Annotated in this window: 47 protein-coding genes, 1 tRNA gene and 1 pseudogene; 28 read left to right on the forward strand and 21 right to left on the reverse strand. The window is 73.6% G+C overall.

The features are described 5' to 3' along the window. The coding region (locus tag IE321_RS21955; RefSeq protein WP_229916498.1) for a serine/threonine-protein kinase at positions 1 to 892 on the reverse strand (892 nt) is incomplete at its 3' end. A gap of 499 nt (positions 893 to 1,391) precedes the next feature. Here IE321_RS21955 and IE321_RS21960 point away from each other — a divergent pair. Beyond that, positions 1,392 to 2,270, forward strand: coding sequence for a glycosyltransferase family 2 protein (locus IE321_RS21960; protein ID WP_107063163.1), 879 nt, complete (start codon positions 1,392 to 1,394; stop codon positions 2,268 to 2,270). Here the strand turns inward: IE321_RS21960 and IE321_RS21965 are convergent. The 7 genes from IE321_RS21965 to IE321_RS21995 all read right to left on the reverse strand — a co-directional run bounded on the left by IE321_RS21965 (position 2,263) and on the right by IE321_RS21995 (position 8,218). Continuing rightward, positions 2,263 to 2,982, reverse strand: coding sequence for an alpha/beta fold hydrolase (locus IE321_RS21965; RefSeq protein WP_190224231.1), 720 nt, complete (start codon positions 2,980 to 2,982; stop codon positions 2,263 to 2,265). The two genes, IE321_RS21960 and IE321_RS21965, sit on opposite strands and share 8 nt — an antisense overlap. A gap of 78 nt (positions 2,983 to 3,060) precedes the next feature. Continuing rightward, the gene (locus IE321_RS21970) at positions 3,061 to 4,596 is read right to left on the reverse strand and encodes an SPFH domain-containing protein (RefSeq protein WP_190224232.1); all 1,536 of its coding nucleotides are present in this window, start codon (positions 4,594 to 4,596) and stop codon (positions 3,061 to 3,063) included. Between the two features lie 61 nt (positions 4,597 to 4,657). Then, a complete protein-coding gene (locus IE321_RS21975; RefSeq protein ID WP_190224233.1) occupies positions 4,658 to 5,161 on the reverse strand; it encodes an NfeD C-terminal domain-containing protein in 504 nt (167 codons plus the stop codon). A gap of 140 nt (positions 5,162 to 5,301) precedes the next feature. Continuing rightward, positions 5,302 to 6,360: a PucR family transcriptional regulator gene (locus IE321_RS21980; RefSeq protein WP_190224234.1), complete on the reverse strand. Its 1,059-nt coding sequence runs from the start codon at positions 6,358 to 6,360 to the stop codon at positions 5,302 to 5,304. 83 nt (positions 6,361 to 6,443) lie between these two features. Continuing rightward, a tRNA-Pro gene (locus IE321_RS21985) sits at positions 6,444 to 6,517 on the reverse strand. Between the two features lie 38 nt (positions 6,518 to 6,555). Then, the gene (locus IE321_RS21990) at positions 6,556 to 7,239 is read right to left on the reverse strand and encodes a Pr6Pr family membrane protein (RefSeq protein WP_190224235.1); all 684 of its coding nucleotides are present in this window, start codon (positions 7,237 to 7,239) and stop codon (positions 6,556 to 6,558) included. A 40-nt stretch (positions 7,240 to 7,279) separates the two neighbouring features. After that, positions 7,280 to 8,218, reverse strand: coding sequence for a metallophosphoesterase (locus tag IE321_RS21995; protein WP_043221170.1), 939 nt, complete (start codon positions 8,216 to 8,218; stop codon positions 7,280 to 7,282). Positions 8,219 to 8,292: 74 nt separating this feature from the next. On the opposite strand from IE321_RS21995, the gene IE321_RS22000 reads away from it, so the two are divergent. Continuing rightward, positions 8,293 to 8,757 (forward strand): GatB/YqeY domain-containing protein, encoded by a 465-nt coding sequence (locus IE321_RS22000; RefSeq protein ID WP_043221167.1) that lies wholly within the window; start codon positions 8,293 to 8,295, stop codon positions 8,755 to 8,757. Between the two features lie 133 nt (positions 8,758 to 8,890). Here IE321_RS22000 and IE321_RS22005 read toward each other — a convergent pair whose 3' ends face one another. Continuing rightward, positions 8,891 to 11,116 (reverse strand): transglycosylase domain-containing protein, encoded by a 2,226-nt coding sequence (locus tag IE321_RS22005; protein ID WP_190224236.1) that lies wholly within the window; start codon positions 11,114 to 11,116, stop codon positions 8,891 to 8,893. 385 nt (positions 11,117 to 11,501) lie between these two features. On the opposite strand from IE321_RS22005, the gene IE321_RS22010 reads away from it, so the two are divergent. After that, positions 11,502 to 11,846 carry a WhiB family transcriptional regulator gene (locus IE321_RS22010; RefSeq protein WP_043221163.1) on the forward strand — a complete coding sequence of 115 codons (345 nt, stop codon included), beginning with the start codon at positions 11,502 to 11,504 and terminating at the stop codon, positions 11,844 to 11,846. Positions 11,847 to 11,895: 49 nt separating this feature from the next. Here the strand turns inward: IE321_RS22010 and bagB are convergent, their stop codons facing one another. Together bagB and bagA are read right to left on the reverse strand one after the other, a co-directional pair. Further along, positions 11,896 to 13,263: an ATPase BagB gene (gene bagB / locus IE321_RS22015; RefSeq protein WP_226652201.1), complete on the reverse strand. Its 1,368-nt coding sequence runs from the start codon at positions 13,261 to 13,263 to the stop codon at positions 11,896 to 11,898. A gap of 56 nt (positions 13,264 to 13,319) precedes the next feature. Further along, positions 13,320 to 14,285, reverse strand: coding sequence for an ATPase BagA (gene bagA / locus IE321_RS22020; protein ID WP_190224238.1), 966 nt, complete (start codon positions 14,283 to 14,285; stop codon positions 13,320 to 13,322). A 123-nt stretch (positions 14,286 to 14,408) separates the two neighbouring features. Here bagA and sp36 point away from each other — a divergent pair, with 123 nt between their 5' ends. From sp36 to IE321_RS22045, 5 genes are all read left to right on the forward strand, one after another. Further along, positions 14,409 to 14,564, forward strand: coding sequence for a Sp36 family protein (sp36, locus tag IE321_RS22025; RefSeq protein WP_158821993.1), 156 nt, complete (start codon positions 14,409 to 14,411; stop codon positions 14,562 to 14,564). Beyond that, the gene (locus IE321_RS22030; protein ID WP_043221159.1) at positions 14,561 to 15,031 is read left to right on the forward strand and encodes a RidA family protein; all 471 of its coding nucleotides are present in this window, start codon (positions 14,561 to 14,563) and stop codon (positions 15,029 to 15,031) included. The genes sp36 and IE321_RS22030 overlap by 4 nt, the downstream gene beginning before the upstream one ends. A 129-nt stretch (positions 15,032 to 15,160) precedes the next feature. Continuing rightward, complete coding sequence (locus IE321_RS22035; RefSeq protein ID WP_043221157.1) at positions 15,161 to 16,024, forward strand: NUDIX hydrolase; 864 nt, start codon at positions 15,161 to 15,163, stop codon at positions 16,022 to 16,024. Then, the gene (locus IE321_RS22040; protein ID WP_190224239.1) at positions 16,021 to 16,851 is read left to right on the forward strand and encodes an MBL fold metallo-hydrolase; all 831 of its coding nucleotides are present in this window, start codon (positions 16,021 to 16,023) and stop codon (positions 16,849 to 16,851) included. Before IE321_RS22035 ends, IE321_RS22040 begins: the two co-directional genes overlap by 4 nt. A gap of 126 nt (positions 16,852 to 16,977) precedes the next feature. Next, entirely contained in the window at positions 16,978 to 17,865 is an 888-nt protein-coding gene (locus IE321_RS22045) for a prohibitin family protein (RefSeq protein WP_043221153.1), read from the forward strand. A gap of 76 nt (positions 17,866 to 17,941) precedes the next feature. On the opposite strand, the gene IE321_RS22050 is transcribed toward IE321_RS22045, so the two are convergent. Beyond that, positions 17,942 to 18,616, reverse strand: coding sequence for a Crp/Fnr family transcriptional regulator (locus IE321_RS22050; RefSeq protein ID WP_030495802.1), 675 nt, complete (start codon positions 18,614 to 18,616; stop codon positions 17,942 to 17,944). 342 nt (positions 18,617 to 18,958) lie between these two features. On the opposite strand from IE321_RS22050, the gene nth reads away from it, so the two are divergent. From nth to IE321_RS22065, 3 genes are all read left to right on the forward strand, one after another. Next, on the forward strand, positions 18,959 to 19,972 hold the full coding sequence (nth, locus tag IE321_RS22055) for an endonuclease III (RefSeq protein WP_372470254.1): 1,014 nt from the start codon (positions 18,959 to 18,961) through the stop codon (positions 19,970 to 19,972). A gap of 64 nt (positions 19,973 to 20,036) precedes the next feature. Continuing rightward, positions 20,037 to 20,741, forward strand: a complete 705-nt coding sequence (locus tag IE321_RS22060) for an NUDIX hydrolase (RefSeq protein ID WP_043221144.1) — start codon at positions 20,037 to 20,039, stop codon at positions 20,739 to 20,741. A 69-nt stretch (positions 20,742 to 20,810) separates the two neighbouring features. Next, positions 20,811 to 22,010 carry a MarP family serine protease gene (locus tag IE321_RS22065; RefSeq protein ID WP_190224241.1) on the forward strand — a complete coding sequence of 400 codons (1,200 nt, stop codon included), beginning with the start codon at positions 20,811 to 20,813 and terminating at the stop codon, positions 22,008 to 22,010. A gap of 6 nt (positions 22,011 to 22,016) precedes the next feature. Here IE321_RS22065 and IE321_RS42160 read toward each other — a convergent pair whose 3' ends face one another. From IE321_RS42160 to IE321_RS22090, 6 genes are all read right to left on the reverse strand, one after another. Beyond that, positions 22,017 to 22,208 (reverse strand): hypothetical protein, encoded by a 192-nt coding sequence (locus IE321_RS42160; RefSeq protein ID WP_043221138.1) that lies wholly within the window; start codon positions 22,206 to 22,208, stop codon positions 22,017 to 22,019. Between the two features lie 119 nt (positions 22,209 to 22,327). Then, positions 22,328 to 23,263, reverse strand: a complete 936-nt coding sequence (locus IE321_RS22070; protein WP_190224242.1) for an alpha/beta fold hydrolase — start codon at positions 23,261 to 23,263, stop codon at positions 22,328 to 22,330. Then, a complete protein-coding gene (locus IE321_RS22075) occupies positions 23,260 to 23,757 on the reverse strand; it encodes a phage holin family protein (RefSeq protein WP_190224243.1) in 498 nt (165 codons plus the stop codon). Before IE321_RS22075 ends, IE321_RS22070 begins: the two co-directional genes overlap by 4 nt. A gap of 35 nt (positions 23,758 to 23,792) precedes the next feature. Next, positions 23,793 to 25,175 carry a Na+/H+ antiporter NhaA gene (gene nhaA / locus IE321_RS22080; protein WP_226652130.1) on the reverse strand — a complete coding sequence of 461 codons (1,383 nt, stop codon included), beginning with the start codon at positions 25,173 to 25,175 and terminating at the stop codon, positions 23,793 to 23,795. Between the two features lie 235 nt (positions 25,176 to 25,410). After that, positions 25,411 to 27,423 (reverse strand): acetate--CoA ligase, encoded by a 2,013-nt coding sequence (acs, locus tag IE321_RS22085; protein ID WP_190224245.1) that lies wholly within the window; start codon positions 27,421 to 27,423, stop codon positions 25,411 to 25,413. 307 nt (positions 27,424 to 27,730) lie between these two features. Further along, on the reverse strand, positions 27,731 to 30,118 hold the full coding sequence (locus IE321_RS22090) for a SulP family inorganic anion transporter (protein WP_190224246.1): 2,388 nt from the start codon (positions 30,116 to 30,118) through the stop codon (positions 27,731 to 27,733). Between the two features lie 219 nt (positions 30,119 to 30,337). On the opposite strand from IE321_RS22090, the gene IE321_RS22095 reads away from it, so the two are divergent. After that, positions 30,338 to 31,654 (forward strand): polysaccharide deacetylase family protein, encoded by a 1,317-nt coding sequence (locus tag IE321_RS22095; protein WP_190224247.1) that lies wholly within the window; start codon positions 30,338 to 30,340, stop codon positions 31,652 to 31,654. A 52-nt stretch (positions 31,655 to 31,706) separates the two neighbouring features. Here IE321_RS22095 and IE321_RS22100 read toward each other — a convergent pair whose 3' ends face one another. After that, complete coding sequence (locus IE321_RS22100; protein ID WP_043221124.1) at positions 31,707 to 32,690, reverse strand: ATP-binding protein; 984 nt, start codon at positions 32,688 to 32,690, stop codon at positions 31,707 to 31,709. A 102-nt stretch (positions 32,691 to 32,792) separates the two neighbouring features. Here IE321_RS22100 and IE321_RS22105 point away from each other — a divergent pair, with 102 nt between their 5' ends. Beyond that, entirely contained in the window at positions 32,793 to 33,611 is an 819-nt protein-coding gene (locus tag IE321_RS22105) for a Fic family protein (protein ID WP_190224248.1), read from the forward strand. A gap of 333 nt (positions 33,612 to 33,944) precedes the next feature. On the opposite strand, the gene IE321_RS22110 is transcribed toward IE321_RS22105, so the two are convergent. Continuing rightward, on the reverse strand, positions 33,945 to 34,799 hold the full coding sequence (locus IE321_RS22110) for an HAD family hydrolase (RefSeq protein WP_190224249.1): 855 nt from the start codon (positions 34,797 to 34,799) through the stop codon (positions 33,945 to 33,947). Between the two features lie 450 nt (positions 34,800 to 35,249). On the opposite strand from IE321_RS22110, the gene ssd reads away from it, so the two are divergent. The 7 genes and pseudogenes from ssd to IE321_RS22145 form a co-directional block, all read left to right on the forward strand. Beyond that, positions 35,250 to 36,380: a septum site-determining protein Ssd gene (gene ssd, locus IE321_RS22115; protein WP_190224250.1), complete on the forward strand. Its 1,131-nt coding sequence runs from the start codon at positions 35,250 to 35,252 to the stop codon at positions 36,378 to 36,380. Beyond that, positions 36,377 to 37,594 carry a TadA family conjugal transfer-associated ATPase gene (locus IE321_RS22120; RefSeq protein ID WP_229916500.1) on the forward strand — a complete coding sequence of 406 codons (1,218 nt, stop codon included), beginning with the start codon at positions 36,377 to 36,379 and terminating at the stop codon, positions 37,592 to 37,594. Before ssd ends, IE321_RS22120 begins: the two co-directional genes overlap by 4 nt. Continuing rightward, the gene (locus tag IE321_RS22125; protein WP_229916502.1) at positions 37,591 to 38,457 is read left to right on the forward strand and encodes a type II secretion system F family protein; all 867 of its coding nucleotides are present in this window, start codon (positions 37,591 to 37,593) and stop codon (positions 38,455 to 38,457) included. Before IE321_RS22120 ends, IE321_RS22125 begins: the two co-directional genes overlap by 4 nt. Then, the gene (locus tag IE321_RS22130; RefSeq protein ID WP_190224251.1) at positions 38,447 to 39,259 is read left to right on the forward strand and encodes a type II secretion system F family protein; all 813 of its coding nucleotides are present in this window, start codon (positions 38,447 to 38,449) and stop codon (positions 39,257 to 39,259) included. Before IE321_RS22125 ends, IE321_RS22130 begins: the two co-directional genes overlap by 11 nt. A 91-nt stretch (positions 39,260 to 39,350) precedes the next feature. After that, the gene (locus IE321_RS22135; protein WP_043221338.1) at positions 39,351 to 39,566 is read left to right on the forward strand and encodes a DUF4244 domain-containing protein; all 216 of its coding nucleotides are present in this window, start codon (positions 39,351 to 39,353) and stop codon (positions 39,564 to 39,566) included. Then, positions 39,553 to 39,918 carry a TadE family type IV pilus minor pilin gene (locus IE321_RS22140; RefSeq protein ID WP_190224252.1) on the forward strand — a complete coding sequence of 122 codons (366 nt, stop codon included), beginning with the start codon at positions 39,553 to 39,555 and terminating at the stop codon, positions 39,916 to 39,918. Before IE321_RS22135 ends, IE321_RS22140 begins: the two co-directional genes overlap by 14 nt. Positions 39,919 to 39,950: 32 nt before the next feature. Continuing rightward, positions 39,951 to 40,184: pseudogene (locus IE321_RS22145) on the forward strand (Rv3654c family TadE-like protein); the annotation flags it as partial. Between the two features lie 262 nt (positions 40,185 to 40,446). Here the strand turns inward: IE321_RS22145 and sftH are convergent. Continuing rightward, a complete protein-coding gene (gene sftH / locus IE321_RS22150) occupies positions 40,447 to 42,999 on the reverse strand; it encodes a DEAD/DEAH box helicase (RefSeq protein WP_226652125.1) in 2,553 nt (850 codons plus the stop codon). A gap of 80 nt (positions 43,000 to 43,079) precedes the next feature. Between sftH and IE321_RS22155 the strand changes: the two genes are divergently transcribed. The 8 genes from IE321_RS22155 to tmk all read left to right on the forward strand — a co-directional run. After that, positions 43,080 to 43,433: an STAS domain-containing protein gene (locus IE321_RS22155; protein ID WP_030749286.1), complete on the forward strand. Its 354-nt coding sequence runs from the start codon at positions 43,080 to 43,082 to the stop codon at positions 43,431 to 43,433. A 13-nt stretch (positions 43,434 to 43,446) separates the two neighbouring features. After that, positions 43,447 to 43,902, forward strand: a complete 456-nt coding sequence (locus tag IE321_RS22160; RefSeq protein ID WP_043221109.1) for an ATP-binding protein — start codon at positions 43,447 to 43,449, stop codon at positions 43,900 to 43,902. 163 nt (positions 43,903 to 44,065) lie between these two features. Next, the gene (locus IE321_RS22165) at positions 44,066 to 46,399 is read left to right on the forward strand and encodes a sodium-translocating pyrophosphatase (protein WP_190224253.1); all 2,334 of its coding nucleotides are present in this window, start codon (positions 44,066 to 44,068) and stop codon (positions 46,397 to 46,399) included. A gap of 162 nt (positions 46,400 to 46,561) precedes the next feature. Next, positions 46,562 to 47,215, forward strand: coding sequence for a hypothetical protein (locus IE321_RS22170; protein WP_043221106.1), 654 nt, complete (start codon positions 46,562 to 46,564; stop codon positions 47,213 to 47,215). A gap of 141 nt (positions 47,216 to 47,356) precedes the next feature. Continuing rightward, a complete protein-coding gene (locus tag IE321_RS22175; protein WP_190224254.1) occupies positions 47,357 to 48,928 on the forward strand; it encodes a DUF7059 domain-containing protein in 1,572 nt (523 codons plus the stop codon). A gap of 163 nt (positions 48,929 to 49,091) precedes the next feature. Beyond that, a complete protein-coding gene (locus IE321_RS22180; protein ID WP_190224255.1) occupies positions 49,092 to 49,289 on the forward strand; it encodes a hypothetical protein in 198 nt (65 codons plus the stop codon). A gap of 311 nt (positions 49,290 to 49,600) precedes the next feature. Continuing rightward, positions 49,601 to 52,417 carry a type I DNA topoisomerase gene (gene topA / locus IE321_RS22185; RefSeq protein WP_190224256.1) on the forward strand — a complete coding sequence of 939 codons (2,817 nt, stop codon included), beginning with the start codon at positions 49,601 to 49,603 and terminating at the stop codon, positions 52,415 to 52,417. 130 nt (positions 52,418 to 52,547) lie between these two features. After that, a partial coding sequence (tmk, locus tag IE321_RS22190) for a dTMP kinase (protein WP_190224257.1) occupies positions 52,548 to 55,227 on the forward strand: 2,680 nt, incomplete at its 3' end.

Below are 55,227 nucleotides of genomic sequence, written 5' to 3' on the forward strand. Positions count from 1 at the left end.
GGGCCGTGCGGGGGGCGGCCTGGGCCGGCGGGGCGTGGACCGGCGCGGGCATGGCGCCGGCCGTCGCGGGCCGGGGGGCGTACTCCCGCCACGCGCCGGAGCCGAACCAGTCGGCGATCGCCTGCGCCGGCGGGCGCTGCTCGGGCTGCTTGGCCAGCAGGCTCAGCAGATACGCCTCGAAGGCGGGCGTGAGGACGACCCCGAGCCGGCTCGGCGGGGTCGGGGCGCTGTCGATGTGCTGGTACAGCAGGGCGGTCGCGGTGTCCGCGCGGAACGGCGGGTGTCCGGTGAGCAGCTGGTAGAGGACGCAGCCCAGCGAGTAGACGTCCGAGGCGGGGGAGGCGGGCTTGCCGAGGGCCCGCTCCGGGGCCAGGTAGAGGCCGGTGCCGACGATCTGGCCGGTCGTGGTCAGCCCGGCCGAGGGGTCGTCGACGAAGCGGGCGATGCCGAAGTCGGCCAGCTTGACCGTGCCCTCGGCGTCCATCAGCAGGTTGCCGGGCTTGATGTCGCGGTGGACCACGCCCTGCCGGTGGGCCGCGGCCAGACCGGCGGCGGCGTGCGCGGCGACCACGGCGACCCGCTCGGCGGGCAGCACCAGCGGATGGGCGGGGGTGGAGCCGAGGCTGTCGCCCTCGACCAGCTCCATCACCAGGAAGAGCTTGCCGTCCCAGGTGCCGAAGTCGAAGACGCCGACGACGTGCGGGTGGCTGAGCCGGGCGGCGGTCTGCGCCTCCAGGCGGAAGCGGTCGGCGCCCGACGGATCGGTGGACTGCGCCAGCATCAGCTTCACGGCGACGGACCGGCCGAGCACCTCGTCGGTGGCCTGCCACACCTCGCCCATGCCGCCACGGCCGATACACCCGTGAAGCCGATATCGGTCCGCGACCAGCACCAGGAGACGCCCTTTCGACAATCGATCACTTGACGGCAGAGGACCAGGGTAGAGCCGCCACTTGTGCGCGCTCGCCGCGCTCCCCCCGAAGCGGAGCCGAAACGGAACCGGAAGGGAACCGCCGCCGTACGCACGGACGTACGGGAGGGCCCCGGGGGTTCCGCCCGACGGCGGGTTCGGTGGTGGGACCGGTCACAGTGCGGCCACAAGCCCGGTGACAGGTCCGGTCACAGGGCCGGTGACAGGTCCGGTGGCGAGTCCGTCGACGGATCCGGCGGAGGGTCCGGTGACGGGTCCGGCGGAGGGTCCGGTGACGGGTCCGGCGGAGGCCCGGTCGCGGCTGCGCCCGCCCTGGCGGCCCCGGTTCACCCCGCCCGCGGCCCCCCGGGTTCCCTCCGGGTACCGCCAGGGTTCCCGGAGGGTGAACAATGGGTGCCGTGGGGCCGGCGGCTGCCGGCCCGTACGCGAGACCCGACCCCGATCTGGAACGGAGTGGACCGTGGCGCGACCGCGAGTGGGCGTGGCGGTACTGACGATGGGCACCCGCCCCGCCGAGCTGGGCGCGCTGCTCGACTCGGTGGCGATGCAGGACGAGCCCGCCGCCCGGGTCGTCGTGGTCGGCAACGGCACGGGTTCGCTGCCCGCGCTCCCCGACGGCGTCACCGGCGTGGAGCTGGCCGAGAACCGCGGGGTCACCGGCGGGCGGAACGTGGCGATCGACACCCTCCGCTCCTTCGGCGACGTGGACGTCCTGGTCGACCTCGACGACGACGGCCTGCTGGTCGACACGGACGTCTTCCGCCGTCTGGTCGACCTGTACGAGACCGAGCCGAAGCTCGGCGTCGTCTCCTTCCGGATCGCCGACGAGACGGGCGAGACCCAGCGCCGGCACATCCCCCGGCTGGGCGCGAAGGACCCGATGCGCGGCGGTGAGGTCACCACCTTCCTCGGCGGCGGCCACGGCCTGTCGATGCCGATGCTGGACCGCATCGGCGGCTGGCCGGAGGACTTCTTCTTCGCGCACGAGGAGACCGACCTGGCCTGGCGCGCGCTCGACGCCGGCTGGCGGATCCGGTACGCGCCCGAGCTGCTGCTCCAGCACCCGAAGACCAGCCCGGCCCGGCACGACGTCTACTACCGGATGACCGCCCGCAACCGCGTGTGGCTGGCGAAGCGGAACCTCCCGGCCGCGCTGGTCCCGCTCTACCTGGTGGTCTGGGTCCTGCTGACGGTCGCCCGCACCCGCTCGGTCCGCGGCCTGCGCTCCTGGTTCGCCGGCTTCGCCGAGGGCCTGAAGGCCCCGGCGGGCCCGCGCCGCCCGATGCGCTGGTCGACGGTGCTCCGCATGACGAAGCTTGGCCGCCCTCCGATCATCTGACGCCCCCGACCGTCAGGAACCTCTCCACCGCGTCCGCCCAGCCCTCCGGGTCCTCCCAGAACGGCAGGTGTCCGGTGGCGAGTTCGGCGGTCCCGGCGCCCGGCACGGCCGCGGCGAGGGCCCGCTGGCGGGCCGGGGAGACGAGCGGGTCCTCGGCGGTGACGACGACGAGCACCGGCACCGCGAGCCGCCCCAGGTCCTCCCGTACGTCGATCCTCCCGGCCAGCTCCAGATGGGCCGGGGTGCCGGCGGGCGGGGCGGGGGCGAGCCGCAGCATGGCCCGCAGCCGGTCCGGGTCGGTCGCGTCCAGGAAGGTTCCGCCGAGCCCGTTCAGCGCCAGGTGCTCGGCGAGCAGCCGGTGCCGTCCGGTCTCGTGCAGCCCCCGCCACAGGGCGAGCGCCAGCCGCATCCGGTGGTCGGGGTACGCGAACGGCGCGGTCAGCACCAGGGCGCTGACCCGCTCCGGGTGCCGCACCGCGAGCCGTATCGCCAGCGGGGCGCCGAGCGAGTAGCCGCAGACGGCGAAGGTCCCGGCCCCGGCGGCGTCCGCGGCGGCCACGAAGCCGTCCACGACCTCGTCCGGCCCGGGCCCGGGTCGGTCGGGCAACTGCCCCCGGACGTACCGGAAGCGGTCTCCCAGGCGCCTCGTGAGCCCCCCGAAGTGCCCCTCGACGCTTCCCCCGGCCCCGTGCACCAGCAACAGCCCCGTCACCGCAACCCCTCACCCGTACCCACGACTTGGCCCCGCCCTGCCTATCACGGCGGGAACGGGGCCTGGTCGTGCGGGTGATCAGTCGGTGATCTCCACCTTCCCGTTCACCGAGGGCGACACCGGGGGAGCCGCCGCCGGGGCGCCGGCCGCCTTGGCGGTGAACCCCTGGAGCAGGGACGCGAGGTCGACTCCCGTGGTGGACGAGAGGAGTTCGACGCCCTGGGCGACGTTGTCCGTCACGGTGCGGGTCAGCCGGCTCGCGCCGTCCGTGGAGATGACGGTCATCTTGTCGACGGCGGCCAGCGGCTCCGCGGCCTTGCCGACGACCTGCGGCAGCACCTCCACCAGCATCTGGAGCACGGCCGCGTCGCCGTACCGCTCGAACGCGTCGGCCCGCTTGTGCATGGCCTCCGCCTCGGCGGCGCCCTTCGCCGCGATGGCACCGGCCTCCGCGTCGCCCTCCAGCCGGACGGCCTCCGCGATGGCCGCACGGCGGGCCCGCTCGGCCTCACCGCGCTTGGCGCCCTCGATGGCCTCGGCCTCCGCCAGGGCCTGGCGGCGCTGCTTCTCGCCCTCACCGGTGAGCCGGGCCCGCTCGGCCTCGGCCTCGGCCGCCGCGATGGCCGCCATCCGCTCGGCCTCGGCCTGCTTCACCCGGGCGGTGCGCTGCGCCTCCGCCTGCTGCTCGGCCTCGTACCGCTTGGCGTCGGCGGGCTTGCGGACCTGGGTGTCGAGCTGGCGGTCGGTCAGCGCCGCCTGCCGGGCGGCGACCTTCTCCTGCTCGGCGAGGATGTCCTGCTGGCGGGCGGCCTCGGCGAGCGGGCCCGCGGCGTTGGCCTGGGCGGCGGCCTCGTCGGTCTGCGCCTTGATCTCGGCCTGCTTCAGGTACAGCGTCCGCTGGGCGACCGCGATCTCCTCCTCGGCCTTCAGCCGGGCCTGCTCGGCGGCGCGCCGGGCCTCGGCCTCGGCGATGTCGGCCTCCTGCTTGGCGCGGGCGGCCTCGGGCCGGCCCAGGTCCTCCAGGTAGGAGCCCTCGGTGGTGATGTCCTGGATCTGGAAGGCGTCGAGGACCAGGCCCTGCCCGGAGAGGCTCGCCTCGGCCTCCTCGGCGACCTGTCCGGCGAAGGCGGCCCGGTCGCGGATGATGTCCTCGACCGACATCCGGCCGACGATGGACCGCAGCGCGCCGGACAGCACCTCCTGGGTGAAGCCGACGATGCCGTCCTGCTGCATCAGGAAGCGCTGGGCGGCAGCGCGGATGGAGTCCTCGGTGCCGCCGACCTTGACGATCGCGACGCCCTCCAGGTTGGCCTTCACGCCGCGCAGGGTGACGGCGCCGCGGACGGCGATCGGGATGTGCCGGCTGGAGAGGTCGAGGGTGAACTTCTGCTGCACGAACGGCACGACGAACACGCCGCCGCCGACGACGACCTTCTGGCCGCTGTTGTCGGTGTAGACGCGGCCGGTCGCCGGATCGGTGGCCTTCTGGCCGCGCCGGCCGGTGATGATGAACGCCTCGCTCGGACCCGCGACCTTGTAGCGGGTGACGACGGCGAGGGCGAGCAGGACGACGAGGACGACGATGCCCACCACAGCGGTGAGGACAGGGCTCATGACGAAACCCCCTTCGGTCGGATTCAGCGGAGGGACGACGGCCGGAGCCGGCGGGCGACGGTCAGCGGTCGACGGGACGCACGAGGACGGAGGTCGGCGAGAGGACCGACTCGACCCACACCTCGGTGCCGCGCGGCACCGGCCCGGCCGCCCGGGCCGCGTACTTCACGGGCTGGCCGGCGAGGTGCAGCAGCACCTCGCCGTAGCCGTCCGCGGGCACGGCGGTGACCACGGAGCCGGAGCTGCCGGTCAGGTCCTCGCCGCGCGGTGCGGGCGCGCCCGGGTCGTGCAGCAGGGCCCGGCTGAACCGCCAGGTCACCCACCCGACACCGACCCCCGCGACCGCGCCCGCACCGGTGGCGACCCCCGCCCCCGTGCCGGTCGTGCCGAGCACGAGCGCCCCGGTGAAGCCGAGTGCCGAGAGGAACCCGGCGACCACCGGCAGCGACAGGAACCCGTCCAGCCCCCCCACGCCGTCGAAGAGTCCTTCCAGGACCCCGTCGAAGACCAGGCTCAGGACGAGCATCAGCAGACCACCGATGCCGAGACCGAGAAACCAGACCATGTCCCCGCTCCTTCGGCCGCCGTGTCCTGTCCGCCGTCCAGAGGATCGTTTCACCGCACAGGCATCCCCCGCATTGCCGGTGACCGGCAATCTTTACGCGTTCTTGATGCCGTCCCGAAACGGACGGGCCGCCCGGAGGCTCACAGCTCCTCGTCGGGCCAGCCGAGCAGCCGGGCCCCGATCGCGGCCGTCTGGAGCGTGTACCGCTGCGTCGGATCGCCGGGATCCGCGCCGGTGAGCCGGTGGATCCGGTCCAGCCGGTACGTGACGGCCCGCACGCTCAGGTCGAGCCGGCGGGCGGCCTCGGTGGTGACGCAGCCCGCGTCGAAGTAGGCGTGCAGGGTGTCGAGCAGCGGCCGCGCGCCGCCCCGAGCACCGGCGAGCGGCCCCAGCACGGTCCGGACGAGGTCGGCCATGGCCTGCCGGTCCCGCCCGAGGACGGGGTAGACCAGCAGGTCGGCGGCGTACAGCACGGGCCCGTCGAGCCCGATGCGGTCGGCGAGGTCGAGCGCGCCGAGCGCCTCCTCGTAGGAGTGGACGACGCCGCCGGCGCCCGGGTGCGACCGCCCGATCGCGACGAGGCTGCCGTCGGCGGCCGCGTACGTCTGCTTGGCGAAGTGGGCGAGGACCTCGGGCTCGTCGGCGGGGGCGACGCAGATCAGCCGCCCGTCCTTGGTGGTGAGCAGGATCCGCCGGGTGCCGAAGCGGGCGAGCAGCGAGGACTCCACGCCCCGCGAGACCGGCGCCCCGTCCCCGAAGGGCTCGGGCGCCTGCGCGACGGCCACCGCGTGCGCGTGCGACAGCAGCAGCCCGAACCGCTCGGCCCGCTCGGCCAGCCGCCCCAGGTTGCTGCGCCCGTACAGTAGGTCGTCCACGAACTCCCGCCGCGCGGCCTCCTCCTGCCGCACCGCCAGCTTCTGCGCCCGCTCGTGCCCCTCGGCGAAGGCGTCGACGGCCTGCTCGACCGCGCCGAGCAGCAGATCGGGATCGGTCCCCCGGGGCAGCCCGCCCCGCACCACCCGCGCGGCGGCCAGATGGGCCCGCACCAGCGCCCGCAGCCCGATCCCCGCCTCGGCCGCCCGCTCCCCCCGGGCCCGCAGCCCCTCCAGCTCCGCACGGCTCAGCCGCCGCCCGGTGGCGCACACCCCGGCGAGGATCGCGTCGTACCCGTCGAGGTACGCCTCGTACGGTTCGGTCATGGTCGGCTCCGCCCCCTGCTCGGCCCCGGAAACGACTCAGGGCCCGACCCGCTTGCGCGGATCAGGCCCTGAACCTTTGGCTGTCGGGGTGGCGGGATTTGAACCCACGACCTCTTCGTCCCGAACGAAGCGCGCTGCCAAGCTGCGCTACACCCCGATGTCGCTGTTCTGTTCTTCACGTCCCGGCGACATCGATTACTTTAGCCCACCGGCGCCCAGAGACGAAATCCGGTTACGGCGCCCCGCCACCGCGGGTCGGAAGCGGTCGGCCGCGACGAGCAGCAGGCCGAGGGCGTAGAAGGCGAGACCCAGGACGAGGGCGTTGACCAGGACGCCGGCGTAGCCGTGCGCGGTCACGTCGATGAAGGGGTACGTGTAGCGGGTCCGGGCGCCGTCCGGGAGCAGCGCGCCGCGGACGAGGGCGAAGGCCAGGTAGCCGCCGGGCGCGGCGAGCCACAGCGCGGCGTGGCGGGGGCGGAGGGCGCCGGGCGGGGTGAGGAGCAGCCAGTCCAGGGCGACGCCGAGCGGGGTCACGGTGTGCAGGAGCTGGTTGGCGACGGCCCGGGCGCCGGTGAGGCGGGCGATGTCGGCGGCCTGGTTGAAGGAGCTCGACGGGTTGTCGAGGACCAGGTGGAAGACGAGCCCGACGATCGTGATGCAGAGCAGCACCCCGCCGGTCCACACGGCCGGCGGCGGCGGGCGGCCGGTCCAGGCGCGGGCGGCGCCCAGGCCGAGGACGACGGCGACGGCCGTGTTGGACCAGATGGTGAAGAAGCTGAAGACGACCAGGGGGTTCCCCTGGACGCACTCGATCACGATGCCGGTCGCCGCGGCCAGGGCGATCAGGCCGCGGACGACGGCGGTGAAACGGTTCGGCATGCGTTCACGGTACGGGGACGGGCCCGCCCCCGCCCGGAGTTCAGGCGCGTGCCGTCAGCGTGAGCAGCGTCGCCTCGGGCGGGCAGGCGAAGCGGACCGGGGTGAAGCGGTTCGTGCCGCAGCCCGCCGAGACGTGCAGGTAGGAGGTGTGGCCGCCGGCGGTGTGGGTGGAGAGGCCCTTCACCCGGTCGGTGTCGAGGTCGCAGTTGGTGACGAGGGCCCCGTAGAAGGGGACGCACAGCTGTCCGCCGTGGGTGTGCCCGGCCAGGACCAGCTCGTAGCCGTCGGCGGCGAAGGCGTCGAGGACCCGCAGGTAGGGGGCGTGCACGATGCCCATCGAGAAGTCCGCCGCGGCGTCGGGGCCGCCGGCCACCCGCTCGTACCGGTCCCGCTTGATGTGCGGGTCGTCGAGGCCGGTGAAGGCCAGGTCGCCCTGGGGCAGCTTGAGCGCCCCGCGGGTGTTGGTGAGGTCCACCCAGCCGGCCGCGTCGAAGGCGTCCTTGATCCCCTCCCAGGGGTTGTGGACGGCGCCGACGACCGGCTTGTTGCCGTTCAGCCCGTGCCGGCCCTGGACCTTCTCCAGGAGGTAGCGGGCCGGGTTGCGGAAACGGGGGCCGTAGTAGTCGTTGGAGCCGAAGACGTAGACGCCGGGGAACTCCATCAGCGGGCCCAGCGCGTCCAGCAGCTCGGGCACGGCCTCGGTGTCGGAGAGGTTGTCGCCGGTGTTCACGACGAAGTCGGGGCGCAGCCCGGCGAGCTTCTGCAGCCAGGCGCGCTTCTTGTCCTGGCCGCACACCATGTGCACGTCGGAGACCTGGAGGACCCGCAGGTCGTCCATGCCCGGCGGCAGGACGGGGATCGTGATCCGGCGGAGCCGGAAGGAGCGGGCCTCGAAGCCCGCCGCGTAGACGAGTCCTGCCGCGGCCGTGGCCGCGACACCTGCCGTGATCTTCAGGGGGATGCCGTACCGTGCGCGCATCCCCCCATCGTTCCAGACCCGCGAGGCGGAAATGGACGGGCGGGGTGCCGCGACCACCTGCCACACTTGACGCCATGACCACGCTCAAGGCACGACTGAAGGACGACCTCAACGCCGCGATCAAGGACCGCGACGAACTGCGCTCCTCGACCCTGCGGCTGACCATCGCCGCGATCACCAAGGAGGAGGTCGCGGGCAAGACCAAGCGCGAGCTCTCCGAGGACGAGGTGCAGAAGGTGATCGCCAAGGAGGCGAAGAAGCGCCGCGAGGCCGCGGACGCCTTCGAGCAGGGCGGTCGCGCGGAGTCCGCCGAGCGCGAGCGGGCGGAGGGCGTCCTGCTCGACGCGTACCTGCCGAAGCAGCTCTCCGACGAGGAGCTGGACGGCATCGTCGCCGCCGCCGTCGAGGAGGCGAAGGCCGCCGGCGCCGAGGGCCCGCGTGCCATGGGCGCCGTCATGAAGATCGTGAACCCGAAGGTGGCCGGCCAGGCCGAGGGCGGCCGCGTGGCCGCCTCGGTGAAGAAGCTGCTCGCGGGCTGAACCCGCGCCCGGGACCACGGGGAGCGGGCCGCGCCCGCACCGGACCGCCGTGAGCGGGCCCTGCCCGTGCCCGTGCCATGACGAAGGGCGCCCCGCCGGATCTCTCCGGCGGGGCGCCCTTCCTCGTGTCCGGCTAGCGGTTGCCGCGGCCGTTGCCGCGGCCCGGGTCCCCGCCCGTCAGGTCGGGGAGGGTGATGTCCGGGAAGGGGACGACCGGGCGGTCGGCCGGCTTGTCGTCCTCGCGGTCGCCGGGCTTGTCGTCCTCCGGCTTCTTCTTCTCCTTCGGCTTCTCCGCCCGCGGCACCTTCACGTCGACGAAGGACGGGGCGTCGGAGCCGAGCGCGCCGGTCATGGCGATCCGCCAGATCGGGCCCGGGAGGCAGCCACCACAGACCTTCTCGTAGTACTCGCCGCCGATGGTCAGGTCGAACATCTCGTCGCGCTTGCCGACGTCGTCACCGACCCAGACCGCGGTCGACAGGTCCGGGGTGTAGCCGACGAACCAGGCGTCCTTGCGGCCCTCGGTGGTACCGGTCTTGCCCGCGTTGTCCCGGTCGCTCAGGCCGGCCCGGGTACCGGTGCCGTCCTCGACCACGCCCTTCAGCATCTGGTTGATCGTGTCGGCGGTGTGGTCGGACATCGCGCGCGTGCACTTGGTCTGCGGCACGTTCAGCTTGTCGCCGTTGGCGGCCTTGATGGAGTCGATGACCACCGGGACGCAGTAGATGCCGCGGTTGGCGAAGGTCGCGTAGACGTTCGCCATGTCGAGCGGGGTGCTCTCCAGGGAACCGAGGGTCGCGGACGGGCTCTGCTTGATCGGCTTGCCCAGCTCGCGCTCGTAGCCGACCTTCTTCGCCATGGTCAGCGTCTCGCAGAGGCCGGCCATCTGCTCCAGCTTGGCGAAGTAGGTGTTGATCGACTTCCCGAGGGCGCTCGTCATGTCGTACGCCCCCTTCTCCGTCTTGAGCTCGTTCTGGACGGACCAGTCCGCGTAGCCGGACGGCTTGCCGTCGCAGCGCGTGTAGTCGCTCTCCTTCATCGAGATCTTCCACGGCGTGTCGAAGCTCTGCGCGGGGCTCAGCCCCTTCTCCAGGGCCGCGGCCGCGGTGATCGGCTTGAAGGTCGAGCCGACCGGGAAGCCGTACGTCGTGCCGCCCATCTTGCTGCCGACGGCGAGGTTCAGCGTGGTCTGGTGCTGCTTCTGGTCCAGGCCGTAGGGACGGGACTGGCTCATCGACAGGACCTTGCCGGTGCCGGGCTGCACCTGGACGACGGCGGTCGCGACCCCGTCGTCCTTGTTGACCTTGGCCACCGCGGCCTCGTTCGCGGCCGCCTGCGCCTTCGGGTCGAGCGTGGTCCGGACGGTCAGACCGCCCAGGTTCCACAGCTTCTGCCGGTCCTCCGTGGTCTTGCCGAAGACCGGGTCGCTGAGGATCGTCTTGCGGACGTAGTCGCAGAAGAAGCCGGCGCCGTCCACGGCGGTGATGCAGCCGTTCCGCGGCGTCTTCACCTTCAGCTTGATCGGCGTGGCCTTGGCCTTGTCGAACTCGGCCTGGCTGATGTCGCCGACGTCCGCCATCCGCTGGAGGACGATGTTGCGCCGCTTGGTCGCTTCCTGGAGGTCGTTGATGGGGTCGAAGCGGCTCGGCGACTGCACCAGGCCTGCCATCATCGCGGACTCGCCCAGGGTCAGCTTGGCCGCGGGCTTGGAGAAGTAGCGCTGCGAGGCGGCCTCGATGCCGTACGCCTGCTGCCCGAAGAACGTGATGTTGAGGTAGTTCTCCAGGATCTTCTTCTTGCCCAGCTCCTCCTCGACCTGGATCGCGTACTTCAGCTCGCGGACCTTGCGGCCGATCGTCTGCTGGGTGGCCTGCGCGACCTTCTCCGGGTCGTCACCGGCCTCCTCGACGAAGACGTTCTTCACGTACTGCTGGGTGAGCGTGGAGGCGCCCTCGGAGACCCCGCCCGACTGCGCGTTCTTGTTGATGGCGCGCAGCACGCCCTTGAGGTCGATCGCCCCGTGCTCGTAGAAGCGCGCGTCCTCGATCGCGACGATCGCCTTCTGCATGTAGGGGGAGATCTTCTCCAGCGGCACCACCTTGCGGTCCCGGGAGTAGACGGTGGCGATCAGCCCGCCCTTGGAGTCCAGGATCGTGGTGCGCTGACTGAGCGGCGGGGTCTTCAGGTTGGAGGGGATCTCGTCGAATCCCTCGACCGTCCCCTTCGCCGCCAGACCCAGTGCGCCGGCCGCGGGCAGGGCGATGCCCGCCAGCACGGCTCCGGAGAGCACACTGACACCGAGGAACTTGGCGGCCTGCTGGGTCCCGGTCAGACCACCGCCCGAGCGCTTCTTTGCCATGGGGGCAGCCTACGTTCTCAATCGCCGGACACACGTATATGCCTTGGCCTAAGCTGCTCCCAACTGTCACAGGAGTGCGGTCCGGCATCAACCCCCGTGCACGACATTCGCCTGATTTCCGGCATGAGTTCCGCGTCCCCGAATCCGCGGGAATCGTGTGCCCGATTCAGGTGCGTGTGTCGGGAAGTGCCCTATAACACACGCATGTCCTTCGCTCACTCCCCTGGGTGATCTGACGCACACGCATAGTCCGTTCGGGCCATTCAAGATTGGGCCCGAAGGGGGTGTTGCGCTGTCCCCGCCTTCCGTAACGTCCCAACTGGCAGCGGTGAATATGCCGCTGCCGCCGTGGGGGAGCCTCGATTCGGGAGAGGACGGCGCCGGTATGGGCTGGGTAGCTGACTGGAGTGCGCAGGCGGCCTGCCGCACTACCGATCCGGATGAACTTTTCGTGCAGGGAGCGGCACAGAACAGGGCAAAGGCGGTGTGCACCGGCTGCCCGGTACGCACCGAGTGCCTCGCCGACGCCCTGGACAACCGCGTGGAGTTCGGCGTGTGGGGAGGCATGACGGAGCGCGAGCGCCGCGCCCTGCTGCGCCGGCGCCCCACGGTCACCTCGTGGCGGCGGCTCCTGGAGACCGCCCGCACCGAGTACGAGCGCGGCGCGGGCCTGCTGCCCGTTGCCATGGACGACGACGCCACGTACGCGGAGTACGCCGCGGTCGGCTAGTCCGGCCGGACCGCCCGCCGTGGCGCGGGCCCTGCCGTGTGAGGTCCCGTCAGGACCCGCCGCGCGGGGAGGAGAGGCGCTCACCGATGGCCCGCAGCCCGGCGAGGTCGTGCACATCGCCGGGCAGGGCGGCCACCTCGGTCACCGCCACCTCCGGGTGGAGGGCCGTGAAGCGGTCCCGCGTGCGCTGCTCGCGCGCGAGCACCCGCATCCGTTCGGCATGCAGCCGGAGCAGACCCGCGGTGAGACGCGCCAGATCCTGATCGGTGTCGGGGTCGGTGCCGTGCTCTTCGGTCACGTCGGCCGTGGGGGCGGCCTCCGGTGCGGCGGAAGGACGTGCGGCGGAAGGGCGTGCGGAGGAGTCGGCGGCGGTGGCGTGGTGCGACGGCTCGGACGACGTGGCCGGGACGCCACGCAGTCCAGTCTTCCCGGGCCCCCGATCCCCCATGCGGCCCTCCTCAAGATTTTCCGCGGCCGCCCGCGCCCGCTCGGCCGACAGCCCCGCCGCGCCGCTGCCGTGGACCCGGTTGAGGACCAGACCGGCCAGCGGCATGCCCTCCGCGGCCAGCCGTTCCACGAAGTACGCCGCCTCCCGCAGCGCGTCCCGCTCCGGCGCCGCGACCACCAGGAAGGCCGTGCCCGGCGCCTGGAGCAGCCGGTACGTGGCGTCCGCCCGCGTCCGGAAGCCTCCGAACATCGTGTCCATCGCGGCGACGAAGGTCTGCACGTCCCCCAGGAACTGACCGCCGAGCAGCTTCCCCAGCGTCCCCGACATCATCGACATGCCGACGTTGAGGAACTTCATCCCCGCCCGGCCGCCCACCTTCGCCGGGGCCATCAGCAGCTTGATGAACTTCCCGTCCAGGAAGGAGCCCAGCCGCTTCGGCGCGTCCAGGAAGTCCAGCGCCGAACGGGACGGCGGGGTGTCGACGATGATCAGGTCCCACTCGTCCCGCGCCCGGAGCTGGCCCAGCTTCTCCATCGCCATGTACTCCTGCGTACCGGCGAAACCGGCCGACAGGGACTGGTAGAAGGGGTTCTCCAGGATCGCCCGCGCCCGCGCGGGATCGGCGTGCGCCTCGACGATCTCGTCGAAGGTCCGCTTCATGTCCAGCATCATGGCGTGCAGCTCACCGCCGTCCGAGCCCTTGATGCCGTCGACCTTGCGCGGGGTGTTGTCCAGCGCGTCGATGCCCATCGACTGGGCCAGCCGGCGCGCCGGGTCGATGGTGAGGACCACCACCCGTCGCCCCCGCTCCGCCGCTCGCACGCCCAGCGCCGCCGCCGTGGTCGTCTTGCCGACGCCGCCCGAGCCGCAGCACACGATGATCCGGGTGCCCCGGTCGTCGAGGATCGGGTCGATCTCCAGGGCGGGCACGGCGTCGAGGCCGCCCGCGCCGACGGCCGTCCCCTCCACCGCCTCGCGGTTCCGCTCCGGCACGGGCGTCCTCTCCGGCCCGGGGGTCCGCTCCGTCACGCCGCACCCACCCCTTGCCTCCGCAGTTCCTTCGCCAGCCGGTAGAGACCCGCGATGTCCGCCCCGTCGCCCAGATACGGCAGCTCGTACGCGGGCAGGCCGATGCCGTCCAGGACCGCCCGCTGCTCCCGCTCCAGCTCCACCCGGCGGGCGTGCTCGGCGGCCTGGTCGAGCAGCGGCTCCACCAGCGCGGCGCCGCCCGTCACCCCGGCCGACACCAGGGTCCGCGCGATCGCCTCGCGGTGGTCTCCGGAGGCGGCCCGCACCGCCGCCTCGTCCAGCACCTGCGGGCGGACCATGTTCACCACCACCCGGCCCACCGGCAGCCCCGCGGCGCGCAGTTCGGCGATGCCGTCCGCCGTCTCCTGGACCGGCATCTCCTCCAGGAGGGTCACCAGGTGCACCGCCGTGTCGGGGGACTTGAGGACCTTCATGACGGCCTGCGCCTGGTTGTGTATCGGGCCGATCCTGGCCAGCCCGGCCACCTCGTCGTTCACGTTGAGGAAGCGGGTGATGCGGCCGGTCGGCGGCGCGTCCATCACCACGTGGTCGTAGGCCGGGTGGCCGTCCCGCTCCCGCCGCCGGACCGCCTCGCACGCCTTCCCGGTGAGCAGGACGTCCCGCACCCCCGGGGCTATCGTCGTCGCGAAGTCGATCGCCCCGAGCTTCTTCAGGGCCCGGCCGGCGCCGCCCAGTTTGTAGAACATCTGGAGGTAGTCGAGGAGGGCGCGCTCGGCGTCGATCGCCAGCGCGTACACCTCGCCGCCGCCCGGAGCCACGGCGATCTTGCGCTCCTCGTAGGGAAGCGCCTCCGTCTCGAAGAGCTGTGCGATGCCCTGTCTGCCTTCGACCTCGACGAGGAGCGTGCGCTTCCCCTCCGTCGCGAGGGCGAGGGCGAGGGCGGCGGCGACCGTCGTCTTACCGGTACCGCCCTTGCCGCTGACGACCTGGAGCCTGCTCACGCTGTCGAGCCTAACCACTGGCGGGCCCGCGCAATCAGCGGACCGCCCCGGAGAAGCCCCCGAGCCCGGACCCTAGGGGGAGCCTCGGCGGAGCACCCCGCCGCAGCGGCTACAGTCGGGCCCATGACCAAGTGGGAGTACGTCACGGTGCCGCTTCTGGTGCACGCGACCAAGCAGATTCTCGACAACTGGGGCCAGGACGGCTGGGAGCTCGTCCAGGTCGTGCCCGGGCCCAACCCGGAGCAGCTCGTGGCCTACATGAAGCGGCCCCAGTCGTGAGCGGGGCCGTCGAGGCGCGGATCGCCGAGCTGGGCCTGAAGCTGCCCGAGGTCGTCCCGCCGCTCGCCGCCTACCAGCCGGCCGTGCAGTCCGGCGTGTACGTCTACACCTCGGGCCAGCTCCCGATGGTGGAGGGCAAGCTTCCGGTGACCGGCAAGGTCGGCGCCGAGGTGACCGCCGAGGAGGCCAAGGCCCTCGCCGCCACCTGCGCGCTGAACGCGCTCGCGGCCGTGAAGTCGGTCGCCGGTGACCTCGACCGGATCAAGCGGGTCGTGAAGGTCGTCGGCTTCGTCGCCTCCGCCGCGGACTTCACCGGCCAGCCCGGCGTCATCAACGGTGCCAGCGAGCTGCTCGGCGAGATCCTCGGCGACAAGGGCGTGCACGCCCGCAGCGCCGTCGGCGTCACCGTCCTGCCGCTCGACGCCCCCGTCGAGGTCGAGGTCCAGGTCGAGCTGACCTCGGCCTGATCCGGCCGCCACGCGCGCGTGGCCGCCGTCGGCGGAGCCCGTACCGGGCCGTCCGTACGCGGAGCCGGCTGCCCCTCACCGGGGCGGCCGGCTCTCGTGCATTGCGTTCGTTGCGCATAGCATCCGCCCATGTCGAATGGTCAGTGGTACCCGCCGGAATGGCCCGACCGCATCCGCGCCCTCGCCGCCGGCGAGCTGGTGCCCGTGACGCCCCGGCGCGCCGCCACGGTGCTGCTGCTGCGCGACGCGGACACCGGCCCCGAGGTCCACATGCTGCGCCGCCGCACCTCCATGGCCTTCGCCGGCGGGGCGTACGCCTACCCCGGCGGCGGCGTCGACCCGCGCGACGAGCAGCCGGTGCGCTGGGCCGGCCCGGCCCTGGAGGAGTGGGCGGAGCGGCTCGGCCTCGACGACCCCGCGCAGGCCCAGGCCGTGGTCTGCGCCGCCGTCCGCGAGACCTTCGAGGAGGCGGGCGTGCTGCTCGCCGGCGAGACCCCGGACACCGTCGTCGGCGACACCACCGGCGAGGACTGGGAGCGCGACCGGCGGGCGCTGGTCGCCCACGAGCTGTCCTTCGCCGACTTCCTCGACCGGCGCGGCCTCGTGCTCCGCTCCGACCTGCTCGGCGCGTGGGCCCGCTGGATCACCCCCGAGTTCGAGCAGCGCCGGTACGACACCTGGTTCTTCGTGGCCCTCCTGCCGGCCGGGCAGCGCACCCGGGACGTCTCCGGCGAGGCCGACCGCACCGTCTGGACCCGCCCGGCCGACGCCGCGGCCGGCTACGACCGGGGCGAGCTGACCATGATGCCGCCGACCATCGCGACCCTCCGGTCCCTCCAGCCCTGCGCCACGGCCGCCGAGGCCCTGACGGCGGCCGGGAAGCAGTCCCTGACGCCGGTCCTCGCGCGGGCGCGCGTGGAGGGCGGCCAGGTGGTGCTCACCTGGCCCGGGCACGACGAGTTCACCAAGCGGGTCGGGGGGGACGCCTCGTGACCGACGCCGCCGCGCTGCCGGGCCAGCCGCGCGGGCTGGTCACCTCCGGGCCCGCGACCGAGCGGGCGGTGAACGTGCTCGCGCCCAACCCGTCCGCCATGACCCTCGACGGCACCAACACCTGGCTGCTCTTCGAGCCCGGCTCCTCCCTGGCCGTCGCCGTCGACCCCGGCCCGCTCGACGAGGGCCACCTCCGGCACGTGATCGACACCGCCGAGAAGCTGGGCAAGCGGATCGCGCTGACCCTGCTGACGCACGGTCACCCGGACCACGCCGAGGGCGCGGGCCGCTTCGCCGAGCTGACCGGCACCTCGGTCCGCGCGCTCGACCCGGCGCTCCGCCTCGGCGACGAGGGCCTGGGCGAGGGCGACGCGGTCACCGTCGGCGGCCTGGAGCTGCGGGTGGTGCCGACGCCCGGCCACACCTCCGACTCGCTCTCCTTCCACCTGCCCGCCGACCGCGCGGTGCTCACCGGCGACACGATCCTGGGGCGCGGCACGACGATGGTGGCGCACCCCGACGGGCGCCTGGGCGACTACCTGGACTCGCTGCGGCGGCTGCGCTCGCTGACCGTCGACGACGGCGTCCACACGGTCCTGCCGGGCCACGGGCCGGTCCTGGAGGACGCCCAGGGGGCCGTCGACTTCTATCTGGCGCACCGCGCGGGCCGGCTGGCCCAGGTGGAGGCCGCGGTGGCGCTCGGGCACCGGACGGCGCCGGAGGTCGTGGCGCACGTGTACGCGGACGTCCACCGCTCGCTGTGGCCCGCGGCAGAACTGTCCGTACGGGCGCAGCTGGAGTACCTCCGGGAGCGCGGCGCGATCTGACGCGACGAGCCGGGACCCCGGGCGGCCCCTCCCGGGGAACCCCGACCGGGACCCCGGGAACCCTGCGGCTCCCCCGAGTGTCTTACGCTCCGCTTACATCAGGCCGCAGCTCTCGGGGGAATGCCCATGTTCGTCATAGCCATCCTGCTGGTCATCGCCGCGGTGGTGCTCTGGTTCGTCGGCCGGTCGCAGGACTCGACCGGCTGGAAGCTGGGCGCCGCGGGCGCGCTGGTCGCCGGCGTCTTCTCGGTGATCGTGAGCATGACGTACGTGATCAGCGCGTACGAGGTCGGCGTGCCGGTCGCCTTCGGCAAGGTCGGGTCGCCGATGACCTCCGGCATGCACGTGAAGTCGCCGTTCACCGACGTCACCACCTTCTCCACCCGCCCGGTCGACCTCAACCTCTCCGACAAGGACGTGGTCGAGGTCCGCTCCTCGCAGGGCGGCGTCATGTACGCCGAGGTCACCGTGAAGTGGGCCGTGGTCCCGTCCAAGGCGGTCGAGCTGTACAAGCTCGCGGGCAGCGAGGACGCCATCCAGCAGCGGCTGGTCTACCCGGACAGCCGCGAGATCGTCCGGAACGTCTTCGCCCGCTACAGCAGCGAGCAGGGCTACGCCTCCGACCGCGAGAAGATCAACGCCGAGATCGCCACGCTCATCACCGAGCGCCTGGAGCCGCGCGGCATCGTCGTCACCACGGTCAACCTGCGGAACGTGAAGCCCTCGGACGCGCTCCAGGGCCAGATCGACCGCAAGATCCAGCAGCAGCAGGCCACCGAGCGCGCCCTGGAGGCCGCCCGTACGGCCAAGGCGGAGTCGGACCGGCGCCGCATCGAGGCGGAGGGCATCGCCCGCGCCAACAAGATCCTCAACGACTCGCTGACCGACAAGGTCCTGGCGAACCAGTGCATCGACGCCTTCAAGGAGGCCGCGGCCAAGAACCCGGTCTACGCGGTGCCCTGCGCCACCGGCGGCGGCTCGGCCCCGGTGATCGTGGACGGCACGAAGCGCTAGGCCAACCGGCACGCGGAAGGGGGCCGCCCGGTCGAACCGGGTGGCCCCCTTCTCGTGCGTACGTACGCGCGCGTGGCTACCGCGAGCGCTTCGCGAGGCGCTCCACGTCCAGCAGGATCACGGCGCGGGCCTCCAGGCGCAGCCAGCCGCGCTGGGCGAAGTCGGCGAGCGCCTTGTTCACGGTCTCGCGGGAGGCGCCGACCAGCTGGGCCAGCTCCTCCTGGGTGAGGTCGTGGACGACGTGGATGCCCTCCTCCGACTGCACGCCGAAGCGGCGCGACAGGTCGAGGAGCGCGCGGGCGACACGGCCCGGCACGTCGGAGAAGACCAGGTCGGACATCTGGTCGTTGGTCTTGCGCAGGCGGCGCGCGACGGCCCGCAGCAGGGCGCCGGCCACCTCGGGCCGGGCGTTCAGCCAGGGCTGGAGGTCGCCGTGGCCGAGGCCGAGCAGCTTGACCTCGGTCAGCGCCGTCGCGGTCGCGGTGCGCGGGCCCGGGTCGAAGAGGGACAGCTCGCCGATGAGCTCGCCGGGGCCGAGGACCGCCAGCATGTTCTCGCGGCCGTCGGGGGAGGTGCGGTGCAGCTTCACCTTGCCCTCGGTGACCACGTACAGGCGGTCACCGGGGTCGCCCTCGTGGAAGAGCGCGTCGCCACGGGCGAGCGTCACCTCACTCATCGAGGCGCGCAGCTCGGCGGCCTGCTCGTCATCGAGCGCCGCGAAGAGCGGGGCGCGCCGCAGAACGTCGTCCACGAGTTCACTCCTACTGTCGACCTGCTCACGGGAACCTGGCTCCCATGATGCCGGACGTGCCAAACAGTGCGATCAATCACAACAAGTTTGACGCACCGGACGCCATTGCCGAACGTCAGGGGCCCGATCGGGGCCCGATCGGTGCCGAGCGGGGCGGATGTCGGCCCCGGCCCCTAGGCTGGCCGGGTGTCCAACTCACCGGTGAGAACGCAGGCCAAGGGGGCTGGAAGAGTGTCGGCCGAAGGTAATTCCGCTGTGGGCGAACACGGCGCGTCGAAGCGGTCAAAGGGGACGAATCGGACTGATTCCCCCCGTGTGAACGGCCCTTCGAAGGCGACCCCCGTGACCCCGACGGCCGCGAAGGCGGGGGCGGCGAAGGCGGGCGCGAAGAAGACGGGCGGTACGACGACGAAGGCGGCCGCCGAGAAGCCCGGGACCAAGGCGGCCACCAAGGCCACCGCCAAGAAGACCGCCGCCAAGAAGGCCACCGGCACCAAGTCCGCCGCCAAGGAGCCCGCCGCCGTCGCCGCCCCGCCGAAGCCCTCCGGGGGCAGGACGGAGTCGCGGCTCGGGATGGTGCGGCGGGCGCGCCGGATCAACCGGGAGCTCGCGGAGGTGTACCCGTACGCCCATCCCGAGCTCGACTTCCGCAACCCCTTCGAGCTGCTGGTCGCCACGGTCCTCTCCGCGCAGACCACCGACCTGCGGGTGAACCAGACGACTCCGGCGCTCTTCGCCCGGTACCCGACCCCCGAGGACCTGGCCGCGGCCGTCCCCGAGGAGGTCGAGGAGCTGATCCGCCCGACCGGCTTCTTCCGCGCCAAGACCAAGTCGATCATGGGTCTGGCCGCCGCCCTGCGGGACGAGCACGGCGGCGAGGTCCCCGGCCGTCTGGAGGACCTGGTCAAGCTGCCCGGCGTCGGCCGCAAGACCGCCTTCGTCGTCCTCGGCAACGCCTTCGGCGTCCCCGGCATCACCGTCGACACCCACTTCATGCGCCTGGCCCGCCGCTTCCGGTGGACCGAGTCGGACGACCCGGTCAAGATCGAGGCCGAGATCGCCGAGATCTTCCCGAAGAGCGACTGGACGATGCTCTCGCACCGGGTGATCTTCCACGGCCGCCGGATCTGCCACGCCCGCAAGCCCGCCTGCGGCGCCTGCCCCATCACCCACCTCTGCCCCGCCTACGGAGAGGGCGAGACCGACCCGGAGAAGGCGAGGAAGCTGCTCAAGTACGAGAAGGGCGGCTTCCCCGGCCAGCGGCTCAACCCGCCCGCCGACTACCCCGGCCGGCCCGCCCCGCCCGCCCCCGGCGTGGCCCCGGGCGCCGCACAGCGCCCTTCGGGGGCGGAGTGAGCACGGCACGGCCCCTCGGGAACGAAGGAGCACGGCGACGGCGTTGGACGACACGGGGGTGCCCATGACGCGCACGGACGAAGAGATCTACGGCCCCGGCACCGGCGGCCTGCTGGACCGGGACGGCCTGCCCGACTGGCTCGCGCCGGTCGACCGGGCCGCGCGCACGGTCGCGCCCGAGCAGCTGAGCCGCTTCCTGCCGCCCGCCAGCGGCGCGGGCCGCCAGTCCGCCGTGCTCGTCCTCTTCGGCGAGGGCGAGCGCGGGCCCGAGCTGCTGCTCATGGAGCGGGCGGGCAGCCTCCGCTCGCACGCCGGACAGCCCTCCTTCCCCGGCGGCGCCCTCGACCCCGAGGACGGCGACCCGGCCCACGGCGGGCTGCTGCGCGCCGCGCTGCGCGAGGCCGAGGAGGAGACCGGCCTCGACCCCGCCGGCGTCCAGCTCTTCGGCGTGCTGCCCCGCCTCTACATCCCGGTCAGCGGCTTCGTCGTCACGCCCGTGCTCGGCTGGTGGCGCGAGCCGAGCCCCGTCGGCGCCGTCGACCCCGCCGAGACCGCCCGGGTCTTCACGGTGCCCGTGGCGGATCTCACGGATCCGGCCAACCGCGCCACGGCCGTCCACCCGGCCGGCCACGCGGGCCCCGCCTTCCTCGTCGCATCCGCCCTGGTCTGGGGTTTCACCGCCGGAGTGATCGACCGGCTGCTGTACTTCGCGGGCTGGGAGCGGCCCTGGGACACCTCGCGCAAGGTCCCGCTCGACCTGCGGTCATGACAGGCTGACCCTCCGGGCGACCGGAGACGAAACGGCGACCGGAAGAACGAATCTGCGAGGCTGAAGACCGTGAACGTGCTGGACATCCTGCTGCTGATCGCGGCCGTGTGGTTCGCGATCATCGGCTACCGCCAGGGCTTCGTGGTCGGCATCCTCTCCGTGATCGGCTTCCTCGGCGGCGGGCTCGTCGCCATGTGGCTGCTGCCGATCCTGTGGGACCGGCTCACCGAGCAGAGCGAGGTCACCACCACGGTCACCGTGGTCTTCGTGATGGCGGTCATCGTCGCCGCCTCCGTCGGCCAGGCGCTCACCACCCACCTCGGGAACAAGCTCCGCCGCCACATCACCTGGTCCCCGGCCCGTGCCCTCGACGCCACCGGCGGCGCGCTGGTCAACGTGATCGCCATGCTGCTCGTCGCCTGGCTGATCGGCTCGGCGCTGGCCGGCACCTCGATGCCCACCCTGGGCAAGGAGGTCCGCGGCTCCAAGGTGCTCCAGGGCGTCTCCCGGGTGATGCCCGATCAGGTCGGCGTCTGGTTCGCCGACTTCAGCTCCACCCTCGCCCGCAGCGGCTTCCCGCAGGTCTTCAGCCCCTTCGCCAACGAGCCCATCACCGAGGTCCTGCCCCCGGACCCGGCGCTCGCCGGCAGCCCCGTGGCCACCCTCGCCCAGCGCTCCATCGTCAAGGTCGTGGGCACCGCCCCGAGCTGCGGCAAGGTCCTGGAGGGCACCGGCTTCGTCTTCTCCGACCGTCGCGTGATGACCAACGCGCACGTGGTCGGCGGCGTCGACGAGCCCACCGTGCAGATCGGTGGCGAGGGCCGGCTGTACGACGCCAAGGTCGTCCTCTACGACTGGCGCCGCGACATCGCCGTCCTCGACGTGCCGGACCTCAAGGCCACCCCGCTGCGCTTCACCGAGCGGGAGGCGCACAGCGGCGACGACGCCATCGTCGCCGGCTTCCCCGAGAACGGCTCGTACGACGTCCGCTCCGCCCGCGTCCGCGGCCGGATCAGCGCCGACGGCCCCGACATCTATCACCGGGGCGAGGTGCGCAGGGAGGTCTACTCGCTGTACACGACGGTCCGCCAGGGCAACTCCGGCGGCCCGCTGCTCACCGAGGACGGCACGGTCTCGGGCGTCATCTTCGCCCGGTCCCGCGACGACGCCAACACGGGCTACGCGCTGACGGTCCAGGAGATCCGCGAGGACATCGAACTCGGCCGCGCCGCCAACCAGCAGGTGGACACCGACGGCTGCGCCCTCTGACGGCCCCTACGCGGTGTCGCGCGGGTGCCGGAGCCGGGCGGAGACCCAGCGGGCCCGCCGCCTGAGGATGCGTGAGATCCCGACCTCTCCGCCGGGAGCGCGGCCCTGGTCCGGCGGTCCTCCCCGCTCACGGGAGCCCGGCCCGGAGGCGGAGCGGCGGTCGCGTGCCGTGTCACCGTAGTCGTGCGTCCAGCCCATACCGGGACGTGTGCCCGGGGTCCGGGCTCGGTAACCTCTCCGGGGCCCGCCAATCGGAGTATGCGCGGGGCACATGGCCGTTCGACGTAAACCCGTGCGGGCGGGGGCCCGTACCGGGATCAGCGGTCGGGCTCGGGGTCCTTCAGCCAGTTGACGAGCTCCGCCGTGAAGGCGGCCGGGTCCTCCTCGTGCGGGAAGTGCCCCAGGCCGTCGAAGAGCCGCCAGCGGTACGGAGCCTCCACGTACTCGCCCGAACCGGCCGCGCTGCGGGTCCGCATCACCGGGTCCATCGAGCCGTGCAGGTGCAGGGTCGGCACCCGGACCGGCCGCTTCATGCGCCGGTTGAACTGGATGCCGTCGGGGCGGGCCAGCGAGCGGACCAGCCAGCGGTACGGCTCGATCGAGCAGTGCGCCGTGGACGGCACGAGCATCGCCCGCCGGTACGCGTCGACCGCCTCGTCCTCCACGGGGCGCGGCCCCGACCACTCGCGGATCAGACGTCCCACCAGCTCGGCGTCGTCCGCGACCAGCTGACGCTCCGGCAGCCACGGCCGCTGGAAGCCCCAGATGTGCGAGCCGGCCCGGGACTGGGCGTAGTCGGAGACCATCGCCGAGCGCCAGCGGCGCGGGTGCGGCATCGAGGAGACCACGAGCCGGCGGACCAGCTTGGGCCGCATGACCGCCGCCGTCCAGGCGAGGTAGCCGCCCAGGTCGTGGCCGACGAGCGCGGCGTCCGGCTCGCCGAGCGAGCGGACCACGCCGGTGATGTCGAGGGCCAGGTTGGCGGGGTCGTAACCCCGGGGGGTGCGGTCGCTGCCGCCGACCCCGCGCAGGTCCATCGCGACCGCCCGGAAGCCGGCCTCGGCGAGCGCCGGCAGCTGGTGGCGCCAGGTCCACCAGAACTGCGGGAAGCCGTGCAGCAGCAGCACCAGGGGGCCGTCGCCCATCTCGGCGATGTGGAAGCGGGCGCCGTTGGCCGCGACGTCACGGTGGGTCCACGGACCGTCGAGGCGTACGGGCCCGCCGCCGGGGGTGCCGCTGTCGGGGAGGGTCATACGGACGAGCGTGCCACAGTCTGGGCCTTGGCCATCGTCACCTCGGCGGCCGGGACGCCCTCCGGACGGGGGTGCGGCTTCACGTTCTGCATGACCGCGGCCGTCTGCTTGGCCGAGGCGATGGACTTCTCCGGCGGCTTGACCTTCTTGAACTGTGCCCAGGCGATCGCGATGAGCAGGCCCCCGACAATCATGTTGAAGGCGAAGGACAGCAGGAAGCACCAGACGAGGTTCCAGCCGCCATTGCCGTTGTGCCCGCCGGTCCAGGTGTTGATGGCGTACGCGAGCGCGAAGCTCAGCATCGGCAGCGAGAACAGCATCACCACGGCGGCGACAAGGCCCAGGACCGCGCCCATCCCGCCGCGCTTCACGTCCTGCCGGAGCTCGGCCTTGGCCAGGGCGATCTCGTCGTGCACCAGTGCGGACATCTCGGCGGTCGCCGAGGCGACCAGCTGGCCGAGGCTGCGCTCGGTTCCGTCGAACGGGTCGCTCATCGCTCTCCCTCTCCTCTTGTACGGTCCGACTCAGATCATGCCGGACGGTCGGCCCCGTCGCGCGGTGCCCCCGCCAGTCGGGCGCGCTCGCGGTGTTCCGCGGCCTTCCGCTCCAGGATGTCCGCCATCCGGAGGTGGTACGCCGCGGTGCCCTCCTCGTACACGTCCGGGATGCCGTCCTGGTCGTCGTCCCGGTCCTCCTCGGCGACGAGCAGCTGGTACTTCCGCACCCGCAGCTTGAGCAGGAGGGCGGCGCAGGCCGCGGCGATGAGCGAGCCCATGAGGACGGCGGCCTTCACCTCGTCGGTGAGGGCCGGGTCGCCCACGAAGGCGAGTTCGCCGATGAGGAGCGAGACGGTGAAGCCGATGCCGGCGAGGGTGGCGACGGCGAAGACGTCCGGCCAGGCCAGCTGGGGGTTGAGTTCCGCCCGGGTGAAGCGGGCGGTCAGCCAGGTGCCGCCGAAGATGCCGACCGCCTTGCCGACGACCAGGCCGAGGACGACGCCGAGGGTCACGGGCTGGGTGAAGACGTCCCTGAGCGCCTCGCTGGACATGGCCACGCCGGCCGAGAAGAGCGCGAAGAGGGGCACGGCGACGCCGGCCGAGAGCGGCCGGACCAGGTGCTCGACGTGCTCGCCGGGGGAGTGCTCCTCGCCCTCGCGGGTGGTGCAGCGGAGCATCAGGCCCATGGCGACGCCGGCGATGGTGGCGTGGACGCCGCTGTTGTACATCAGCGCCCAGATGACCAGCGCCAGCGGGACGTACACGTACCAGCCGCGGACCTCCTTGCGGAGCAGGAACCAGAAGAGGGCGAGGCCGGCGAAGGCGCCGCCGAGGGCGGCGAAGTTCAGGTCGCTGGTGAAGAAGACCGCGATGATCAGGATCGCGAAGAGGTCGTCGACGACGGCGAGCGTGAGGAGGAAGGCGCGCAGCGCGGAGGGGAGCGAGGTGCCGATGACGGCGAGGACGGCGAGCGCGAAGGCGATGTCGGTGGCGGTGGGCACGGCCCAGCCGTCCAGGGAGCCGCCGCCGACGGTGTTGACCAGGACGTAGACCAGGGCCGGGGTGGCCATGCCGCAGATCGCGGCGATGACGGGGAGGGCGGCGGCCTTGGGGTCGCGCAGCTCGCCGGCGACCAGTTCGCGCTTGAGCTCGATGCCGGCGACGAAGAAGAAGATCGCGAGGAGGCCGTCGGCGGCCCAGTGCTCGATCGAGAGGTCGAGGCCGAGGGAGGCGGGGCCTATGTGGAAGTCGGAGACGGCCTCGTAGCTGTCGTGGAAGGTGTTGGCCCAGACGAGCGCGGCGACGGCGGCGAGGAGCAGCAGCACACCGCCGACGGTCTCGGTGCGCAGGGCGTCGGTGAGGTGGCGGCGCTCCGGGAGGGAGAGCCGGCCGAGGAACGTGCGGTCGGTGGACACGGGGAGCCTCCGGTCGGGTGGGCAGCACACAGCACATGCCGACCAGACTTCCCGGCGCACCTAGGTCTTTCTGTCGCGTTCCTGACGCGTTCCTTACTTTACCTAACGAGCCCGGGGCGTGTCCGGCGAGGCTCACTTTAGGGTGGTATGGGGCATTTGGCATGGCGTGATGGCCACGCGGAAAGGCCCGCCCCGGGGGTGCCGGGGCGGGCCTTCACGCGGGGGGTACCGGTGCTCAGTCCTCGCTGGAGGCGGCCGGCAGCTGGTCCTGGATGAGCGCCATGACCGAGGAGTCGGCCAGCGTGGTGACGTCGCCCACCTGCCGGTTCTCGGCCACGTCGCGCAGCAGGCGGCGCATGATCTTGCCGGAGCGGGTCTTCGGCAGCTCGGCCACCGGGAGGATCCGCTTGGGCTTGGCGATCGGGCCGAGGGTGGCGCCCACGTGGTTGCGCAGCTCGGCGACGAGGGCGTCGTCCTGGCTGGCGGTGCCGCGCAGGATGACGAAGGCGACGATCGCCTGGCCGGTGGTCTCGTCGGCGGCGCCGACGACGGCCGCCTCGGCCACCGACGGGTGGGAGACGAGCGCGGACTCGACCTCGGTGGTCGAGATGTTGTGGCCGGAGACGAGCATGACGTCGTCGACGCGGCCGAGGAGCCAGATGTCGCCGTCGTCGTCCTTCTTGGCGCCGTCACCCGCGAAGTACCGGCCCTCGAAGCGGGACCAGTAGGTGTCGATGAAGCGCTGGTCGTCGCCCCAGATGGTGCGGAGCATCGACGGCCACGGCTCGGTGAGCACCAGGTAGCCACCGCCGCCGTTCGGCACCTCGTTCGCCTCGTCGTCGACGACGGTGGCGGAGATGCCGGGCAGCGGGCGCTGGGCGGAGCCCGGCTTGGTCTCGGTGACGCCGGGCAGCGGGCTGATCATCATCGCGCCCGTCTCGGTCTGCCACCAGGTGTCCACGATGGGACAGCGGTCGGCGCCGATGTGCTTGCGGTACCAGACCCACGCCTCGGGGTTGATCGGCTCGCCGACCGAGCCCAGCACCCGCAGGCTGGTCAGGTCGAACTTGGCGGGGATGTCGTCGCCCCACTTCATGAACGTGCGGATCAGCGTCGGCGCCGTGTAGAGGATGGTGACGCCGTACTTCTGCACGATCTCGAAGACCCGGCCCTGGTGCGGGGTGTCCGGGGTGCCCTCGTACATGACCTGGGTCGCGCCGTTGGCCAGCGGGCCGTAGACGATGTACGAGTGGCCGGTGACCCAGCCGATGTCGGCCGTGCACCAGTAGACGTCGGTCTCCGGCTTGAGGTCGAAGACGGCGTGGTGGGTGTACGCGGCTTGGGTGAGGTAGCCGCCGGAGGTGTGCAGGATGCCCTTGGGCTTACCCGTCGTGCCCGAGGTGTACAGGATGAAGAGCGGCTGCTCGGCCGGGAACGCCTCGGGGGCGTGCTCCGCGGACTGGCGCTCGACGACGTCGTGCCACCAGACGTCCCGGCCCTCGGTGAAGGCGGTGTCCTGGCCCGTGCGGCGGACCACGAGGACGTGCTCGACCGTCGGGCACTTGGCGACGGCCTCGTCGATGGCCGGCTTGAGGGCGGACGGCTTGCCGCGGCGGTAGCCGCCGTCGGCGGTCACGACGACCTTGGCGTCGGCGTCCTGGATGCGGGAGGCCACCGCGTCGGCGGAGAAGCCGCCGAAGACGACCGAGTGGGCGGCGCCGACGCGGGCGCAGGCCAGCATCGTGATCGCGGCCTCGGGGATCATCGGCAGGTAGACGGCGACCCGGTCGCCCTTGCGCACGCCCAGCTCGGTCAGGGCGTTGGCGGCCTTGGAGACCTCGTCCTTGAGCTCGGCGTAGGTGATCGCGCGGCTGTCGCCCGGCTCGCCCTCGAAGTGGATGGCGACGCGGTCGCCGTGTCCGGCCTCGACGTGCCGGTCGACGCAGTTGTACGCCACGTTGAGCTCGCCGTCGGCGAACCACTTGGCGAACGGCGGGTTCGACCAGTCGAGGGTCTCGGTCGGCTCGGTGGCCCAGGTCAGGCGCTTGGCCTGCTCGGCCCAGAAGCCCAGCCTGTCCGCCTCGGCCTGCTCGTACGCCTCCGCCGTCACGTTGGCGTGCGCGGCCAGCTCGGCGGGCGGCGCGAAGCGGCGCTCTTCCCGGAGCAGATTGGCCAGGCTCTCGTTGCTCACGACATCTCCCTTTCCCAGGGCGTCCTCTGTGCGTATGTGTCCCGGGTCATACCTCATCAGCCCGAGACCCCGGGTGACAAGAGTCTCCGGGGAATTGGTTTAGACCTGTGAGGATCCACCGGTGGCTGCCGGTGGACCGAGGGTGTCCTGATGAGGGCTTGACGGGCGGGGGCCCCTTCGTCCCGAGCGGAGGGAGAAGGGGCCACACAGTCTCACGGACCCGCGCCGGGAAAGGTTCAGGACGCGCGGGCGCGGGGGCGCCGGGGGAGCCCGGCACCCCCGCGCCCGGCGGGGGCGCCGAGATCGCGGCCGAGGAGGACGCCTCCGCCTTCGGCGTCGGCGCGGAGGGGGCGGGGCCCGGCGGTCAGGAGGCGGCCTTGGCCGCCAGGATCGCCGGCGGGACGCTGTCGAAGACGTCGTCGTAGCCGCGCACCTCGTCGCCGGAGAGCAGGTACGCCTGCGCCTCGCCCACGTGGAAGTACATCCCGTGGAGGGTGAGGCTGCCGTCCGCGAGCCGCCGGGCCACCGACTCGTACGCCCGCAGGTGCTCCAGCTGCTGCACCACGTTGGTGAGGCACAGCTGCTCGACCGCGTCCGCCGGCAGCCGCCCGGAGATCCGCGCCCACACGTGACGGCGGCTCGCCATCCGCTCCAGGCTCGGCCGGCCGTGCCGCAGCCAGCGGCGCAGCGGGGTCGCGGGCTCGTCGGGACCGGCGCCCAGCAGGGCCTGCATGGCGCCGCAGCCGGAGTGGCCGCAGACGGTGATCGACTGCACCCGCAGCACGTCCACCGCGTACTCGATCGCCGCCGCCACCGAGTCGTCCCCGCTCTCCTCGCCGGGCGGCGGCACCAGATTGCCGACGTTGCGCACGGTGAAGAGGTCGCCAGGACCACTGGACGTGATCATGCTGGTGACCAGCCGCGAGTCGGCGCAGGTGAGGAAGAGCTGCGACGGGGTCTGGCCCTCCCGGGCGAGCCGGGCCAGCTCGTCGCGGACCAGCGGCGCGGTGTTCCGCTGGAACTTGCCGATCCCGTGCGCGAGCTGATGGCCCGTCCGGACCGGCGGCTCCTCGGCCGGGGCGACGGGCGGCGCGGGCCGCTCGGCGCACTGGTGGTTGTGCCAGGGGGTCCAGGGGCGGCAGCAGGCGTGCGGGGAGGCCTCCGGCGCGGGGCTCGTACCGGACTCCTCGCCGGGTGCGCGGTCGGCGGGCGACCCGGCGATACGGCCTCCGGTGGGGCCGGTCAGCTCGACGACACCGCCGTGCGCCCGGTGGCCGGCCGTCCAGTCGTTCAGCGTCTCGTACGCGGCATGGTCCATGAACGAGCCGTCCAGCTCCACGGTCACCTCCGAGCCTGCGGGGATCTGGTGCAGCGCGCGGCTCAGCCGCGGCACCGCGAGGAAGGTCAGCTGGCCGCGGACGCGCAGCAGCTGGCGCCCCTCGCGGTCCTCCCGGGTGATCCGGGTGCGGGCCAGCCGGTGCATCGCGACCGCGACCGCGACGGCGATGCCGAGGGCGACGCCCTCCAGCACGCCGACCAGGACGACCCCGGTCACGGTCACCGCGTACACCGCGACCTCGCGGTGCCGGGTCACCGTACGGATGTGGGTGATGCTCACCATCTGGATGCCGACCACCATGACCAGCGCGGCGAGCGCGGCCAGCGGGATCAGGTCGATGGCGGGGACCAGCAGCAGCGCGGCGAGCACGATCCACAGACCGTGCAGCATGGTGGAGGCGCGGCTGACCGCGCCCGCCGAGACGTTGGCGACGCTGCGGACGGCCACCCCGGCGACCGGCAGGCCGCCGAGGGCCCCGGAGACCATGTTGGCCGCGCCCTGGCCGGCCAGCTCGCGGTCGAGGGCGGAGCGCGGAATTCCCTTGCCCCGGTCCGGGCGGGCGGCGACGAGCTTGTCGACGGCGACGGCCGAGAGCAGCGACTGCACGCTGGTGACCAGGGTGATCGTCAGGACCCCGGTGGCGATGCCGAGGACCGGCCCCTCGGGGAGCCCGGGGAGCGCGTGGCTGCTCCAGGACGGCAGGTCGACGCGGGGCACGGTGAGTCCGGCGGCCAGCGCGAGCAGGGTGGCGCCGCCGACGCCGACCAGGGCGGCGGGGGCCTTCCGCAGGAACCGGCCGACACGGCCGGGCAGGCGGGGCCAGCCGAGCAGGACGGCGACGGTCAGCCCGCTGATGACGAGCGCGGCGGGTCTGGCGTCCGCCAACTGGGCGGGCAGGCCCAGGGCGTTGTCGACGGCGGAGCTCTGCGGGGTGCCGCCGAGCACGATGTGGAGCTGGGCCAGCGCGATGGTGACGCCGATCCCCGCCACCATGCCGTGCACGATGGCGGGCGAGACCATGAGCGCCGACCGGGCCACTCTCAGGGCGGCCAGGGCGAGTTGGGCGAGACCGGCGAGGACCGTGATGGCGCAGGTGGTGCGCCAGCCGTACCGCTGGATCAGCTCGGCGGTGACGACCGTGAGGCCGGCGGCTGGTCCGCTCACCTGGAGCGGGGAACCGCCGAGGCGGCCGGCGACCAGACCGCCGACGGCGGCGGCGACGAGACCGGCCTGGAGCGGGGCTCCGGTGGCGAGGGCGATGCCGAGCGAGAGCGGCAGCGCGATCAGGAAGACGGCGATCGACGCGGAGACGTCCGCGCCGGCGGGGCGGAAGCGGCGGGCGCCTCCGGGCGGGCTGTGGGGCCGCTGGACACGGGGTCGGTTGGGCGTGCGGGCGGGGGTGCAGAGGGTCATCCGGTCTCCTCCGGGGCCGGGCGGGTACCTCAACTCTGAGTAAACGAATCGTAATGGAGAGTAAAGTCTGCGGCATTATTTTCGGGGCAAACAGGGCAATGGTTCACCGGTTCCGGTGAATGGGCCGCGTATTGCCGCTTGTCGTTTCATCTTTCCGGCAGGCCGGGTGCGACGTTGACGCCGCTCGTAGCTCGTAGTCGCCAGAGGAGAGGTGGGCGGATGTCAGCCGCCGTGCGAGGAAGTACGTTCCGGAGGAAGACGCTGGCCGCCGGCGCCCTCACCGTCGCCCTGGTCGGCGGGCTGGCCGGCTGCTCGGAGCCGGGTTCCTCCGGCCCGGTGTCCGAGGGCGCCCCCGGAGCGGGGGTGGGGGCGAAGAAGGCCCCGGCCGCCGCGCCGGAGAACGCCGTCCGGCTGATCGGCGACGGCTCCACCGCCTACACCGGCGCCCAGCCGCACCAGCCGGTCTGGAAGAAGCTGAAGCCCGGCGAGGCCCCGCCGCAGTTCGTGGTCTTCTCCTGGGACGGCGCCGGCGAGGACAGCCAGAAGCTCTTCTCGCACTTCCGGAACGTCGGCAAGAAGTACGACGCGACCATGACGTACTTCCTCAGCGGCGTGTACCTCCTGCCGGAGGAGAAGCGGGCGATGTACGACCCGCCCCAGCACTCCGCCGGCCGCTCCGACATCGGCTTCAACGACGCCCAGGGCATCCGTGACACCGTCCGCGAACTGCGCGGCGCGTGGCTGGAGGGCAACGAGATCGGCACCCACTTCAACGGGCACTTCTGCGGCGCCGACGGAGGCGTCGGCACCTGGTCCGTGGAGGAGTGGAAGAGCGAGATCCGGCAGGCCAAGTCCTTCGTCAAGAACTGGAAGACCAACGCCGGCCTGCGCGCCGAGCAGCCGCTGCCCTTCGACTACGACAAGGAGCTCGTCGGCGCCCGCACCCCCTGCCTGGAGGGGCGCGCGAACTTCGTGAAGGCGGCCGCCGAGCTGGGCTTCCGCTACGACACCAGCGGTGTCAACGACCAGATCTGGCCGAAGAAGGACGGCGGCATCTGGGACCTCTCCATGCACCTGGTCCCGGTGCCCGGCCGTGCCTTCCAGACCCTGTCCATGGACTACAACTTCATGGTCAACCAGTCGCCCGGCACGACCCAGGGCGATCCGGGCATGCACCGCTACTGGGGTGATCAGATGCGCGACGGCCTCGTCCAGGCGTTCGAGCGCTCCTATCGGGGCAACCGGGCGCCGGTCGTGATCGGCAACCACTTCGAGTCCTGGAACGGCGGCACCTACATGCGCGCCATCGAGGAGACCATCGCCACCGTCTGCGTCCAGAAGGACGTCGAGTGCGTCTCCTTCCGCCAGCTCGCCGACTGGCTCGACGCCCAGGACCCCGCCGTCATCGCCAAGATGCGTACGCTGGGCGTGGGTGAGGCCCCCGCCGGCGGCTGGCCCGCCTTCCTGGCGGCCCAGCCCCCGGCCACCGCCGCCGGTTCCGCCGCTTCCGCCGCCGAGCAGCCCGCACGCGGCTGACCTCCGTCGGCGCCCCTCGGGGGCGCCGGTCGGCAGGCGGTCCCGGCGCCCGTCAGCGGGCCGCCGCGGTGACCGGCTCGCCGAGGACGAAGTCGGGGTCGACCTGCGCCGCCAGGTCGGCCCCGGTCTTGGCGTTGCCCCAGCTCTCCGCGTTGCGGAGGTGGAAGTGGACCATCTGGCTCGTGTAGCGGTGCCGGTCGCGCCGGGCGTACGAGTCGTCCGCCGCCTCCCGCAGGGTCCGCAGGGCCCGGTGGTTCTCGGGCTCCAGCCGCTCGAAGCGCGGCGGGCGGCCCTTCTCCATCGCGCGGACCCAGTCCGAGTGGCCGACGGTGACCAGCAGGTCCTCGCCGACCTCCTGGCGCAGGAAGTCCAGGTCGTCCGGGCCCTGCACCTTGTTGCCGACGACCTTCAGCGCGACGCCGAAGTCCCGCGCGTACTCCTTGTACTGGCGGTACACCGACACGCCCTTGCGGGTCGGCTCGGCGACCAGGAAGGTCATGTCGAAGCGGGTGAACATGCCCGAGGCGAAGGAGTCCGATCCCGCCGTCATGTCGACGACCACGTACTCGCCGGCCCCGTCCACCAGGTGGTTCAGGCACAGCTCCACCGCGCCGACCTTCGAGTGGTAGCAGGCCACCCCGAGGTCCGCCTCGGTGAACGGGCCGGTCGCCATCAGCCGCACCTCGCCGGGGTCGAGCCGCACCGGCCGGGCGCACGCCTCGTACACCGGGTTGTCCTCGCGGACCCGCAGCAGCCGCGAACCCTCGCCGGGCGGCGTCGTCTTGATCATCGTCTCGGCCGAGACGATCCGCGGATTGCTGCCGCGCAGGTACTCCTTGATGAGCGGCAGGTGCGCCCCCATCGCGGGCAGGGCGGCCGCCTCCGCCTCGGTGAGGCCGAGCGCGGCCCCCAGGTGCTGGTTGATGTCCGCGTCGACGGCGACGACCGGCGACTCCGTGGCGGCGAGGTGACGGACGAAGAGCGAGGACAGCGTCGTCTTGCCACTGCCGCCCTTCCCGACGAAAGCGATCTTCATGTTCACCTAGCGTAGTGGCATGAACGCGCTTAGTGGTCGAGGTCTATGAAGAAGACCACTCCTTCGTGGGGCGGACCCCTGGGGCGCGTAGCCTCCTTACCTATGAGTACGCACGCCTCTGACCCCTTGGCCGCCCTCGGCTCCCTGCCGGGCGTCGCCGACGCGGTGGACTCCGTACGCAAGGCCGTCGACCGGGTCTACGGCCACCGCGTGATGCGCCGCCGCAGCAACGAGATCGCCTCCGAGGCGGCGCTCCGCGGCGCTCGCGGCTCGGCCGCCCTGGCCGGGGCCGACTGGGCCCTGGAAGAGGTCCGCCGCCGGACCGACTTCAGCGCCGACCCCGAGGCCCGCACCGTCGGCGCCGCCCTGCGCCTGAGCGCCGAGGCCGGCCAGCTGCTCTCCATCTGGCGCCAGTCGCCGCTCCGGGTCCTGGCCCGGCTGCACCTGGTCGCCGCGGGCGAGCACGAGGAGTCGGTGGGCCGCCCCCGTCAGGCCGGCGAGGCCGTGGACGAGCCGCTGATCGAGTCCCCGCTGCCGAACCCCGACGAGGTCGCCGCCCGGCTCGACGGCCTCGCGGAACTCGTCGTCGCGGGCGGCGAGGCCCCGGCGCTCGTCGTCGCCGCGGTGGTCCACGCCGAGCTGCTCGCCCTGCGCCCCTTCACCTCGCACAACGGCCTGGTCGCCCGGGCCGCGGAGCGGATCGTCCTGGAGGGCAGCGGCCTCGACCCGAAGGGGGTCTGCCCCGCCGAGGTCGGCCACGCGGAGCAGGGCCGGGCCGCCTACGCGGCCGCTTTCGAGGGGTACCTCACCGGCACCCCGGAGGGCGTCGGCGGCTGGATCGCGCACTGCGGGCGATCCGTGGAACTCGGCGTCCGGGAGTCGACCGCGGTCTGCGAGGCGCTCCAGCGCGGCGCGGCCTGAAACACCCCCGGACATGGGTTGCGGCGGTACCGATGTTCAGTACCGCCGCTGGCACGTCCACCCAGTTACCAAGCGTCCTCGATATGTGCCCATCAGGCGGGGTGCTTTGCCCTTCGCCTGGTGCGGCTGGCCCGTAATCGACGGGTCGACGTCGCGTGGGTGCCAGGTTTTTGTGCGTCAGGTCCGTGGGGCCTTGATGCTCAACAGGTGATCCTCTCGGATGTCCCAGGTCTCGCGGGCCTGATTCCTTTCTACTCCTGTCCGCCGGTAAGCGAAAGTGGTGGATCCGCTTCTTCGCACCCTTTCCGGACCGTCCGAAACCGGGACGAGCGGTCAGGGTCCGGCGAGCACCGCCGTGGCGGCCCGGTGCCGCCGACGGGTGGCGTACCAGACCAGCCCCGCGGTGGCCGCCGCCGCGCCCACGGCCGCCGCGGCCATGAGCGCCGGACGGGGCGGCATCCGCAGCGCCGGCAGCCGCTGCTTCAGCCGCACCGGCCGGTCGAAGACCAGCACCGGCCACTCCCGGGCGACCGCCTCGCGGCGCAGCGTCCGGTCCGGGTTGACCGCGTACGGATGCCCGACGGCCTCCAGCATGGGAATGTCCGTCGCCGAGTCGCTGTAGGCGTAGCAGCGGGAGAGGTCGTACCCCTCCGACGCCGCGAGCTCGCGGACCGCCTCGGCCTTCGTCGGGCCGTAGGCGTAGTACTCCACCTCCCCGGTGAAGCACCCGTCCTCGCCGACCACCATCCGGGTGGCGACGACGCGGTCGGCTCCGAGCATCTCCCCGATCGGCTCGACCACCTCGGCACCGGAGGTGGACACGATCACGACGTCGCGGCCGGCGGCGTGGTGCTCCTCGATGAGGGAGGCGGCCTCGTCGTAGATGATCGGGTCGATCAGGTCATGCAGGGTCTCGGCGACGAGTTCCTTGACCTGGGCCACGTTCCAGCCTTTGCAGAGCGCGGAGAGATATTCGCGCATCCGCTCCATCTGGTCGTGATCGGCCCCGCCGACGAGGAACACGAACTGGATGTAGGCCGTCCGCAGGGCGGCACGGCGGCTGATGAGTCCGCCTCGGTAGAAGGACTTGCTGAAGGTCAGCGTCGATGACTTCGCAATGACCGTCTTGTCCAGGTCAAAGAAGGCGGCTGTGCGCGGCAAGGAGTGGTTTTCCACAACGCTGAGCATAGGTGCCCGCCATTCGGCGTACGCTCGGGCGCGTGGGTTTGCCTGAGAAGGCTCTCGGGTACACCATGGAAGTCACGGATCGTTCGCGACCGTGCTAACCCGGTCCGGCTCCTCCCCCCCCGAGTCGGCCGGAGAGACGACCCCCGCTCTCCCCCCCGGCGGGGGTCGTCGCATGTCCGGAGCCGTTTTCCGACGCTGAGCCATCGCTCGCTCCCCTCTCTCGCGCCTTCGCCCGCCCGGTTGTCCCGGACGCGGCGATCCCTCGATTCGTCACCCAGAGTAACGAGTGGACTGCGTTCCGGGCAGTCCCCGCAGGGGTGGTCGAGTTATTCACAGGCAGTGGATTGTCCACAGTTTTTCGGTGGAGTCCGCACGATTTCCCGTACGGCCTCACGGTGATTCCCGTCGCGAAGTTCGCGGCCCGCGGGAATCACGAGAGGGGTGTGCGCGATGCAGGAGCCGACGGCTTCCCGCACGGGAGGAACGGACCACGAGGACACGGCGCGGAGCGGGGCGGGAGTGCGAGGGCCCGGCCCGCTGATCGTCACCGAGGACCTCGCCCTCCTCGACGACCTGCTGCGGCTCTGCGCCGCGGCCGGCGTCGAGCCCGAGGTGCACCACCGGGTGCCCGAGCGGCGGTCCAGCTGGAGCGATCCCCCGCTCGTCCTGGTCGGGGAGGACGCGGCGGCCCGCTGCCGGGGCTCCGTGCGCCGGCCAGGGGTCGTCCTGGTCGGCCGCGCCCAGGACGACCCGGAGGTGTGGCGGCTCGCCGTCGAGCTCGGCGCGGACAGCGTGCTTCGACTGCCCGGCGCCGAGCCGCTGCTCGTCGAGCGGATCGCCGACGCCGCCGAAGGCGTCGGCCGCACGGCCCTGACCGTCGGCGTCATCGGCGGCCGGGGCGGCGCCGGCGCCTCTACCCTGGCCTGCGGGCTCGCGCTCGCCGCCGCCCGCACCGGCAGGCGAACCCTGCTCGTCGACGGCGACCCGCTCGGCGGGGGCCTCGACGTGCTCCTCGGCGCCGAGCGGGAGCGGGGCAGGCGATGGGGCGACTTCACCGCCTCGAAGGGGCGACTGGCCGGCGGCGCCCTGGAGGAGTCGCTGCCCGCCGCCCGGGGCGTGCGGGTGCTCAGCTGGGGCCGGGAGCCCACCGGCGCCGTGCCGTCCGACGCCGTCCGGTCCGTGCTCGCCGCCGCGCGCCGCAGGGGCGGCGCGGTCGTGGTCGACCTGCCGCGCGCCGTCGACGAGGCGGGCGCCGAGGCACTGGCCCAGCTCGACCTCGGGCTCCTCGTCGTCCCCGGCGAGCTGCGGGCGGTCGCCGCGGCCCACCGGATCACCGGAACCCTCTCCATGGTCGTCCGTGACCTGCGGGCCGTCGTCCGGGGGCCGTACGCGGCGGGGCTCGACGAGCGCTGGGTCGCCGACGCGCTGCGGCTGCCGCTCGCCGGCGAGCTCCCCTACGACCCGGGCATCCTGGCGGACCAGGACACGGGCAGCCCGCCCGGAGCCGACCCCCGCGGGCCGCTGGGCCGCTTCTGCGCCGCCTTCTGGGAGCGCGCGCTGCCCACCGGAGGTGCGGCATGACCGCGACGGACGCGAGGGAGGCCGGGGCGACGACCGCGCCCGGCACCGCCCCGCTCTCCCGGGCGGGCGGAGCCGGGCTGCTCGACGCCGTGCGGCTGCGGCTCGCCGCGAGCGGCGCCGAGCCGACCCCGGCGCGCGTGGCGGCCGCCCTGCGCGCCCAGGGCCGTCTCCTCGGGGACGCCGAGGTGCTGGGCGCCGCCGAGGAGCTGCGGTGCGAACTGACCGGCGCCGGGCCGCTGGAGCCGCTGCTGGCCGACCCCGACGTCACCGATGTGCTGGTCTCCGCCCCCGACCGGGTGTGGGTCGACCGGGGTGCCGGCCTGGAGCGGGCTCCGGTCGTCTTCGCCGACGCCGCCGCCGTGCGCAGGCTCGCCCAGCGGCTCGCGGCGGTGGCCGGTCGCCGCCTCGACGACGCCCGGCCGTGGGTGGACGCGCGGCTGCCCGACGGCACCCGCGTGCACGCGGTCCTCCCGCCGGTCGCCGTCGGCTCCACCTGCCTCTCGCTGCGGGTGATGCGCCCCCGGGCCTTCACCCTGGAGGAGCTGACCGCCGCCGGGACGGTGCCGCCCGGCGGCGACCGGATCCTGCGCGCGCTGATCGACGCCCGGGTCTCCTACCTGGTCAGCGGAGGCACCGGCACGGGCAAGACGACGCTCCTCGCGGCCCTGCTCGGCCTGGTCGGCGAGCGGGAGCGGATCGTCCTCGCCGAGGACTCGGCCGAACTGCGCCCGGACCACCCCCACGTGGTGCGCCTGGAGGCCCGGCCGCCGAACCAGGAGGGCGCCGGACTCGTCACCCTCAGGGACCTGGTCCGGCAGGCCCTGCGGATGCGGCCCGACCGGCTGGTCGTCGGCGAGGTCCGCGGCGGCGAGGCCGTCGACCTCCTCGCGGCCCTGAACACGGGACACCAGGGCGGCTCGGGCACGCTCCACGCCAACACGGCCTCCGACGTCCCCGCCCGGCTGGAGGCGCTCGGCACCGCGGCCGGGCTCGACCGGGCCGCCCTGCACAGCCAGCTGGGCGCCGGCCTGTCCGTCGTGCTGCACCTGGTGCGGGATCCCGACGGGCGGCGCCGGATCGCCGAGGTCCACGTCCTGGAGCGGGACCGCGAAGGCCTGGTGAGGACGGTGCCCGCGCTCCGCTGGGACCCGAACGGCTTCGAGCGGGAGCGGGGCTGGCCCCGGCTGCGCGCGCTCGTCGGAGGCACCCCGTGACGGCCGCGGCGTACGCGGGGCTCTGGATCCTGCTGGGCGTCCTGCTCGCCGCGTGGCGGGCGGCCGGGCACCGTCGGGCGGTCCGGCGGGCCCGGACCCTGCTCCCGGCGGAGGGAGCCGGACGCGGCGGGGGTGCCGGCCGCCGGGAGGCGCTGGCGCGCCGGTGGGCGGTGGCCCGGGCGCGGCCCGAGTGGCTGTGCCTGCCGGCCGGGGGGCTGGTCGCGCTGCTCGGGGAGTCCCCGCTGCCGCTGGCCGCAGGCGCCCTGGCCGTCCCGCTCGTGCGGCGGCGGCTTCGGGCGGCGGGCCGGCGCAGGGAGCGCGAGGCGCTCGCCGGACGGGTCGTGGCGATGTGCGAGACCGCCGGCGGTGAGCTGAGGGCGGGCGGTCAGCCCGGCCACGCCCTCGCCTACGCGGCCCGCCGCACCGAAGCCCTCGGCCCTGAGGAGGCGCGGGTCCTCGCCGCGGTCGGCTTCGGCGGTGACGTGCCGGAGGCGCTGCGAGCCGAGGCCGGCCGCGAGGGCGCAGAGGGGCTCGCGGGGCTGGCGGCCTGCTGGCAGGTGGCCGTCGACCGCGGCGCGGGCCTGGCCGACGGCCTCGACCGGCTGGAGGCGGCCCTCCGCGAGCAGCACGAGCGGCGCGAAGGGCTGCGGGCCGAACTGGCCGGAGCCTGGGCCACGGTGGCCGTGCTCGCGGCCCTCCCGGTGGCGGGGATCGGCATGGGCGCCGCGCTCGGTGCCGAACCGCTGCGGGTCATGCTCCACACCCCCGCCGGCGGGGCCTGCCTCCTCCTCGGAGGCGCGCTGGAGGCGGCGGGGCTTTGGTGGGCCGCGCGGATCGTGCGGGGAGGCGGCGATGCTGAGTGAACTGACGTGGTCGGGGCCGCTGTTGCTCCTGGGCTGCTGGCTGCTCGGCGGGGCCTGGCTCCACCTGGCGCGGGAGCGGCGCGGGCGGGGCGTCCGGCGACGGCTCGGCGGGCTGTCGGCGGCCGTCGGCGGTGGACCCGCGGGACGACAGGCCGGGGCCCGAGAGCGGCGGTGGGCGCGGTGGACGGCCGGGCTCCGGGAGATGCCGGTCCCGGTGCCGGCCGCGGTCCTCGGAGCGACGCTCGGCGCGGGGGCGCTCTTCGGGGCGGTGGCGGTGCTGCCGGTCGGCGTGGGCGGCGTGCTCGGCGCCCGGTGGTGGCTGCGGCGGGCCGGCGCCTTCCGTGAGGCCGCGGCGGAGCGGGAAGCGGTGCGGCAACTGCCCTTGGCAGCCGACCTGCTGGCCGCCTGCGCCTCGGCCGGGGCCGGGCCGGGAGAGGCGGCGGAGGCGGTCGGGCGGTCGATGGGCGGCCCGCTCGGGGAGCGGCTGCTGCGGACCGCCGCCGAACTGCGGCTCGGTGGTGAACCGGCCCGGGTGTGGGCGGGGTTCGGCGCGATACCGGGCGCCGAGGGGCTCGCGCGGTGCCTGGAACGGGCCGGCGCCTCCGGAGCGCCCGCCGCGGACGCGGTGGCCCGGCACGCGGCCGTGCTGCGGGCGGCCGCCGCCGGCGCCGCCCGCGCCCACGCCGGCCGGGCCCAGGTGCTGATCAGCGCCCCCGTGGGGCTGTGCTTCCTGCCCGCGTTCCTCGCGGTCGGTGTGGCTCCCGTGGTGATCGGCCTGGCGAGGGGGCTGCTCGGCCCCTGAACGACGACTCGACACATGAACGACGGCACGACACATGAACGACGACATGACACGAACGACCGGACGAACCGAAGGGAAAAGGGAGATGGCGATGACGTACAGGTGGGCGCGGAAGGCGCTGCGGGGGTTCTGGGCGAGCCGGCGGGCCGGTCTGCGGGCCGACAGCGGCATGAGCACGGTCGAGTACGCGCTGGGACTGCTCACGGCGGCGGGGGTGGCGGCCCTGTTCTACGGGGTCATGACGAGCGGCAGTGTCTCGGGCGCCTTGCAGGCGATGGTCACCAAGGCCCTCGATGCGCCGTTCTGAGCGGGACCGGGGCTTCGTGACCGTGGAGGCGGCCGTCGTGCTGCCGGTGCTGGCGCTCTTCGCGATGGCGCTGCTGTGGGCGCTGGCCGCGTCCGCCGCGCAGATCCGGTGTGTGGACGCGGCCAGGGCGAGGGCGCGGGCGGCGGCCAGGTCGGAGCCCTCCGAGGCCGTCGCGGCCGCCGCCCCGGCGGCGGCGCCCGAGGAGGCCCGGGCGGCGGTGGCCCGGGAGGGCGACCTGTGGCGGGTGACGGTGGAGTCCGTGGCACCCGGGCCGGGCGGCCTGGGCGTGACCCTGCGGGCTGGGGCAGCGGCCCTCGCCGAGGACACGGTCGGGGGAGGCGGGGCGGTGTGAGGCGCGGACGCGGCGACCGGGGCGCGGCGAGCGTGTGGACGGCCTTCGCGGCCTGCGCCCTGTGCGTGGTCTTCGGGGCGGTGCTGGCGCTCGGACAGGCGGTGGCCGCCCGGCACCGAGCGGGCGGCGCCGCCGATCTCGCGGCCCTCGCCGCCGCCGAACGGGCCGTGTGGGGCGAGGCGGAGGCGTGCGCGGCGGCGGCCCGGGTGGCGGCCGCGCAGGGCGCCGAGCTGGTCCGCTGCGGGGTGGTCGGCGCCGAGGCGGAGGTGACGGCGCGGGTGGTCCGCGGGGCGTGGGCCCCGACGGTCAGGGCCCGGGCGGGACCCGGCCCCCAGGAGCCTCCGCCGAACCGGCCTCCAGGCCCTGCGGGGCCCGGTCGGCCTCCGGGCCCGGACCCTGCGGGGCCCGGTCAGCTTCCGGCCCCGGCTCCTGCGGGGCCCGGTCTGGCCTCGGGCCCTGATCTTACGGATCCTGGTTCGCCTCCGGGCCCGGCTCCTGCGGATCCCGGTCCACCCCCGGGCCCGGCTCCTACGGATCCCGGTCCACCCCTGGCCCCGGCTCCTGCGGATCCCGGCCCGCCCCCGACCCCGGCTCCTGCGGAGCCGCCTCAAGGGTCGTCTCCTGGGGCGACTCCCGGGGTGCCTCCCGGAGGAGTTCCGTGAGGAGGCGGACGGCGCCGCGCTTGTGGAGGGGGTCGTTGCCGTTGCCGCACTTGGGGGACTGGATGCAGGAGGGGCAGCCCGCCTCGCACTCGCAGGAGGCGATCGCCTTCCGGGTGGCGGTGAGCCAGGTGCGGGCGGTGTGGAAGGCGCGCTCGGCGAACCCGGCGCCGCCGGGGTGCCCGTCGTACACGAAGACGGTCGGCAGCAGGGTGTCCGGGTGGAGCGGGACGGAGACGCCGCCGATGTCCCAGCGGTCGCAGGTGGCGAAGAGCGGCAGCATGCCGATCGAGGCGTGCTCGGCGGCGTGCAGGGCGCCGCCGAGGATCTCCGGGGTGATCCGGGCGGCGTCGAGCTGGTCCTCGGTGACCGTCCACCACACGGCCCGGGTGCGCAGGGTGCGGGGCGGCAGGTCGAGCTTGGTCTCGCCGAGCACCTCGCCCGTGATCAGCCGGCGGCGGAGGAAGGAGACGACCTGGTTGGTGACCTCGACGGAGCCGTAGCAGAGGCGGCCCGCGCCCCAGGGGATCTCGGTGTCGGTCTCCAGGACGCGGATGGAGGTGGTGTCGCGGGCGGTGGTCGAGTACGGCGGGACGGCCTCCTCGACGAGGGCGACGGAGTCCTCCAGGTCCAGCTTCCGCACGAGGTAGGTGCGGCCCTGGTGGAGGTGGACGGCGCCCTGGTGGACGGCGGTGTGGGAGGCGGCCTCGTCGACCGTGCCGAGGAGCCGGCCGGTGCCCTCCTCCACGATCCGGACCGGGCTGCCGCCGCCGCCCCGGATGTCGGCCAGGTCGGCGGCCCGTTCGCGGCGGGTCCAGTACCAGCCGCCGGCGCGGCGGCGCAGCAGCCCGGCCGCCTCCAGCTGGGGCATGAGGCCGGGCGCGGCGGGGCCGAAGAGGGCGAGGTCGGTCTCGGTGAGCGGGAGTTCGGACGCGGCGGCGCACAGATGGGGAGCGAGCACGTAGGGGTTGTCGGGGTCCAGGACGGTCGACTCGACCGGCTGGTCGAAGATCGCCTCGGGGTGGTGGACGAGGAAGGTGTCCAGCGGGTCGTCGCGGGCGATCAGGACGGCGAGGGCGCCCTCGCCGGACCGGCCCGCGCGGCCGGCCTGCTGCCACAGCGAGGCCCGGGTGCCGGGGTAGCCGGCGATGAGGACGGCGTCGAGGCCGGAGACGTCCACGCCCAGTTCCAGGGCGGTGGTCGCGGCGAGGCCGAGGAGTTCGCCGGAGTGCAGGGCCCGCTCCAGGGCGCGCCGCTCCTCGGGCAGGTAGCCGCCCCGGTAGGCGGCGACCCGCCGGGCGAGCTTCCGGTCGTGCTCGGAGAGCCGTTCCTGCGTGATCACCGAGATCAGCTCCGCGCCGCGCCGGGAGCGGACGAAGGCGACCGTGCGGACGCCCTGCCGGGTGAGGTCGGTGAGGAGGTCGGCGGTCTCGGCGGTGGCGGTGCGGCGGACCGGGGCACCGCGCTCGCCGTGGAGTTCGGTGAGGGGCGGCTCCCACAGGGCGAAGACCAGTTCGCCGCGCGGGGAGGCGTCGTCGGAGACCTCGGTGACGGGCAGGCCGGTGAGACGCCCGGCGGCGTGGGCCGGGTCGGCGGAGGTGGCGGAGGCGAGGAGGAAGACCGGATCGGAGCCGTACCGGGCGCAGACCCGGCGCAGCCGGCGCAGGACCTGGGCGACGTGGGAGCCGAAGACGCCCCGGTAGGTGTGGCACTCGTCGATGACGACGTAGCGCAGCGAGCGCAGGAAGGAGGACCAGCGGGGGTGGGCGGGGAGGATGCCCCGGTGCAGCATGTCGGGGTTGGTGAGGACGTAGTTCGCGTACTGGCGGACCCACTCCCGTTCCTCGACCGGGGTGTCGCCGTCGTAGACGGCGGGCCGGATCCGGTTGCCGAGCGGGGCGGCGAGCTCCCGGACGGCGCGCCGCTGGTCGGCGGCGAGGGCCTTGGTGGGGGAGAGGTAGAGGGCGGTCGCCCCGCGCCCGTTCGCGGCCTCCGCGCCGTCGAGGAGGGTGGAGAGCACCGGGGCGAGGTAGGCGAGCGACTTGCCCGAGGCGGTTCCCGTGGCGATCACCACGGACTCGCCGTCGAGGGCGTGCTCGGCGGCCTCGGCCTGGTGGGCCCAGGGGTGGTCGATCCCGGCCTCCTGGATCGCGGCGATCACCTCGGAGCGGATCCGGTCCGGCCAGACGGCATGGCGGCCCGTCCGAGCGGGCATGTGCTCCATATGAGTGATGCGCGCGGCGCGGCTCTCGCCCGAGGTGAGCCGTTCGAGGATCCGGTGCGGGGAGGGGCGGCTGCCCGTGTCCCCGGCGGGTCGAGCGGTGCGGTGATTCTTGGCCATCGGCACCGAGTGTGTCACCGGCGTGACGGACAATGCTCCCAAGGCGTCGTGCATGGCTGCTGGTAAGTGATTGAATGCCATCGCGGCTGGCGATTCGTTCTCTGACTCCGACCGGGAGACGCAGAGGGGCGAACGCCCGATAGCAAGGTGCTGGAGGATCCGTGGACCTGTCCCTGTCGACTCGCACTGTGCCCGGAGCTGGCGGCGACCGTACGGTCGTCGAGGTCGGTGGCGAGATTGATGTTTATACCGCGCCCAAGCTGCGCGAGCAGTTGGTCGAGTTGGTGAACGACGGCAGTTACCACCTGGTCGTCGACATGGAGGGAGTGGACTTCCTCGACTCCACCGGACTCGGGGTGCTCGTCGGTGGGCTGAAGCGCGTGCGCGCGCACGAGGGCTCGCTGCGTCTGGTCTGCAACCAGGAGCGCATTCTGAAGATCTTCCGGATCACGGGCCTCACCAAGGTCTTCCCGATCCACACCTCGGTCGACGAGGCCGTCAACGCGGTCGACTGACCGGGGGTATCCCATGGCCACCGTTGAACTCCGCTTCAGCGCCCAGCCCGAGCACGTCCGTACGGCCCGCCTGGTGGCGGCCGCGGTCGCCCGCCGGGCCGGGGTGGACGAGGCGGTCCTCGACGAGGTGCGACTCGCCGTCGGCGAGGCGTGTTCCCGCGCCGTCGGGCTGCACCGCGGCAACGGCGTCACCACGCCCATCCGGGTCGTGCTGACCGAGGAGGAGAAGACGTTCTCCATCGAGGTCGGTGACGAGGTGCCCGGTGCGGGTGCGGCGGCCGGTGTCCCCGGCGCGCGCGCCGAGGCCCCGGGGGAGTCCGACGACGCCGACGGTGAGGACGAGATGGGCCTCGCGGTGATCCGCGGGCTCGTCGACGACGTCGAGGTGACCGCCGGCGACGACGGCGGCACCATCCGGATGAGCTGGCCCACCACGCCGGCGGAGACGGACGCGGACGTCCTGTCCTGACCCCGCACCCCGAGCGCGGTACCTGACGTACCTGAAGAGGCCCTGCCCCGCGGCAGGGCCTCTTCACGCGTCCCGGGGTCTCCAGGGGCAATCGAAGGATTCCACCGGGGTGCCGCCTGCGGGAGCCGGTTTGTACCGCTTCGGCTGCCTATGATCCGTGCCCATGCACCCGGAACCGGAATTGGCCCAGGCCTCCGCCGCCCTCGCCGCGGCGGTGCTCACCAGCGGGAACCGGACGATCGTCGCCGTCATCGCCGGGGTCGCCCTCGCCGCACTGGTCACCGCCGGGCTCTTCGGCCGGCAGGTGCTCAAGGCCGACGAGGGCACCCCGGCGATGCGGCGGATCGCCGCCGCCGTGCAGGAGGGCGCCAACGCCTACCTCGCGCGCCAGCTGCGCACCATCGGACTCTTCGCCGTCGTCGTCTTCCTCCTGCTCATGGCGCTGCCCGCCGACTCCTGGTCGGAGCGGGCCGGGCGCTCGCTGTTCTTCCTGGTCGGGGCCCTGTTCTCGGCGGTCACCGGGTACGTCGGGATGCGCCTCGCGGTGCGGGCCAACGTCCGGGTCGCCGCCGCCGCCCGGGAGGCCGCCCCGGGCCCCGGAGAGCCCGGCCGGGACCCGGCCGAGGCCGCCCGCCGGGCGATGCGGATCGCCTTCCGCACCGGCGGGGCCGTCGGCATGTCCACCGTCGGGCTCGGGCTGCTCGGCGCCGCCTGCGTCGTCCTCGTCTACGCCGCCGACGCGCCCAAGGTCCTGGAGGGATTCGGGCTCGGCGCCGCCCTCATCGCCATGTTCATGCGGGTCGGCGGCGGCATCTTCACCAAGGCCGCCGACGTCGGCGCCGACCTGGTCGGCAAGGTCGAACAGGGCATCCCCGAGGACGACCCGCGCAACGCCGCCACCATCGCCGACAACGTGGGCGACAACGTCGGCGACTGCGCGGGCATGGCCGCCGACCTCTTCGAGTCGTACGCCGTCACCCTGGTCGCCGCCCTCATCCTCGGCAAGGCCGCCTTCGGCGACCACGGCCTGGTCTTCCCGCTGGTCGTGCCCGCGATCGGGGTGCTCACCGCCGTCGTCGGCATCCTCGCCGTCGCGCCCCGGCGCTCCGACCGCGGCGGGATGCGCGCCGTCGACCGCGGCTTCTTCGTCTCCGCCGTCGTCTCCCTCGTCCTCGTCGCCGTCGCCGCCTTCGTCTACCTCCCGTCGTCCTACGCCGAGCTGGCCGGCGTCACCGAACCGGGCCTGACCGGGCACGACGGCGACCCGCGGGTCCTCGCCCTCGTCGCCGTCGCCATCGGGATCGTGCTCGCCGCGCTGATCCAGCGGCTCACCGGCTACTTCACCGAGACCGGCCGCCGCCCCGTCCAGGACATCGGCCGCTCCGCCCTCACCGGCCCGGCCACCGTCGTCCTCGCCGGGGTCGCCATCGGCCTGGAGTCCGCCGTGTACGCGGCGCTGCTCATCGCCCTCGCCGTCTACGGCGCGTTCCTGCTCGGCGGGGCCTCGATCATGCTCGCGCTCTTCGCGGTCGCACTCGCCGGCACCGGGCTGCTCACCACCGTCGGCGTGATCGTCGCCATGGACACCTTCGGGCCGGTCGCCGACAACGCGCAGGGCATCGCCGAGATGTCCGGGGACGTGCGGGGCGCCGGCGCGCAGGTGCTCACCGAGCTGGACGCCGTCGGCAACACCACCAAGGCGATCACCAAGGGCATCGCGATCGCGACGGCCGTCCTCGCCGCCGCCGCGCTCTTCGGCTCGTACCGGGACGCCATCGCCACCTCGGTCGCGGAGGTCGGCGCGCGGGCCGGTGAACTCACCCTCTCCATGGACATCTCGCAGCCCAACAACCTGGTCGGTCTGATCCTCGGCGCGGCCGTCGTCTTCCTCTTCTCCGGACTGGCCGTCAACGCGGTCTCCCGGTCGGCCGGTTCGGTGGTGTACGAGGTGCGGCGGCAGTTCCGCGAGCACCCCGGGATCATGAACGGCACCGAACTACCCGAGTACGGTCGGGTCGTCGACATCTGCACCAAGGACGCGCTGCGCGAGCTGGCCACGCCCGGGCTGCTCGCCGTCACCGCACCGGTGGCGGTCGGGTTCGCGCTCGGCGTCGGACCGCTCGGCGCGTACCTCGCCGGGGCGATCGGCACCGGCGCGCTGATGGCGGTCTTCCTGGCCAACTCCGGCGGTGCCTGGGACAACGCGAAGAAGCTGGTCGAGGACGGCAACCACGGCGGCAAGGGCAGCCCGGCGCACGAGGCGACGGTGATCGGCGACACCGTCGGCGACCCGTTCAAGGACACCGCGGGGCCGGCGATCAACCCGCTCCTCAAGGTGATGAACCTGGTGGCGCTGCTGATCGCCCCGGCCGTCGTGCGCTTCGGGTACGGCGAGGACGCGAACGCCTGGGCGCGGGCCGGGATCGCCGTCCTCGCGCTGCTCGTGGTGGGGGTCTCCGTGTGGGTCTCCAAGCGGCGTCCGGTGACCGTCGCCTGACGTGGCGTCCGTCTCATTTCCGGGGCGGGGGAGGGGCCCGGAGGCCCGGCGCCGCTTGGTTCAAACGGATTCAACACGGGATGAATCACTCGTACGAAAGGTGGAAGTCACCCGCGCGGCGTGTATGTTCCGGGGCCGAGAGTCTTGGAAGGGACCGATCCGGTGAACAAGAAGCTTGCGGCAGCGCTGTCCGGCGGTGCGGTACTGGTGCTCGTGCTGTCCGGCTGCAGCGAGGACGAGGGCGACAAGGTCAACGACTGGGCCAAGTCGTTCTGCGACCAGGCGAAGCCGCAGATCCAGAAGCGGGCCGACGCCCACCAGATCATCATCTCGACCGCGGCCGACAGCCGTCCGGCGGAGATCCAGGCCGCGGACTCGCAGGCGTTCAAGGACATCGCGGACGCCGACCGGGCGCTGGCCAAGGCCGTCGAGACCGCCGGCGTCCCGCCGATCGAGAACGGCGAGAAGGTCCAGAAGGACGTCATCGCGGAGCTCAACGCGACCGCCGTCGCCTACGACGGGCTGAAGAAGCAGGTCGACGCGCTCGACCCGACGAACCAGCAGAAGTTCGCCGAGGGGCTCAAGGACGTCGCCGACGGCCTCACCAAGATCGAGAAGATGGACCAGAACGCCCTGGCCAACCTGGAGAACGGCGAGCTGGGTCAGGCCATGGCCAAGCAGCCGGGCTGCCAGAAGCCGACCCCGTCGGTCCCGAAGACGCCGACCGGCTCCGCCTCCCCGAAGGCGGGCGCCACGGCCACGCCCACCACCTCCGCCTCGCCGAAGGCGAAGGCCACCGCCTCCGCGGAGTCCTGACCGCTCCGCGGCCCGAGGCCGGGCGCTCCGCCCCGCGCGGGGTCCCGGCGGCCGCGACGGCGTCCGCACGGCCGGCCCGGGACCACTCCCGGGCCGGCCGTCGGGCTGTCGGTGACCGGGTTGCCGGTGGCGGCCGTCACAATGGAGCGCGTGAGTACGACCAGCCTGACCCCCAGCCTTCCGGTGCCCGCGCACGCCGCCCGACTGCGCGAGGCCCTTCTCGCCGCGGACTTCACCGCCGACGGCCTGCTCGACCTGCTCGGCGCCCCCGCCTACGCGGCGCTCGCCCGCAGCGAGACCGTGCCCGCCCTGCGCGCCACCCGCGGCGACTCCCCGCTGGAGACCCTCGTCCGGCTCTTCCTGCTCCAGCGGGCCGTCGCGGACGGCCCGGCCGCCGCCGCGCTCCCGCTGGAGGAGGCCCTGGCCGACGGCTGGGTGGTCCGGGAGGACGGCGCCGTGCGCGCGACCGTCGACGTGCGGCCGTACGGCGGCCCCGACGGCGAGGACTGGTTCATCGTCTCCGACCTGGGCTGCGCCGTCGGCGGGGCCGGCGGGATCGGCAGCAAGGAGGAGGGGGTCGTCCTGGGCGTCGGCGGCGCCTCCACCACCCTCGCGGGCATCACCGTCCGCACCCCGGTCGCCGCCGCGCTCGACCTCGGCACCGGCTCCGGCATCCAGGCCCTGCACGCGGCCCGGCACGCCACCCTGGTCACCGCCACCGACCTCAACCCGCGGGCGCTGGACTTCACCCGGCTGACGCTCGCCCTCTCCGGGGCCCGCGAGGCCGAGCTGCTCGAGGGCTCGCTCTACGAGCCGGTGGACGGCGACACGTACGACCTGATCGTCTCCAACCCGCCGTTCGTGATCTCCCCCGGCGCCGGACTCACCTACCGGGACGGCGGGATGAGCGGCGACGACCTGTGCCGCACCCTCGTCCAGCAGGCCGGCGAGCGGCTGAACGACGGCGGGTACGCCCAGTTCCTCGCCAACTGGCAGCACGTCGACGGCGAGGAGTGGCAGGACCGGCTGCGCTCCTGGGTGCCGCGCGGCTGCGACGCCTGGATCGTCCAGCGCGAGGTGCAGGACGTCACCCAGTACACCGAGCTGTGGCTGCGGGACAGCGGCGACCACCGCGGCGACCCCGAGGCGTACCGGGCGGCGTACGACCGCTGGCTGGACGCCTTCGAGGCGAGCGGGACCCGGTCGATCGGCTTCGGCTGGATCACCCTGCGGCGCGACCCGGCGGTGGCCGCGGGCGAGGCCGAGCCGTCGATCGTGGTCGAGGAGTGGCCGCACCCGGTGGAGCAGCCGCTCGGCCCGGCCGTCCGCGCCCACTTCGAGCGCCAGGACTACCTGCGCCACCACGACGACGCCGCGCTGCTGGAGGACAGCTTCACCCTCGCCCCCGAGGTGGTCCAGGAGCAGGTCGGGCTGCCCGGTGCCGAGGACCCCGAGCACGTCGTCCTCCGCCAGAACCGGGGCATGCGCCGCGCCACCCGGGTCGACCACGTGGGCGCGGGCTTCGCCGGCGTCTGCGACGGCACGCTCAGCGCCGGCCGGATCCTCGACGCGATCGCCCAGCTCATGGGCGAGGACCCGGTGCTGCTGCGGGACCGCACCCCGCAGGCCATCCGCCTCCTCGTCGAGGAGGGCTTCCTCACCCCGGAGTCCCTGCTTCCGGAGGACGGGAAGCAGGGAGCGGGGACGGAGTAGTGGGGCACTACCGGCCATCTTCGTGAAACCGCGCGGCCCGGCCCGCGTCGTTCACCCGGAATTCGCGTCCCTGACGCCGGAAGGTGTCAGCCTCCCTCTCAGGACACCTCGGGGAGCGACACACCGCGCGGGTGCGGCGCCGGGACGGGAAGCGGGTACGGGCATGGAGAGCGGGCCGGCGATCTTCGCGGGAACGGCGTTCGCGCTGTTCGGAGGCGCGCTGCTGCTGTGGACCACGGTCCGGGTCCGGCACGGCGCGCCCGTCGCGATCGGGGTCGCCCCGCGGGCCGCCGCCGTCCTCACGGGGCTGGCCGGAGCGGCCTCCCTGGCCCTCGGCGTCTGGTGCTTCGGCCGCCTCTGAGCCGCCGCCCGCGCCGCCCGCTGAGACGCGCTCCACACCCGGCCGCCCCGCCGGTCCGGCAGTCCGGGCGGCAGGAAGGGCAGGAGTCGGGTTACCGTTCGAGTGGCCGTTGCGGGCTTTCCCTGTTTGACACGGGGGCGGGTTGTACCGTCACACTCCGCAGCGACGGGAGCGTCACCGTCCGTGGCGTTGTCGTGCGCGCCCAGCGTCGTACCGGCGCTGCGTGGCGCTGCCAGCGCCGTACGGGCCGGCCCTGGCCCGCACGGGCCCGCACCGGGCCTGGAGAGTGTCGACCGGAGAGAAGAGCGAAGTTGTCCCCGACCAGCGAGACCGCACACGGCGGCCGCCGACTCGTCATCGTCGAGTCGCCTGCCAAGGCGAAGACGATCAAGGGCTACCTCGGCCCCGGCTACGTCGTCGAGGCGAGCGTCGGGCACATCCGTGACCTCCCCAGCGGCGCCGCCGAGGTACCGGAGAAGTACACCGGCGAGGTCCGCCGCCTCGGCGTCGACGTCGAGCACGACTTCCAGCCCATCTACGTCGTCAACGCCGACAAGAGGGCGCAGGTCAAGAAGCTCAAGGACCTGCTGGCCGAGTCCGACGAGCTCTTCCTCGCCACCGATGAGGACCGCGAGGGCGAGGCCATCGCGTGGCACCTCCAGGAAGTCCTCAAGCCCAAGGTCCCCGTCCACCGGATGGTCTTCCACGAGATCACCAAGGACGCGATCCGCGAGGCCGTCGCCAACCCGCGCGAGCTCAACCAGCGCATGGTCGACGCCCAGGAGACCCGCCGCATCCTCGACCGGCTGTACGGCTACGAGGTCTCGCCGGTCCTGTGGAAGAAGGTCATGCCGAAGCTGTCGGCGGGCCGCGTGCAGTCCGTCGCCACCCGCCTCGTCGTCGAGCGCGAGCGCGAGCGCATCGCCTTCCGCTCCGCCGAGTACTGGGACCTCACCGGCACCTTCTCCACCGGCCGCACCGGTGACGCCTCCGACCCGTCCACGCTGGTCGCGCGCCTCGCGGCGGTCGACGGCAAGCGCGTCGCCCAGGGCCGTGACTTCGGCGCCGACGGCCGGCTGAAGAGCGAGGCGGTGCTCCACCTCGACGAGGCGAACGCCCGCGCGCTCGCGGCCGCCCTCGCCGAGACCCGCTTCTCGGTCCGCTCGGTCGAGTCGAAGCCGTACCGCCGCTCGCCGTACGCGCCCTTCCGCACCACCACCCTCCAGCAGGAGGCCAGCCGCAAGCTCGGCTTCGGCGCGAAGGCGACCATGCAGGTGGCGCAGAAGCTGTACGAGAACGGCTTCATCACCTACATGCGTACGGACTCCACCGTGCTCTCCGACACCGCCGTGGCGGCCGCCCGCGCCCAGGTGACGCAGCTGTACGGCGCCGACTACCTGCCGGAGAAGCCGCGCGTCTACGCCGGCAAGGTCAAGAACGCGCAGGAGGCGCACGAGGCGATCCGGCCTTCGGGTGATCGTTTCCGCACCCCGGCCGAGACCGGCCTGACCGGCGACCAGTTCAAGCTCTACGAGCTCATCTGGAAGCGGACCGTCGCCTCCCAGATGAAGGACGCCACCGGCAACTCCGTCACCGTCAAGATCGGCGGCACCTCCGCCGACGGCCGCGACGCCGAGTTCTCGGCCTCCGGCAAGACGATCACCTTCCACGGCTTCATGAAGGCCTACGTGGAGGGCGCCGACGACCCGAACGCCGAGCTCGACGACCGCGAGCGGCGCCTCCCGCAGGTCACCGAGGGCGACGCGCTCTCCGCCGAGGAGATCACCGCCGACGGCCACGCCACCAAGCCGCCCGCCCGCTACACCGAGGCCACCCTGGTCAAGGAGCTGGAGGAGCGCGAGATCGGCCGCCCGTCGACGTACGCCTCGATCATCGGCACCATCCTCGACCGCGGCTACGTCTTCAAGAAGGGCACGGCCCTCGTGCCGTCCTTCCTCTCCTTCGCCGTGGTCAACCTGCTGGAGAAGCACTTCGGCCGGCTCGTCGACTACGACTTCACCGCCCGCATGGAGGACGACCTCGACCGCATCGCCCGCGGCGAGGCCCAGTCCGTGCCGTGGCTCAAGCGCTTCTACTTCGGAGAGGGCGAGGCCGCAGGCGGCGCCGCCGACGCGGGCAACGGCGACGGCGACCACCTCGGCGGCCTCAAGGAACTCGTCACCGACCTCGGCGCCATCGACGCCCGCGAGATCTCCTCGTTCCCCGTCGGCGACGGCATCGTGCTCCGCGTCGGCCGCTACGGCGCCTACGTCGAGCGCGGCGAGCGGGAGCAGGAGGGCTACCAGAAGGCCGACGTCCCCGACGACCTCGCGCCCGACGAGCTCACCGTGGAGTACGCCGAGGAGCTGCTCGCCAAGCCGAGCGGCGACTTCGAGCTGGGCACCGACCCGGTCAGCGGCCACCAGATCGTCGCCAAGGCCGGCCGGTACGGCCCGTACGTGACCGAGATCCTGCCCGAGTCCACCCCGAAGACCGGCAAGAACGCGGTCAAGCCGCGCACCGCCTCCCTCTTCAAGACGATGTCCCTGGACACCGTCACCCTGGAGGAGGCCCTCCAGCTCATGTCGCTGCCGCGCGTGGTCGGCGCCGACGCCGAGGGCGTCGAGATCACCGCGCAGAACGGCCGCTACGGCCCGTACCTCAAGAAGGGCACCGACTCGCGGTCGCTGACCAGCGAGGACCAGCTCTTCTCCATCACGCTGGAGGAGGCGCTGGCGATCTACGCCCAGCCCAAGCAGCGTGGCCGGGCCGCCGCCAAGCCGCCGCTGAAGGAGCTCGGCACCGACCCCGTCAGCGAGAAGCCCGTGGTCGTCAAGGACGGCCGCTTCGGCCCGTACGTCACCGACGGCGAGACCAACGCGACCCTGCGCACCGGCGACAGCGTCGAGACGATCACGCCGGAGCGCGGCTACGAGCTGCTGGCCGAGAAGCGGGCCAAGGGACCGGCGAAGAAGACCGCCAAGAAGGCCCCGGCGAAGAAGACCGCGGCCAAGAAGACGGCCGCCAAGAAGACGACGGCGGCCAAGAAGACCGCGGCGAAGAAGACCACGACGGCGGCGAAGACGACCGCCACCGCGAAGAAGACGGCCGCGGCCGAGCCGGAGTAGTCCGGACGGGCCGGCCCGGCGGAAGCCGGACGGCGGTGCGTGAGGAAGGGCGGGAGCCGCGGCTCCCGCCCTTCCTCCATATGTTCGACTGTGGGCCCGGTGAGCCAGGCCGTCCGGATAGGGTGGACGGATGACGCGAGCAGAGCAGCCAGAGCTTCTGGGCGACTCCGAAGCCGCACCCGCCCCCGGCGCCGCCCCCGTCTTCGACGCGGCCCTCGTCGCGGATTCCCGGGAGCGCGCCGTACGGGCCCTCGTCCGCCACCAGCCACTGCGCAGGCTGTGGAGCGCCCAGGTCGTCGGCGGGGTCGGCGACGCCCTCGCCCTCCTCGTCCTCGTCCTGCTCGGCCTCCAGGCCGCGCTCGTCGGGGGCGCGTTCGGCGGCGGAGGGCGGGGCCTCGCCTTCGCCGTGGCCGCCGTCGTCGGCGCCCGGCTGCTCGCCACGGTCCTCTTCGGCGCCGTCCTGCTCGGCCCCCTCACCGCCCTGACCGCGCCCGGCGCCGCCCTCGACCGGCGGTGGACCATGATCGGCGCCGACGGGCTGCGGATCGCGCTGCTCGTCATCGCGCCGCTGTGGATCGACTGGACCCCGGACGACGCCCTGTGGTTCCTGCTCGGCACGGTCTTCCTGACCGGCGCCGCCGAACGCCTCTGGACGGTCTGCCGCGACGGCGCCGCCCCCGCGCTGCTGCCCGCCGCGCCGGTCGAGGGCGACGCCGTGCGCCCGCTCCCCGACCACCTCGGCGCCCTGCGCACGCTCAACCAGCGCACCGCCTTCCTCGCCGTCCCGGCCGCCGCCGCCGTCCTGCTCGCCGCCACCCTCGTCGGCAACCTGCTCGGCTCCGGCATCGACTGGTTCTCGCTCCACCAGGCCGCCCTCGGCGCGTACGTCGCCGCCGGCCTCCTCGCCGCCTCCGTCAGCGTGCTCGCCGCGATCACCCTGCCCGGCGGACAGACCCCGCGCCCCCGCTCGCCGCTGGAGGGGCTGCGCCGCCCCGCCGCCGACAAGGGCCGCACCGGAGCCGTGCCGCTGCTCGTCCTGGCCTGCGCCACCGTCGCCGGCGCCATCGGCGCCGCCGCCTCGCTCGCCGCCCTGCACGCCTTCGACCTCGACGGCGGCCCGGTCACCTACGCCCTGCTGGTGCTCGCGCTCAGCGGCGGCACCGCCGTCGGCATCCGCACCGCCCGCTCCGTGCTGCCGGTGCTCTCCCGGCGCCGGCTGCTCGCCCTCGCCGTCGCCGTCACCGGCGTCGCCCTGATCGCCGTCGGCCTGGTGCCCGACACCGCGACCGTGCTCCTCCTCGCCGCCCTCGCCGGCTACGCGGCCGGCGTCGCCGCCAACACCGGGCACGTCCTCATCGACCAGGAGACCGAGGAGCCGCGCCGGGAGCGCACCACCGCGCACCTCCAGGCCACCGCCCGCGTGGGCATCGCCGTCGGCGCGCTCGCCGCGCCGCTGCTCGCCGCCGCGATCGGCCCGCACCGCTTCGTCTCCGACTCGGGGAAGTTCGTCTTCGACCACGGCGGCGCCGCCTTCACCCTGGCGCTCGTCGGCGCGCTGCTGCTGCCGGTCGCCGCGCTCGTCCTCGCCAAGGCCGACGACCGCGCGGGCGTCCCGCTCCGCCGCGACCTGCGCGACGCGCTGCGCGGCGGCGACCCCGCCCAGGCCCCGGCCGCCACCGGCTTCTTCATCGCCCTGGAGGGCGGCGACGGCGCCGGCAAGTCCACCCAGGTCCAGGCGCTCGCCGACTGGATCCGCGCCAAGGGCCACGAGGTCGTCGTCACCCGCGAGCCCGGCGCCACCCCCATCGGCAAGCGGCTCCGCTCGATCCTGCTCGACGTCTCCTCGGCCGGGCTCTCGAACCGCGCCGAGGCGCTGCTGTACGCCGCCGACCGCGCCGAGCACGTCGACTCCCTGGTCCGGCCCGCCCTGGAGCGGGGCGCCATCGTCCTCACCGACCGGTACATCGACTCGTCCGTCGCCTACCAGGGCGCCGGCCGGGACCTGTCCCCGACCGAGATCGCCCGCATCTCCCGCTGGGCCACCGGCGGCCTCGTACCGAACCTGACCGTCCTCCTCGACGTCTCCCCGGAGACCGCCCGGGAGCGGTTCACCGAGGCGCCGGACCGGCTGGAGTCGGAGCCGCCCGAGTTCCACGCGCGCGTGCGGGCCGGTTTCCTCGCCCTCGCCGCCGCCGACCCCTCGCGCTACCTCGTCGTCGACGCGGGCCAGGAGCCCGAGGCCGTCACCACCGTCGTGCGCCACCGGCTCGACCGCATGCTGCCCCTCTCCGAGGCCGAGGTGAAGGCCGCCGAGGAGGCCCGCCGCAAGGCCGAGGAGGAGGCGCGGCGCAAGGCCGAGGAGGAGGCCGCTCGCAAGGCAGAGGAGGAGCGGCTGGAGCGCGAGCGCCAGGAGCAGCTCGCCAAGCTGCGCGCCGAGGAGGAGGAGCGCAAGCGGCGCGAGGAGGAGGAGGCCCGGCGCCTGGAGGCCGAGCGGCAGGCCGAGGAGGCCCGGCGCAAGGCCGAGGAGGCCCGGATCGCCGCGGAGGAGGAGGCCCGCCGCCTCGCAGCCGAGGAGAAGGCCCGCCGCGAGGAGCAGGAGCGCCTCCGCAAGCAGGCCGAGGAGGAGGCCCGGCTCCGGGCCGAGGCCGAGGCGCTCCGCCAGGAGAAGCAGCGCAAGGCGGAGGAGGCCCTGCTCCGCGCGGAGGAGGCCCGCCGTCTCGCGGCCGCCGCCGCCGCCGCGAAGGCGGCCGAGGAGGCCGCCAGGGCAGCGGCGGAGAAGGCCGCCGCCGAGGCCGCCGCCGAGGCCGCGG

It is taken from the genome of Streptomyces hydrogenans, from assembly GCF_014656075.1.
In the GTDB taxonomy this organism is placed as follows: domain Bacteria; phylum Actinomycetota; class Actinomycetes; order Streptomycetales; family Streptomycetaceae; genus Streptomyces; species Streptomyces hydrogenans.

Excerpts from the sequence above, each read along its gene's own strand:
- IE321_RS21990 (WP_190224235.1), bottom strand. The coding sequence starts at position 7,239 with ATGCCGAACCGTTTCACCGCCGTCGTCCGCGGCCTGATCGCCCTGGCC.
- IE321_RS42160 (WP_043221138.1), bottom strand. The coding sequence starts at position 22,208 with ATGGGCTGGACGCACGACTACGGTGACACGGCACGCGACCGCCGCTCC.
- IE321_RS22175 (WP_190224254.1), top strand. The coding sequence starts at position 47,357 with ATGGAGCGCGTGAGTACGACCAGCCTGACCCCCAGCCTTCCGGTGCCC.
- ssd (WP_190224250.1), top strand. The coding sequence starts at position 35,250 with ATGCAGGAGCCGACGGCTTCCCGCACGGGAGGAACGGACCACGAGGAC.
- IE321_RS22160 (WP_043221109.1), top strand. The coding sequence starts at position 43,447 with ATGGCCACCGTTGAACTCCGCTTCAGCGCCCAGCCCGAGCACGTCCGT.
- sftH (WP_226652125.1), bottom strand. The coding sequence starts at position 42,999 with ATGGCATTCAATCACTTACCAGCAGCCATGCACGACGCCTTGGGAGCA.
- IE321_RS22075 (WP_190224243.1), bottom strand. The coding sequence starts at position 23,757 with ATGAGCGACCCGTTCGACGGAACCGAGCGCAGCCTCGGCCAGCTGGTC.
- IE321_RS21980 (WP_190224234.1), bottom strand. The coding sequence starts at position 6,360 with ATGACCGAACCGTACGAGGCGTACCTCGACGGGTACGACGCGATCCTC.
- sp36 (WP_158821993.1), top strand. The coding sequence starts at position 14,409 with ATGACCAAGTGGGAGTACGTCACGGTGCCGCTTCTGGTGCACGCGACC.
- IE321_RS22090 (WP_190224246.1), bottom strand. The coding sequence starts at position 30,118 with ATGACCCTCTGCACCCCCGCCCGCACGCCCAACCGACCCCGTGTCCAG.
- IE321_RS22165 (WP_190224253.1), top strand. The coding sequence starts at position 44,066 with ATGCACCCGGAACCGGAATTGGCCCAGGCCTCCGCCGCCCTCGCCGCG.
- IE321_RS22100 (WP_043221124.1), bottom strand. The coding sequence starts at position 32,690 with ATGAAGATCGCTTTCGTCGGGAAGGGCGGCAGTGGCAAGACGACGCTG.
- IE321_RS22120 (WP_229916500.1), top strand. The coding sequence starts at position 36,377 with ATGACCGCGACGGACGCGAGGGAGGCCGGGGCGACGACCGCGCCCGGC.
- IE321_RS21995 (WP_043221170.1), bottom strand. The coding sequence starts at position 8,218 with ATGCGCGCACGGTACGGCATCCCCCTGAAGATCACGGCAGGTGTCGCG.
- IE321_RS22070 (WP_190224242.1), bottom strand. The coding sequence starts at position 23,263 with ATGACCCTCCCCGACAGCGGCACCCCCGGCGGCGGGCCCGTACGCCTC.
- IE321_RS22035 (WP_043221157.1), top strand. The coding sequence starts at position 15,161 with ATGTCGAATGGTCAGTGGTACCCGCCGGAATGGCCCGACCGCATCCGC.
- IE321_RS21970 (WP_190224232.1), bottom strand. The coding sequence starts at position 4,596 with ATGAGCCCTGTCCTCACCGCTGTGGTGGGCATCGTCGTCCTCGTCGTC.
- IE321_RS22010 (WP_043221163.1), top strand. The coding sequence starts at position 11,502 with ATGGGCTGGGTAGCTGACTGGAGTGCGCAGGCGGCCTGCCGCACTACC.
- IE321_RS22180 (WP_190224255.1), top strand. The coding sequence starts at position 49,092 with ATGGAGAGCGGGCCGGCGATCTTCGCGGGAACGGCGTTCGCGCTGTTC.
- IE321_RS22045 (WP_043221153.1), top strand. The coding sequence starts at position 16,978 with ATGTTCGTCATAGCCATCCTGCTGGTCATCGCCGCGGTGGTGCTCTGG.
- IE321_RS22105 (WP_190224248.1), top strand. The coding sequence starts at position 32,793 with ATGAGTACGCACGCCTCTGACCCCTTGGCCGCCCTCGGCTCCCTGCCG.
- IE321_RS21975 (WP_190224233.1), bottom strand. The coding sequence starts at position 5,161 with ATGGTCTGGTTTCTCGGTCTCGGCATCGGTGGTCTGCTGATGCTCGTC.
- IE321_RS22000 (WP_043221167.1), top strand. The coding sequence starts at position 8,293 with ATGACCACGCTCAAGGCACGACTGAAGGACGACCTCAACGCCGCGATC.
- IE321_RS22140 (WP_190224252.1), top strand. The coding sequence starts at position 39,553 with ATGCGCCGTTCTGAGCGGGACCGGGGCTTCGTGACCGTGGAGGCGGCC.
- IE321_RS22095 (WP_190224247.1), top strand. The coding sequence starts at position 30,338 with ATGTCAGCCGCCGTGCGAGGAAGTACGTTCCGGAGGAAGACGCTGGCC.
- IE321_RS22130 (WP_190224251.1), top strand. The coding sequence starts at position 38,447 with ATGCTGAGTGAACTGACGTGGTCGGGGCCGCTGTTGCTCCTGGGCTGC.
- IE321_RS22060 (WP_043221144.1), top strand. The coding sequence starts at position 20,037 with ATGACGCGCACGGACGAAGAGATCTACGGCCCCGGCACCGGCGGCCTG.
- IE321_RS22005 (WP_190224236.1), bottom strand. The coding sequence starts at position 11,116 with ATGGCAAAGAAGCGCTCGGGCGGTGGTCTGACCGGGACCCAGCAGGCC.
- acs (WP_190224245.1), bottom strand. The coding sequence starts at position 27,423 with ATGAGGTATGACCCGGGACACATACGCACAGAGGACGCCCTGGGAAAG.
- IE321_RS22110 (WP_190224249.1), bottom strand. The coding sequence starts at position 34,799 with ATGCTCAGCGTTGTGGAAAACCACTCCTTGCCGCGCACAGCCGCCTTC.
- IE321_RS22135 (WP_043221338.1), top strand. The coding sequence starts at position 39,351 with ATGACGTACAGGTGGGCGCGGAAGGCGCTGCGGGGGTTCTGGGCGAGC.